Here is a 57,671-nt window from a genome sequence, read left to right as displayed (position 1 = left end):
TGGTTTTGTTGAATCAGTTGCAAAATGTGAGGAAACTCCATCGTCAAAATACCATTCGGTTTGAGGATAAGTTTCATCCCAGCAATGAAATCATTTAAATCTGGTACATGAGCTAAAACATTGTTGCCTATCAAAAGGTCGGCTAGTTTTCCTTGTATAACAAGTTCTTTGGCAGTTTCAACCCCAAAAAACTTGTTGATACTAGGAATGCCTCTGTCTTGAGCTATTTTGGCTATATTTGCTGCTGGTTCTATTCCTAAAACTGGGATTCCCTTTTCTACAAAATATTGCAGTAGGTAGCCATCGTTGCTGGCAATTTCAATAACTTGATTATGATGGTTAAAGCCAAACTTTTCTACCATCATATCGGTGTAAGCTTTGATGTGTTTTAGCCAACTTACTGAGTAGGAAGAAAAATAAGCATAATCGCTAAAAATATGATCGGGAGTTTCAAATTGTTCTAATTGAACTAAAAGAGTATCTTCAGAGACATAAGCATGGAGTGGATAAAACTTTTCGGCATGATTTAGCTGTTCTGCTGTCAGGTAAGCGTTGGCTAAAGGTGACATTCCTAAATCAATAAAGGTTTGGTGCAGAGGTTGACCACTAAAACGACATTTTGCGTTTACCATAATTTTTAACTCACTGGTTACAAATGTTTTAATGGGTGAAAAAGTCCGAATCAAATATTGCTGATTCGGAGGTTTAGATTATTTATTTGCTGCCGCTAGGCAGTTATATCTACTTTTTATTCCAAAAGAAATCTTTGTCGATTTGCTCGGTACGGATTAGATACTCTAGCTGTTTCAAACGGGTAAATCCTCTAAATAAGAAAGTATCTTCAGCCATGTCTATTTGACTGAATAAATCAAATAGCTGCTGGGCACCAAGTCGGGCATTCCAATCACATTTAAATCCGGGGAGAATTGTGTTGATTTTCTCGAAGGATACCCGATAGCTGCGATTATCTGAGCCGTTGTCACCAAAGGACAATTTACAATCTGGGAAAATATCAGCAATAATTTCCGCGATTTCTTTAACGCGATAGTTGTTTGCTGTATCTCCCACGTTGAAGATTTGGTTATGTACAATGTCTCGTGGTGCTTCTAAGGCGCAGACTATTGCTTTGCAAATATCCAGTGCGTGGACTAATGGTCGCCAAGGTGTACCATCACTGGTCATTTTGATTTGTTTGCTAGTCCATGCCAATCCTGCTAAGTTGTTGAGAACAATATCAAAGCGCATCCGGGGAGAAGCACCAAAGGCTGTAGCATTCCGCATAAAGGTGGGAGAGAAGTCATCGTCAGCGAGTGGTCTGACATCTCTTTCTACGAGAGTTTTGCACTCTGCGTAGGCTGTTTGGGGATTAATTGGGGATTCTTCTGTGACATCACCTGCGGTAGCAACGCCGTAGACGCTGCACGAAGACATATATACAAAACGACGCACACCCATAACTTTCGCTAGGCTAGCGAGACGAACTGAACCGATATGGTTGATTTCGTAAGTAATATTCGGCGCTAATTGTCCGGCTGGGTCGTTGGAGAGTTCTGCCATGTGAACTATTGCTTCAACACCTTCCAAGTCATCAGGGGTAATGTTGCGGATATCTTTGTTCAGGGTTTTAGGTGTAACCCCATTAGCGTTGTATAGCCAACCAACTTTATAGAAACCAGTATCTAGACCGATAACTTCATGTCCGCGTTCAATTAACAGAGACGGTAATAATGAACCAAGGTAGCCTTCTGTTCCAGTTACTAATATTTTCATTGTAGTTAATGCCTTTGTATTGATGAGTTAAATTTTTTGTTTAGTAGGGACGTACAGCTACAGCGTGTTGCCCGAAATTTTTGGTAGGCACACAATTCCTGAATTATTTTCGGAGGTATTTCTTGGGTAGCAGCGCTTTATAGCGGTTCTTACAGCAGTTTTTTATCAAACCCACCACAAAAATAAATCCTAAAACAAAGTCCAATATTGGTTTTAGTACTTTTAACTGTGGCACGTTTGATTAAAATTCGCTGTAATTGATGCACTACACTTTTTCTTATGGGATGGGCCGAAAAGCTCATCCCTTTTATTTTCGGGCGCTGATGTTGCTCACCCCACAAGATTCATGCCTTAATTCAGCAGCACCGGAAGTAACTATAGATATCTATGCAGTTACTACATTATCTAGATGCGAGGGTTGGGGAATTTCTGCCACAAGCGCTTTGCCGATTTCTAGAGAAGATGTAGCGGCTGGAGAAGGAGCATTGCAAACATGGATGGAGTTTTGACCGGAAACAATCAAAAAGTCGTCTACAAGCTTGCCATCGTTCATCAAGGCTTGAGCGCGGACTCCTGCATGAGTGGGAACTAAGTCTTCTGCTTGAACTTCAGGAATTAGTTTTTGCAAACTTCTGGTGAAGGCTGCTTTACTAAAGGAACGAATGATTTCTTGGATGCCTTCATCAGCGTGTTTGGCTGCTAATTTCCAGAAACCGGGATAGGTGATGACTTCAAGAAAATCTCGTAAGTCGAAGTCGGTTTTTTTGTAACCTTCGCGTTTGAGTGACAGAACCGCGTTTGGCCCTGCATGGACGCTACCATCAATCATCCGGGTAAAATGGACACCGAGGAAGGGAAAATCAGGATTGGGAACTGGGTAAATTAGTGTCTTGACAAGATGGCGTTTTTCTGGGGTCAGCTCGTAGTATTCTCCCCGGAATGGGACGATTTTGGCTTGGGGTTCAACTTTACCTAATCTGGCGGTGCGATCGCTATGCAATCCTGTACAATTAATTACAAAGCGGGTTGTAAAGTTACTTTTGTTTGTTTCCAGTACCTGATTTTTACCACTTGGGGAGATTTTCAGAACTTTTGTATTGAGATGCAAATCCCCACCCTGCTGTTGAATTAGCTGGGCATATTTTAAACAAACTTGCTTGTAATTAACAATACCAGTTGAGAATACCCGAAGTCCACCTACACATTTTACGTGAGGTTCAATTTCCCTGACTTCTTCGGGGCTAATTCTCTTAACTTCTATGCCATTGTCTAAGCCGCGTTGGTAGAGATTTTCTAGACGTGGTAGTTCTTGTTCTTCAGTTGCAACAATCACTTTACCACAAACTTCATGTTCTATTCCATGCTCTTGGCAAAACTCTACCATAGAGCGAGAACCATCACGACAAAATTTAGCTTTGAAACTCCCTGGTTTGTAGTAAATACCAGAATGAATCACCCCGCTATTATTGCCGGTTTGGTGAAATGCCCATTGACTCTCTTTTTCTAGTACTAAAATACGCGCATTGGGATAGCGTTTTCCTAAAGCTAATGCTGTAGACAGTCCAACTATTCCCCCACCTATAATCGCAAAATCATACATTAGTATTATCGCACTTAAAATTACAGTAAATCCATAAAGTTATTTGTCTTTTGACTTATAACTCTTCTCTTACCATACCTTCCAAGGAGCTTGATTGTTTTTCCATAGCCCTTCGAGATAGTTTTTATCGCGTAAAGTATCCATTGGTTGCCAAAAACCATCATGCTTAAAAGCGGATAGCTGTTCCATATCAGCTAGCTTTTCTAATGGCTCTTGCTCCCATACTGTAGAGTCATCAGCAATCAAATTGATTACTTCTGGTTCTAACACAAAATAACCGCCATTAATCCAAGCTCCATCACCTTCAGGTTTTTCCCGAAAGCTGGTAATCTTAGTTTGCTCATATCCTAAAGAAATGGCTCCAAAACGTCCGGCTGGCTGAACGGCTGTGAGTGTTCCTAATGTTTTTTGTTCTTTATGAAATTTAACTAGCTCGGTGATATTAATATTACTTACACCATCACCATAAGTAAAACAAAAAGTTTCATTACCAAGATGTTCGCTGATTCGTTTTAAGCGTCCGCCTGTCATGGTATTATCGCCCGTGTTTACTAAGGTGACACGCCAGGGTTCGGCATAACCAGAATGCACGTTCATCTGGTTAAATCGCATATCAAAGGTAACATCTGACATGTGTAAGAAGTAATTAGCAAAATACTCCTTAATTATGTAACCTTTGTAACCGCAACAAATGATGAAGTCATTAATGCCGTGGGCGGAGTACGTCTTCATTATGTGCCAAAGAATTGGCTTACCACCAATCTCAACCATCGGCTTGGGTCTGATACTAGTTTCTTCACTGAGGCGTGTACCAAGCCCTCCAGCCAAAATCACCGCTTTCATGCAATTACCTCGGAGATTTGTAGGGATATTATAATTCGACTTTATCGAGATGAAGAGGATGCACTTAGATAGAGAAAAATTGATTTCTGATTTGTTTTTCTCAGTCAATAATCTAACTGTAATTTCCGGCGAAATTATGAAGGAAAGATAAATTAACATCTTTTCTATATAAAAGCTCTATGAATATCTATAAAACTAAAAATAAGTTACTTAGTTAAATAAAAATTTAACCCATAAAATAACTAGGATTAGCTGGCGCTAACCCTAGTCTGGCTGGCTTTATTCAATCAAAACTAATAATATGTAAGTAAAAAAACTTACTTATTTTTAGTTAGTTTTTTCTAGATTACTTGAGCCTTGGAATAAAGGATCGCATTTGTTTTCTACGACTACACACATATTACTGAGTGCTTGCTGATAATTATCCATATCATCTTGCTCAAGAAAGATTTTGGCAGATGCTTGTATATCTTCGACAGCTTTCGTCTGGTTTTTGTTAGATTCACTACCGCCATATTGTGCTAGTTCATAGCGAACCATACCTCGTTTGAGATATGCTTTTGCTAGCTTGGGGCTAATAGTTAATGCTTCGTTAAGATCGGCGATCGCTAGTTTATATTCTTGCTCATAATTGCTGCTATATTGAGCAATTTGATAATAAACAACACCTCTCTGAAAGTAAGCTTCTGCTTTGGATACATTAAGTTTTATCGCCTGAGTAAAATCAGCGATCGCTCTTTTGTAATCTTGTTGAGATTCGCCGCTATACTTAGCCATTTGGGTGCGGACAATCCCTCGTCTGATATGAGCTTCAACTTCATTATTATCCAGACCGATAGCCCGATTATAGTCTGCGATCGCTAGTTTATATTCTGTATCAGGATCGTTGCTATATTCGGCGAGCATATAGCGGGCATTGCCCCGATTCACCAGAGCTTTGGTTTGATTGGGATTGATTTTGAGAGCTTGACTATAATCTGTAACTGCTCCTTCGTAGTCTTTGAGGTTATAGCGGGCATTGCCCCGATTTACAATTGCTGTGGTATGTGTTGGTTGCTGTTCAATTGCTCCGGTAAAGCTGGCAATTGCTTTTTCATAATCTCGGTCTTTGTAAGCAGTATAACCCTGCTGATAGTAATCAGCGAAGCTAAGTTTGTTAATTGTCTGGCGAGACTTCAAGGCTTGTTGAGTGTAAGCATTTTGGGAAACTAACGGCTGAGTAAATTTAATCATTACGTCCGCATATCCCAATAAACCAAAACCCATCAAGCAACAAATAACTGGGTATAATTTTGATTTCTTGGAACGTTTATAAGATGAACTGCTTGGGGTAATTACTGGCTGCCAATAATTAGTTAAGTGCGGTGACATACTTCGCTGTGGAAAATGCGGTGTCTGGGTGTAGCGCTTTTTCGCTTTGATTCGCGGTTGGAGATGTTCTCTAGCTTCTATAGCCCGATGTGATGGGAAGGGGTCGCGTCCGCCTAATCGCACTGTCCGTTCGCACCACGGACAGCCACGCATGTGGTTGTTGTAGCGATGCTGGGGATTTGTAGTGCAGGTAATTAATGAATCTTCGGCTTCCGCGATTACTGAGAGCCAAGTCTGGGCACTGGGGCGGAGTTGTGGGTTGTTGTGACCCTCTTCAAAACAACGGACAAATAGTTCTTGTAAGCTGGGATGAAGAATTTCCCAAGGGGGTGCAATGGGTGTTGGAAGGTAGGGTACGTACCGCTTTTGGCTGTAAGTGAAATGACCCGAAGCAATGCGGGCTTCGTAGGGCGGTGGCTCAATAGCGCCTTGAAAAATCCCCGAAAATGGGTGAGTGCCTTCCATGAGGAGTTGGAATACCAGCACTGCTAACCCAAATAAATCGTGAGAAATTTCGCGATCGTGCTGGGCAAAAGTTTTATTCTGTAGTTCTGGTGGAGTAAACTCTGGTTTACCAACTGGGCAGCGATAAACAACATTGCTGTTGGGGTCGGTTACTTGAAAAGAGTCTGTGTCTATCAAAGTCACCAATGCCGTATCACTGACGAGGATATTTGACTCGTTCACATCACCAATACAATATCCACTAGCGTGCAAAGCGGCAATTGCTGCCGCCAAGTTACGAGCCGTGCGGAGCAGGTACTGATAGTTGAATAGGGGACAGTGTTGGCGACGGGTTCTAGGGTTGTAAAAGTCAATGATTGGACGCATCCCCTGAATCCGTGGCATCAAAAAGCCCAGGATGCTATTTTTGCCATCTGCTGCCCGCAATACATCCTCTGGCCAAGCGATAGAGATATGCCCCAAACTAGCCGTAGGGTTTTCTGGGGGGTTGGCAAGCATCGCCCGTAATTTATCAGCATGGGCAGTCGTTGGCTTGTGGTAGATTTTCGCCACCAAATGGTTATCGGATGGCACTGCATAAACACAAGCTTCACCGCCACGCCCCAAACTGACATTGAGGCTGAGGATTTCTTTTCTAGGGGAACAACGTAGTACCTGCATAATGAAATTACCGCTAACGGAAGTTATTTAGATGTGAAACCTGTAAATTGATTGCTCATGAGTCGTTGAATGCAGCTATAATGAGTGTCAAATCATCATCAGTGCGTTGTGTAATCCGGTCTGAGCGTAAAAACTTTACCAACTGCTCCTTTGCTTCTGTCTTATCCTCGGTATTGGCGACGAATTCAAATAGCGGAAAAAAGAAGGGTTTGTGAGGTTCGCCAACAACCATATTCAAAGCCAGCATTTGTAGTCCGTCAGTAATAATACCAACATTAACTATGTCGGTGCGCCATAATCTCATCTGCGCCGTATCTAAGGCTGTAGGCGAAGTTAAAAAAGTGGTTTCGTTGATGTATTCGCCGCTATCAGGTATAGTCAGTGCGACCAGATTGCCCGTGCGATCTTTTGCCACTGCCAAACCATCACCTATTTGCACTACAGCTACAACTTCTGGGGTGGCAACCATGATAATTAAGGTAGTTGCTAAATCTTGAGGCTGTTTGTCACAAGTAGCCGCTTCAGCCTCCACAGCGTTTTTTGCGGCTAATATGGCATCATTTAAGAGCGATCGCACTAAGGCATCATCACTCAAAATCTTTTGGGTGATTCCAATGCTAGAAATGCTTTCTATTGCTGTCTCCACAGCAATCATCGCTCCCACTTTCCCAAGGCTAGCAGAACCCGCGCCATCTGCTGCGGCCGCCACTAAAACATTGTCTGACAATATCTGCCAGTGATGAGCATCCTGACATAACTGCTTGTTTTTTAAGTGACTTGTACCACATACAGAGGCAGCCACAATCCGCCATTGAGCAATCTGTTTTGATATTTTCATAAGATTTTTTTCCCAACAGCTAGCTGTGTCAACATCAAGCTGCGATTTTTAATTAAACAGTCCCCCAACCAATAGGCGGTAGTGCTACCTGTTCGTCCATTTGCGAATGAGAAACAGCTGACATACTAGTTGATAGCCAGACAAACATTTCGATAAAGTTTAATCCTTTCAGTTTCAGTGGTGTACGCACAGTTATTTGATTTAAACGCGTCATATTAGCATTCTCTACACCAACTGTAAAAAATGCTACTCGCTTATTAGCTTCATCTCCCTGTAAGCGCTGGGATGCTTGCTCTACTACATTCTCTAACTCGCCTTGCGGTTCTCCATCGGTAATCATGAATACCCAAGGACGATAGTAAGCAATTCCATTGGTACGATACTGAGATTTTCGCTCTTGAATTATGTCCAAAGCTTTATGAATTCCTGCACCCATTGTAGTTAAACCCTGGGCTGTCAAAATGGGCGGGTTGAATTGATCGGCAGTCACAAAGTCTTGTAAGACATTGACATTACTATCAAAAGTGACTATCGCCACTTCCACTCGTCTGGCGGCTAAGGAATTTTTGACCAATTCATCCTTTAAACTGAGTAAACCTTGATTTAAAGCCTCAATCGGATCTCCCTGCATCGAGCCAGATGTGTCTAGTAAGAGTACACAAGGACAACGTGGTTCTGGGTTCTCAGCAAATTCTACTACTTCATCAAGTCTTAATGTATCGTGCATAACTTTTTGTGTTATGTTGAAGTCCAAAGCCTTATTTCCCTTTTCTCAGAGTATGTAATTCCAGTCGCTTCGGCGACTACAGAATATAGTATCTAGTGGTAGATGCTCTAATCTTTATTAAACAAATTATTTTCATGAAGTTCTCTATATATTTTAAGAAGAACTTGAGTACAGCTTAGTTTAGCAAAAAAGAGTTTATCAAAACCCAGCGTTACCTGTTGTGATGTATCTACCAAAAATTTATATCCATTAAACCTACAGTACAATAAATACGTAAACTTTCCTAGATAAGTTTTTAAAGATTTTATGTAGGAAGAATGTTCCTTTATAGAAAAATTATTAACCATAATTTAGAATCGTTAGCTCTAGAAGTATACCAGTGGAACTGCGGGAACTTGGAATAAAATTTGCCTCTTAAGATGAAGAGACATCAATAAACGTCGTTATTAAAGTCTTCAGTTAAGAGTTGTCGGTAGTGAGTAAAATCTAGAATTAACCAATATCTTCTGATAGTCTAGCTATGATAATTGTTTACCTTTATTCATACCCACCCACGGACTTGTTTTTTGAGATAGATTAAGTAAAATGTGTTAAATGTCACAAATAGTTTACAAAGCTTATAAATTTTAGTATATATACACGTTTTAAAAGAAATAATTTCTACGTAGAGAAATATTACAAAGAAGAGAATACTTCATAGTTGATATTTTCAATCTTCAAATGTTCGGCTGTTGATTCCGCAAAAAAACTTGAAAAATATGAATAACTCAGGTGCATTCACCAAACTACGTCCTTTAAGTTTGTTAAGACAGTTATCCAATTGCTCTGATAGTACTTATTTGCAAGCATTAAGTAACTCAGTATCTTGGTCGATTTACTTAGAACAGGGCAAAATAACTTACGCTACCCATTCAGTAGAACCGTTTGATCGACTAGAACGCCATTTGCGCCGCCTCAGTCACCAAATTCCAATGCTTACTAACGAGGTTCGTGTTCAAGTCCGTCTGATGTTTGAACCAGATTCCCACACTCAGCTAATCGAAGATGACAGCAATTCCAGAAGCCACCCTCCTGAATATCAGGCGATATCTTGGCTTGTTAGTCAACAACATCTACATTCTACCCAAGCAGCAGTGCTGATTCAAGAATTAGTGAAAGAGGTGATTGAATCATTTCTACTCATTAAAGAAGGTACTTATGAATTGACAGAACCAATTGATAGAATGCCAAGAATTTGTCGGCTAGATGTCGAAAAAATTCTAGACCGTTGCCAAGTCAGATTACAGAATTGGCAGGCTTTTGTTCCACAAATTTCTTCTCCATATCAACGTCCATATCTGTTGATTAATAGCAAAATTGAGGAAAAAGACTTACCAAAACTTCAGCCAGATTTAATTAATTGGATGAAGGGTTTCAGCCTGTGTCATCTGGCGACAATTTTGAATCAAGATGAAATCCAACTGGCTCGCAATTTATACCCTTACATCCTCAAGGGTGCGATTATTTTGCATGAACCCGATCCACCTTTTGATAAATTACCAAAGATATTTGAAGAGCAATGTCTACAACAGACTACGCCTACGCTTTTCTCAAAATTAGTTACGGAGATAGTTCACACCACAAAAGAGCTAAGTAACAACGTCAACTCTTACCCCGATATTTCTGAAGAGAATATAGCTCCTGTTCAACAATTACCACAGATTTCTCCTCCTCTCCAAGAAAACTTTCAGGAACCAACAATATCAAATAACATAAATCCTGCTTCTCTAGGAGTAGCGGCTGCTACTGTAACGGCACAAAAAGTCCACAAAATTGTTTCTGTTGATGATAGCCCCACAATTCTTAAAGAAATTAGCCGCTTCTTAGAAAATGAAAATTTTTCCGTAGTGACTATTAACGATCCAGTAAAAGCCGTTCTGTCAATTATAAGACATAAACCAGACTTAATTTTGTTGGATTTAAACATGCTGGGAATCGATGGTTATGAACTGTGCCGAATTATACGAAATAATTCAATATTTCAACAGACTCCGATAATCTTTGTTACAGGGAGTAAAGGAATTGTAGACAAAGTAAAAGCGAAATTAGTCGGGGCATCTGGATATTTAACAAAACCGTTTACTCGCGCCGAATTACTGAAAACAGTCTTCATGCACTTGACTTAAATCAACCACATAATCTGACGATTTCGAGCTAGTGAAGGAAGACTTTGCAGATAGATACTAATCTATAAATTGACGAAAATTTAAATAAAGGGTTTTATTCATAATGCCAGTCTTTTCCTTAACTCAGCCTCGAATTGTTCACCTCTACTAACTACAACCTTATTTGGCTTGGCTCCTCAATATTATTAACTTTTTAAAGGGTAAAAAATGTTTTGTTTTGCATCAAATGCATACGCTTGAATAGAAGATTTCTGAAAACTAGTAAATTTTTTTTTTAAATCTACATTGCCTAACCAACCTGAATTTAGATATTTTAAACCATAAAGTCTTGATATATCTTGTCTCATCTGTCCTATAGAGAGGATATCAACCACTACTAAACCATTAGATTCATTTGGGTAAGCTAATATTACAGCATCTGCAACTCTGGTTGGTAGTTTAGCCCATCCACTAATTTTAAAAAAACCATTTTCGTCTGCTTGTATGGAATCAATATAACCCCATTCACCCTGATGATATATCTTTATATCTTTAACTATTCCAGGGCGTAAGACATTCAATTGACTCAGATTTTTAAATCTTGTAATTATTAAATCTAACCTCCAAGAATATTTAGGCCCCACAGAGGAAGATAGCACCATAATACAATCATCCTTTTTATAAAAATTGACTAATTGAATACAACTTTTGCCATAGTTATAGTGATACTGCCACTCTTGTAATCCATGTAGTATTTTTGTAGGTTGATTCTTATTAATATAAAATGCAGTTATTATACCTAAAAAATAAAAGCTTAAACTTTTAAAATTCTGGCTATTATATTCTAGTAAATATAAGGTAATTACCATTATTGATAATGGTAAATAAGCTAAGTGAATAATATAATCTACTCTTAATGCATTGCTATTTTCAGGTGTAGACATTGGCAATCTAGTAATGGTGTTTACTATCCCTAGTGCAATTGTGTAAAATCCAATAATGAACCATACTATAATTTCCTCTTTAATAAATTTTAAGTTTAAGATGAGTAGCAACGTGAAAAAAAGAAACAAAAATAATCCTATAAATACATCTAATTCATAAACTTCTCCGAAAATATTGCCCAAAAATGCCAAGAAATAAGCTCCGATATCTTGCCAAGAATATTTAAGTATTTCACTTGGTTTTGTATGATTGGGTGGACTAACATAGTTTTTAAAATAGAAAATATTTGATATGGTAAATAATAAGAGAAATAGACCTATGAATTTTAATTTTTTATTCAAGACAACTTTATTGTCAACAATAATAAACATCAGTGAAATAGCCCATACAACAATTCCTCCAGAAAAAGAGTACTGCGATACCGCACAGAAAAATGAATATAGACATACCTTTAAATTTTGATTTATATTTAATCGAAAAATTAATGCAATTACTATCAAACAAGCATCAGGGATAAGTCTATGTATAGTTATACCCCGTAACCATCTACTAAAAGAAGCTGGCGAGAATAATAATAAATCATAAATTATTAGAAGAAATACATTTTTATAAAAACTTTTATTTGTTAATAACAACAATAAATAAATTAGGACTGACATGAAAAAGCCAAAATGTAATCCAACAAGCATTTCTATTTTTACATTCCATTCTTTTAGAATACCTGCAATAATAATAAATATTAAATTTGGAATTAATTTCCTACTTTCATTATGTTGTTTATAAAGTATTGTAAAAGATAATTGATTGTTGAAAAAAGCTTCTATTTGTTCACCTGGTATTTTCCATTGATCTAGGATCGGAATGTTTACACCGTATAAACATATAATCAATATCCATATTCCATATATTATTAGTGGTAATAAAAAGATTAAGTTATGTTTATTTGAAATTAGAGATTTTAGATAATTTATCATATAAATAATAGCTAGCGATTTGATTAAATCGTTTCTCCACTAATCAGTAAATCACAAGTTGCCCAAGTTGGCTTCCACTAAAGCTTTTGGTATACGTAAATAATATGCAGACAGCCAACAGTAGTACGCTCCACAAATTGCTGCACTAACCAATTCATCCCCAACTCTGTAAATTCAGCCTTTGCTGAATTATCTTTAGCCGAAAGAAAAAAATTAGCATTCCGGTAGCCCAACATCAACAAACTAATACTTTTTTGTCCAAACAATGCCCCCAAAGTCCGACTACGGTAAGCCATAATCCTACTGCGCTCTGAAGCTACATAATTTTTACGTAGCTTAACTTTTAACTTGCCTGTTGGAGGTTTCGAGTAGACATTTTGACTTTTTAAACATCCTCTGAGATCAGCCAAGATGCCAAGAAAAGATTAGCATGAGATATAGTTCTGCCAGTCTAACGTAGTAGGATTGTTCAAGTGAAAGGGTACGCCTAGCGGGATGAGTAGCCATCGATCGCTAGTAGACACCCTAAAATAAGAACAAAAGACGATTCCTAAAACAAGCAGACTCCATGCGTATTTCTCTAAATTGGCTGCGCGAACTAGTAGAGATAAAACTTAGTCCAGAAGAATTAGCCGAAACCCTGACAATGGCAGGGTTTGAGGTTGAAGATATTGAAGATCGCCGCACTTGGGCAAATGGCGTGGTTGTAGGGAAAGTGCTTGAGCGTCAACCCCATCCTAACGCCGATAAATTAAGTGTTTGCCAAGTCGATATCGGTGCAGGTGAGACTTTAAATATTGTCTGTGGTGCTGCCAATGTGAAGGCAGATATGTATGTGCCGGTAGCAACTACGGGTACTTACTTACCCAATATCGATTTAAAAATTAAACCTGCAAAATTGCGTGGTGTCCCATCTCAGGGCATGATTTGTTCTTTAAAGGAACTGGGTTTGCCCACCGATGTAGACGGAATTCATATTTTTACTCAGGAAAATTTACCATTGGGTAGTGATGTGCGTCCGTTGTTGGGTTTAGATGATGTAATTTTAGACTTGACTGCAACTGCCAATCGCGCTGATGCTCTGAGTATGGTAGGCGTAGCCAGGGAAGTAGCAGCTTTAACTGGTGGAAAGTTGAGCATTCCTGAACCTGGTGAAGTTTCTATTTCCAAAAGTACAGGAAATTTCACTTTAAAAATTGCTGATACCCAAGCTTGTCCTGCATACATCGGTACGGTAATTGAACAGGTCAAAATTGCTCCATCTCCCGAATGGTTGCAACAGCGTTTACGGGCGGCTGGGGTACGTCCTATAAGTAATGTGGTGGACATTACTAACTACGTTTTGTTGGAATGGGGACAACCATTACACGCCTTTGACCGCGATCGCCTAAAATCAGTTGCAAGTAGTGAAAATTTAACCATCGGTGTTCGCTTCGTCAATAATGGAGAATCTCTCAAAACCCTAGATGGACAAACTCGCAACCTAGCAACCCAAAATTTGTTAATTACCGCTAACGACAAACCCGTTGCACTAGCGGGAGTCATGGGTGGAGAAGAAACGGAAGTTCATGAAGGGACTCAAAGCCTAGTTTTAGAAGCAGCTTTATTTGATTCCGTGGCAATTCGCCGTTCTTCCCGCAGTGTTGGGTTAAGAAGTGAAGCTTCTGGGAGATATGAACGGGGAGTTAACCGCGCTGAGTTGGAAATCGCTAATCGCCGCGCCTTATCCTTAATTAGCGAATTGGCTAGTGGAATTCTTGTCCAGCAGGAAATTGCCGACACTCGCCCCGATCCTTCTACCTGGAGTCGTTCGATCGCACTGCGTTTAGACCGAGTTAATCAGATATTGGGGCCAATCGATTTGGGAGAGGATACAGGTGAACTCCAAGAACAAGATGTTGAGCGCATCTTGACTGCATTAGGATGTCAATTGACTCCTTCAGAAGAAGATAGCAGCCATCAACCTACATGGTCAGTTTCCGTCCCACCCTATCGTTACCGCGACTTAGAGCGAGAAATTGATTTAATTGAAGAAATCGCCCGTCTCTATGGTTACAACCGATTCTGTGATACTTTACCAGAAAAATCCGAAGGTGGTTATCTGCCTTTAGACGAGGAACTGATTCGTAAGTTACGGGCTTTCCTCCGGGCTGAAGGATTGACAGAATTAATCCACTATTCTTTAGTAAAACCAGGCGAAGAGAGACAGATAGTCCTGTCAAACCCATTATTTGCCGAATATTCAGCGCTGCGAAATGATTTGATAGCCGGGTTGGTAGATGCCTTTCAATACAACTTAGAGCAGGGTAATGGGGCGCTGAACGGCTTTGAAATCGGACAAATTTTCTGGCGAGAAGAAGACGGTTTCCAAGAAACAGAAGCCCTGGCGGGGATTATAGGAGGCGATCGCACCGTTGGTAAATGGTCAACAAGTGGACGTGAAGAACCCATCACCTGGTTTGAAGCTAAAGGCATTTTAGAAAGTGTATTTCGGCAACTTGCCTTGGAAGTAGAATTCCAACCCGATCGCCGCGACGATCGCTTACATCCAGGACGCACCGCTTCTTTGTGGATTCGGGGTAACAGACTGGGTATTTTTGGGCAACTTCATCCCCAATTGCGACGAGAAAAAGGTTTACCAGATTCCGTTTATGTTTTCCAGTTGGATCTAGATGTGCTTTTAGAATCTGTAGGACAAGATGAAATTCTCGTTCCAGCATTTCATCCTTATTCTACCTACCCAGCTAGCGATCGCGATATCGCCTTTTTCGCACCCGTGAAAATCTCAGTTAGCGAAATTCAAAAAGTAATTACCAAAGCGAGCAAAGATTTGCTCGAATCGGTGGAATTATTTGATGAATATCGCGGCGAGAATGTCCCCGAAGGGCAGAGGAGTCTAGCATTCCGTCTAGTTTATCGGGCTAGCGATCGCACTCTTACTGAGGCTGAAGTTGAACCAGTACACAATAAAGTCCGCGAAGCCTTGGTGGAAAAATTCGGTGTAAATCTCAGAAGTTAGTCATTTGTCATTGGTTATTTGTTAAGAGTTAGGAGTTAATAATTCCTCACTCTTAAACCTTACTGGCTCCAAAATCCAAAATCTAAAATTAGTAAAGTTATGCCTAAATATGTACTCTGGGGAACTTACTGCGAAGACGTTCTCGAAAAACGCGCCCCCCACCGTCAAGCTCATTTAGACGGATTAGCAAAACAGAAAGAATCTGGTGTGCTGATTACCATCGGCCCCACCAAGGATATCACAAAAATTTTTGGGATTTACGAAGCCGAAGACGAAGCCACTGTGCGCCAGTTGATTGAAAATGACCCCTACTGGAAAAATGGCATCTGGACTGAATATTCTGTCAAAGAATGGATTCAGGCTTTATAAATTGGGCATAGGGCATAGGGCATTAAGCATTAGACTTATATTAATTCCCCCTTGCTCCCTGCTCCCTGCCTCTTCTACCCAAGTCCCCATTCCCCATTTATGAAAATTTGGCAGGTTGATTTTTATCGTCGTCCCTCACAAGATGAATCGGGACAAATTTTATGGGAGTTGTTGATTTGTGACGCAACTCGCAGCTTTGAGTACGAAGCTACCTGTCTCCAGTCAGCAGCGAATTCGAGTTGGGTTGCTGCTCAACTTGAGTTAGCTGCTGGTGAAAAATTGCCAAATGTGATTCAGGTATTTCGTCCCCAGTCTCTAAGCTTAATTGAGGCGGCTGGACGCAATTTAAGCATAAATGTCGAACCTACCCGCCACACTTTGGCACTGAAGCAGTGGTTACAAGAAAAGCAATATCCCTCAACACTGGATAAACCACCTCCAGCACCATTACCAGAGAACCTCTGGGGAGAACAATGGCGTTTTGCGACTCTAGCTGCTAGTGATGTAGAAACGAGATTTAGCGATCGCCCCATTCCCATTTTGCACATCCCAGAACATCTCAAACCCATCAATTTGGGTTTAGCGTCAACAGTGCCCGTCCCTGGTGTGGTAATTTATGGTGGACGGCAATCGATGCGCCTAGCCCGGTGGTTACAGCAAGCCCGCCCTGTAGCGTTAAACTATATTTCTGGCGCACCAGACGGCTTAATATTAGAGGCTGGCTTGGTAGATAGGTGGATTGTTGCCACTTTTGAAGATATAGAAGTTACAACAGCAGCCCAAACATATCAACAGCGAAAACAGCAAAGTCGAGGATTGCACTTTTTGTTAGTACAGCCAGATGATTCCGGGATGACTTATAGCGGCTTTTGGTTATTACGGGCAGATGATTCATATTGATAGATAATTATGTAATATCTTTTGCTGTTGGCGAATATCGTCTCGATATTTTCCCATTAAAATCCTGATTAACATTTTACCCAAACAGTAAGAAGCCCGCCAAGAAAAAACAGCATCTTGTAAATCAATATGGCTACGCTCAAATAAAAAATGTCCAGTTAATCCCAACAATTGAGTTAACGGTAAGCACAAAAGTAACGAAAAGTTGTGCAACTTCCAAGCACAAAATAGCAAAGTATAAAAAAATAATATTCCCAAAATATGTAAAGTAATATTAATTGGATGCTGATGTTTAAGAACAAAAATATCCCAATAGTCAGTAAAAGGGCGCTTCAGAATTTGATTGTTAATTTTATATCTCAATCTTTGTGGAGGATTAGAATTGATATTACTCATAAAATAGATAGTGTGTGAAAAATCAATAGAATTAATTTATACCTTAATAGTCATTGTCAGCTACACAAATACCTTTACATTTAATACCGTTCGTAGCAGTGCGCTGACAATGAGGACATAGAACTTTTTCGTTTTCTATTTCTTCATTTGTCTTGATACTAGTGCTTGTCTGTAGCTTGTCTTTTTCAGTCTGGAGTTTTTCACTCATAAGAATGGAGAATTTTTAGCTGTTTAAATTTTACAACTCATTTAGGAGTGATGATTGATGAGGCACAATTTAATATAGCAAAGTAATCCCTGTGCTGAATAAAGCGATCGCTCCACCCTTCGTAAGTATTACTTTCATCAAAATAGTGCGTTATTTTTTGTTAACGTAGCGTATAAGAATAGCGATCGCACTGGCAACTACTCTAGTCTACAACCCTGATAAGTAGGCAAAAACTTTTTCCTGCCAGTAATTAATCCGGTTTTCTCGTGTTGGTGATTTACCCATTAGTCTACCCCAAGTACCATTTGCTGCACCACTAGGATGAGGAAACTCAAGGTGTTTGACTTCTAATTTTATATTTTTAATGCCGTCACTTGCTTTTTTTCCCCAGGTAACGATCGCAACTGGTTCAAAAATTTCTAACTCTGCCTTCAGAACTTGAATGAAGCGAGTACAATCTTGCTTGTTCAGATGAATACCGCGATCGCAATTAGCCTCACTTACCCATACCTTGAAAATGTCTGTGAGGTAGACTCGGTATCCTGCATCTAGTAAGACTTTTATCAAATCAAAATATAGTCTTGTATTAGGCAAATCCTCACGACAATTTTTCAAATGCAGAGCGTAGGGTGTTCCAATACTAATTTTCTCTACTTTTTCCTCTACTTTTTTCTCACTTTTTCTTAAAGGATCTTGTCCGACGATAACAACTGTTTTCTTATTTGAAATATTATTGCTCTTTTCAAGGACACTTGGAATATCTACTCCAATAACTAAAGCTTCTTCGTAGCATTGCTGAAAACTTTCATCGTGAGAGTGAAAAATATTTCTGGGAAGAATATGTTCGGGATAGCCCTCTAATTCAAATTCTTGCAGCATCACTTCATAGAGAGCTTCTAAATGACCGTGTGAAATATTCAGAACTTTAGATAACTCCTTATGTAAGGCTTCAAATTCGTTGGCTTTAAATTGGGAAAATAAGTAATCTGACATAAATTTAGAAGCTATGACCAATACAACATCAATGTAGTTTGCCCATAATCTTTAAGTAAATGGTGATAAAACCGTTCCCAACTTTTCCCGCCCCAAGCGATCGCTCACCTCACCCCTACAAACAACCCGAACCCCATTAATATAAACCGCTTGCACAATCTCATCCGAACCACGCTTAACCATCCGAGGTTCACCATCTAAAACTGGATCTGATATCTGCACCTGCGGGCTAATTGGCTGATTTAAACCATTGGGATCGAGTAAAACTATATCCGCTTTCGCACCAACTTTCAGAACTCCCGTATCCAGACGAAACCAACCAGCAGGTTCTCCGGTAACGCGGCAAATTGCAACTTCCGGTGAAAGGAATTTCGTTGCAACTGCTTGTTTAAGCAAAGATAATGCGCCATCATAGTAGCCCAGGTTACGCACGTGAGCGCCAGCATCGGTAAAACCAGGCAAAATATGGGGATGCTTCATCATTGCTAAACGGGGTTTTAAGCGATCGTTCGCTCCTGTAGCCACCCAGCGTAAATCTGTATCGTATTTTTGTAATGCGTGGATAAATAAATCTACTGGTTCTTGTTGCTTTTGACGAGCAATTTGGGCAAAACTTAACCCTTGCCAACTTACTTCGGGACAATCAATAACTTCCATCAAATCTAACTGACGATGGAATGATTTACGCCTTTTATTGAGCCATTCTTGGCGAAACTGACGACGAAAAATTTCCGATGCCCATAGTTGTTGTCTTTCTTCTCGTGACTTACAACCATTGAGTTGTGCGCCTGTGGAAAATTCTTCAAATAAGGGAGTCACAGATCCATCAGAGTAAATGGTGAAGGGTTCGGTTAGGGTTTGAAAGCGCACATTCCCATTTAGCAGCCGATTCCAAATAAAAAGTAGGGGGGAAAATATTCGCCATAGTTTGCGATCGTGTACGGCATCTAAGGCTGAGAGGACTGTTAGCCGCAGTGGTTTTTGTCCAATCCCTGAACCCATCCGCAGAATTTCCACAAAGGAAGTAAGTCTTTGTAAATTGGGTGTGACTTGAAAAACGCGATCGCAGCGCCGGCACAAATCCGCTAACATCGCATATTCTTTAAATTTGGCGTGTTGAGACGGAATTGTGCAGCCTTGCCATTCTCCACTCATCCGATGCCAGGGAAACATATCGATAGAAATGCCAATAAAACCAGCGTCTAAAGCATCTCTGGCTATGCGCTGCATAAGATTTAGTTCAAATTTTGTCGGTTGAACGGTTAAACTGCGTTCTAACCCCATCACATGAGCGCGTAAGGCACTGTGTCCAAACATTGGGGCAACATTCGGGCCAATGGGTAACTGTTGCAAATGCTGTAAATATTCTGCTGGTGTCTGCCAGGAAACCGACTTTTTCAACCATTTTTCAATTAGCCGATGGGAAAGTGTCTCTACCCTCTGAAAAATATCAGCCAAAATTTGGGGTTCTGCGATCGCCACAGACAAGCTACAGTTACCAATAACCACGCTAGTAACACCATGACGCACTGATTCGCTCAATCCTGGTGCAATTTCTAACTCTAAATCGTAATGAGTATGAATATCTATAAATCCAGGTGTCACCCATAAACCAGAAGCATCAACCACTTCACGCGCTGGGGTAGTTAAGGAGGGTGCAATGGTAACAATGCGGCCATTTTGAATGCCGATATCTCCGCGCATAGGTGGAGAGCCTAAGCCATCGAAAATTAACCCGTTTTGAATCAGCAAATCTAACATAATTGTTTGTTGCCCTTGTTTGCTTTACTCCCCACTTAAACGTCGAAGCTGATCTCGAAAATAGCAGAAACTTGGTGATTGATTATTGCCAATGTCCATTATGGGAGATATCTTTTCAGCCCAAGTTGCTTTCTCTTTACCAATTACCTGATAAGCAAGTTTAGACAACTTTTGGCAACCACCGGGATATACTGCGTCGGCTAACTTCTCCCATGTGCCACAAATCTCATCGTTGGTGTATGAATTTAGAACTACTTGTTTTGCACTCGGATAAGCTGCCTTCACTGCTGCTAAATCACCTAAGTACCATGCTTCTCCTTCCTCAATAGCGATGCAAAATTGTGTCTTTGGCTTAGGATTACAAGAATTTACTAGTTCAAGTAGTTCTTTGCGAAAAGCACTCAGGCATCGGTCATCAAGATCGCAAATGACAATGAGGACAGCGTGATAATCAGGAGGATAACTAGCAAATGTTTTACCGTAGCCTTGAATAAGTCGCGGCAATTGATCGAGCAAAATTCGTTTGTTGGCATCAGAAGTAGATTTTAAACCTAGAGGAATACGCCCTATTCCTTTGTAAGGATGGATATTAAATGTGTGTTGTTCGGTGTTAATAATTTTTGGGACAAGAATCTCAAGAGCAATTTTGCCGGAAATATCCTCAACGAGTATCTCAAAGTGCATATACTCAACTTGCATCCAAATAGTCACTGTACCAAAGTCCGCCAAGGGGTAAACCTTCAGAAACAAGGTTATTGATCAGAGGATCTTCACTAGCTCGCTTAATTTTAGCAAATCCATTCTCGCCCTTTTCCAAAACCCAAACCTCGTCAGGTTCAAGGGCATCTACAAAATATGGCTGATGTGTTGTTACAAATATTTGTGATCCACCTTTCTGACCTGTAGCATGTTCTCGAAATTCTCGCGCTAGGGTTTCTAAAAGTTTATGGTAAAGTCCATTTTCTGGTTCTTCAATGCACAAAAATGGTGGTGGTGAGGGATCTTCTAACAAGAGGAGATAAGCAAATACCTTAAGTGTTCCGTCTGACATTTGTTGAGCATAAAATGGGTCTTGAAAACCCTTGTCGTTGAAACGCAGCAGGAGTCTTCCATCTGGACTTCTCTCGGTGCTAATTTTATTTATACCTGGAATTTTACTAGATATCTTTTCAAGTATGGATTGAAACTTTTTAGGATGTTCTCTCTCCATAAACTGAACTACATTACCCAGATTATCGCCATGAATATTCAGATGCTTTTGTGGACCAGCCAAAGGCAAGCTTCGTGCAGCATCTGGAGTAAAATAGCTTAAATACCATCCCTCAATAAATCTACGAAATACAGAAATTCTTGGGTGTTGTTTGAGTGAACCCAAAGTTGCAATTCCCAGTTTTCGCTTATCGTCAAGTTCAACTACTTCGGTTTCTTTACTCTCTTCTTCCGCTTCACCTCTCTGTATTTTTTCTATGAATTTTGACAAATCAAAATCACCTTCTTCTTCCTCAACTTGTTTGCCTTCTTGTTCACCTTTCCATGCGATTCCTCTACCTTCATTAAGAATTAGAAAAGAAAAAGGTTGTCCCCTGCTTTGTCCTTTTCTTCGTTGTCTGAGTCTCTCCCTCTTTACATAAGGTCTTCCAGAGGAGTCAATATCTATTGCCAACTCATAAGTAATTGGTCGGGCATTACGATCCTCTTTATAATAGATATCAAACTCAATACTTCCCTGTTGTCCTTGGGAACAAATTCTCTCAAAGCCCCCACGACCACGAGAATCGCACGCTTCCTCTACTCCATTTTTCAAACAGTCTGCAAGAAAGCCAAAAGTGTCGAAAATGGTGCTTTTTCCCACACCATTCTTACCAATTACGGCTGTCATTGACGTTAATGGCTTGGCATTCTGTGTGTTCCATAACTTTCCCAAGGTGATATCGCGAAGAACTCTATAATTTCTTACCCTAAAGCCTTCTACTTTAGACATTTAAGCCCCTCTGCTCAACTAAAAGAATCCTACAAGTTGCTCCAATTATCTGACAATTCGATAAATTTAACACTATATTTCATTTTCTTTATGCCGTTCCACCCCGATGCTCAGTTTTCACCCAGCGCGATCGCTCCTTTTGCACACACATTTTTAAAGTGGTTACAATCATCACAGGAATCCAATGCACCATGTATAATGACCCTTGAATTGTTGCCCAAACTAAAGACCATCCTCGTAAATTTTGAAATTGGTAAAGTCCAGCAATAAAGGCAATTGTGAGAATAATACTGAGTAGTGTTTGCAGTGGAAATAGAACTGGATGATGGCTATAAAATATTGCCCAAAGTAAATCGGGGATTAGTCCAATTGGCAGCAGAAATTGTAATAGAAAGAATAATAGTAAATCAATTTCTTTCGCCCAACCTAAACCAAGAATTTCAGGAAAATAATCTAAGTAACGCTGATAGCCACCTTCAGCCCAACGACAGCGTTGATTCCAAAGTTTTTCCCAAGTAGTTACACCTTCTTCCTGAATTGATGGAACTGTAATAAACTCAATTTCTGCACCTGCTAAATAGAGTTTGAAGCAAAGATCCAAATCATCGGTGACAGTGTTCTCATTCCAACCTCGACACTTTTCTAACAATTCCCGCCGAACTAACATTCCATTACCGCGCAGTTCAGACATTCCACCAATAGCAATGCGATGGGTTTGCAAAAAGCTATCACAGTTCATTTCCATTTGCTGACAACGGGTTAAGAAGTTGGTATTAGCATTAGAAATCGCTTTTTGCACTTGCACTGCACCGATCGCTTGCTTCTGAAATAGAGGTACTGTTTGCTGGAGAAAGTTGGCGGGTAATTGAGCATCCGCATCACAGACTAGAATAATCTCCCCTTCGGTAAAGGGAAACACTGCATTCAACGCCCCGGATTTACCACCTTTTGATTCCCGTCGATGAACTTGTAAAGATGGAAATTGAGTTTGTAATTCCCTCAATATCTGCGGGGTTTCATCGGTACTACCATCATCAACAACCCAGATATCTAGGCGATCGCTGGGATAATTCAATTGGCATAAGCTGTAAACTAGATCGGTCAAGACTGAACTTTCATTTTTAGCCGGAACTAAAATCGAGACTGGCGGTAAATTAATCTCACTCTCCATCACCACCGCAGCTGGTTTTGCTAACAGCATCCTTAATGTTTGCACAGTCAGGATTGCCGTTAATCCCAGCATCAACCATTGTGTTTCTGGTAGCCAGTGCAGCAAACTCACGCTAGCCCAAACCAATAAAACTACTATGGTTGCTTTCAGACGGCGATGAAAAATAGTATTTTTACTGGGCTGATAAGTGCTTATTCTCACTTTGTTTGCTATATCCTTTCGGTTCCTTGCTTATTCCTGCGACGTAATAATAGCATTGTCACTGCTCCCACTAGGAAACCGCCCAACCCTGCTGCAATTGCGAGAATCTGCCCCAATTGTTGAGCAGCATTTAACACCAGGTTATTCAGCAGATTGGAGGAGAAATGCAGCGATTGAATCGTCCATTTATCTTGGAGTTTTTGCAGCACTGCTGTCCATCGCAACGGTATATCAGCCGCTTTGCCATCTTTGAATGTCCACTTTCTTGGGTAAAGTCATACTTACCTACAAGAGATGCAATACTGCTTGGTTAAGGGGAAAAGGAAAGACAAAACCTTTAATCCTTGCCCTTTAACCTTTTCCCTAAGCCAAATTCCCAGTTTAAAATGCAGCACTGCGAGCAGTATTGACAAGGGATGCCGAGTTACACTTGTTCTTTGCTGCCAAATAAGACTTTAATTCGTTGTTCAATCTCTTCGAATGAAACATCCTCTTGATGAGTCGCAATCCACCAATAATTTCCGTTTGGATCTTTCACAGCCGCATGGCGATCGCCCCAAAATTCATCATTTGGCTCCATCATTGAGGTAGCACCGGCTTTGAGAGCATTGTCATAAGTTGTGTCGGTATTCTCAACATACAGGTAAATGGAACTTGGCGTTGGCTTAAATTCACATCTTGCTTCGCTCACCATTATTACTGAGTCGCCAATTTTGACTTCAGCATTCATGATGCTACCTTCTGGGTGTAGGGTACGACGAATTTCCTTGGCTGCAAATCCCTGTTTGAGAAACTCGATTAGGGTTGCTGCCCCTTCGACAAAAAGATATGGTGTAACGGTATGATAGCCGAATGGAATAGGTTTAACTGTCATAATTGTTGCCGCGACTAAATAGTACAAATGTATTGTAGTTCAAGCTAACTATATTGACCGCAATCTTAAAACTCTGTATCAATAACCCTATCTATTGCCTAAAGTACTGAAAAAGGGTTACTAGTACAACACGGCGGAAATAAACAGACCATTCCAAATCAACAAAATACTCACGCTGCATTAATTTTGAATTTTGAATTCCGCCTTGCAATACTAGCCCCTCACACCTAACATTTGCCTCCTGACAAGAGTATGGCCAGATTGAACATCAAACCAGTGAATATCTTCAGGGGGCAATGTCAGTGTAATATCCTCAGTACTCCAAGTTTGGTCTGTTGGCAACAAAGCACGTACTATAATCGCTTCAGTTTGTGAACCCTCAACCTTGACACTGACCAAATAATGCATACCCAGGTTTTCTACTAGATGCACTCGCCCTTGAATAGTTTGGGTATCGCCTGGTTGAGCAATGCGAACGTTTTCTGGGCGGATACCTAGTACAATCTGGGGTGGTAAAGTTGGTATATTTGGCAGAGGTACTTGGAAATTTCCTAGTATCGCGTAGCTTTCGTTACAAGATAAAGTCAGCAAATTCATCTGAGGACTACCAACAAATCCAGCCACAAATAAATTAGCTGGATGGTTATAGATAACTTCGGGCGGGTCGAGTTGCTGGACATAGCCATCGTTGAGCAAAGCTACTTTTGTGGAAAGTGTCATCGCTTCTGTTTGGTCATGGGTAACATAGACCACAGGGACTTTTTGCTCTGCAAAAATTTGCTTGAGGTCGGCTCGGACTCGTTCTCGCAACAGCGCATCCAAGTTACTTAAGGGTTCATCTAGCAGATATACATCAGCATTACGTACTAAGGCGCGACCGACTGCAACACGCTGTCGTTGACCTCCAGACATTTGACCAGGCTTGCGGTTCATTAACTCTTCTAATCCTAAAATTTCTCCTACTTCTGTGACTCGCTGTTTAATTTCTCCAGGTGGTACTTTTCTGAGCTTGAGTCCAGAAGCGAGGTTTTCGTACACTGTCATGTGGGGATAGAGCGCATAGCTTTGAAATACCATTGCGATGTTGCGATCGCCTGCTGGTTTATAAGTAACATCCACGTCATTGATCGTAATCTGACCGCGAGTAGGTTCTTCAAGACCTGCAATCATGCGTAGAACAGTGGATTTGCCACAGCCAGAAGGGCCAAGTAAAGTCAGAAACTCATGGTTATCTACTGTTAAGCTAACGTCTTTGACAGGGACAACTTTGGACGTATAAGTTTTATTCAAATTTTTGAGTTCGAGTTTAGCCATTTTGATTTTTATCCTTTTACAGCACCAGCAGTCAGACCTTGGACAATCCGGCGCTGGAAAAACAAAACTAGTAAAACCAGGGGTAATGTCCCAACAACAGTAGCAGCTGCGATCGCACCGTAGGGAATTTCAAATACTGTCGCACCACCCAATTGAGCAGCAGCAACGGGAATCGTTTTCATCTCTTCACGGGTCATAAACGTCAGAGCGAAGATAAACTCATTCCAGGCAAAAATAAAGGTGAGAATTCCAGTAGTCACTAAGGCGGGAAGGGTCATAGGTAGCACAATTTGCCACAGTAGTTGAAAGGTATTGTAGCCATCGACCCTAGCAGAATCTTCTAAGTCTTTAGGTAATTGTTGGAAAAAGCTTCTGAGTACTAGAATTGTCAGGGGTAAATTGATGGCAGTGTATGGTATAATCAGCGCTAAATAATTATTGCCCAATCTGAGGGCTTGGATAATTTCTAATAGTCCCAAGAACAACAGAATTCCAGGAAATAAAGTCACCATCAGAACGCTGGCGAGGATAGCTTGTTCACCCCAAGGGCGTAACCGTGCTAGGGCATAAGCAGCAGGTGCGCCGATCGCTAAAGCTAAAGCTGTAGAAGTAATCGACACAAAGGCGCTGTTGAAGATGTAGCGCCAAAATGGACGACGGGTGAATAACTCAATGTAATGACTAAAAGTGAATCGCGTGGGGAAATAGACGGTGGGAACGGCGGCAATATCTTCGTTAACTTTAAAGGAGGTCAGCAATTGCCATAAAGCTGGCGCTAGGCTGAACAACATTACCAATGCAACCGCTATTAGCAGCAAGATTTTTTTCAGAGAAAACCTGGTTTTTGCTGTTGGTTGTGGAGTTGAACTCATAGGTTAAATAGCTTCTGACGTTTTGGCACGGGATTTATTAAGTAAGAAACTAGCGATCGCCACCGCAGCAATTAATATTAGAAATGTCACGACTACTAAGGCTGCTCCATAACCAAAATCTAAGTAGCGCATTACCGTAGAATAGATATATAGTGACACCACTTCAGTTGCACCACCAGGGCCACCCCCAGTCATCACAGCAATCAAGTCGAAAATCCCAAAAGCTTGAGCAAATCGAAATAGGACTGCAATTAAGATTTGTGGCAGCAGCAGTGGCAAGGTAATATTGCGGAAGCTTTGCCAGGGATTTGCCCCATCAACAGAGTAGGCTTCGTAAAGGTCTGCTGATATCGACTGCAAACCAGCCAACAACAGAATGCTGATAAAGGGTGTAGTTTTCCAAACATCAGCAAATATCGCTGCACTCATCGCCAGATTTGGATCTCCTAACCAGTTAATTCCAGTTTTAATCAGCCCTAACCGCAGTAAAATATCGTTTACAACCCCAAACTGGTCGTTAAAAATCCAAGCCCATGCCAGACCAATCAGAGCGGTAGGCAAAGCCCAAGGTAGAATGGCAATTGTCCGCACTATGCCCCTTCCAAAAAACGCCTGATTGAGAACTAGAGCAATCAAGAGTCCTAGTAGTAGTTCTGAAAGGACGGATGCTGTTGTGAAAACGGCTGTCGCCGATAAACTTTGCCAGAAACGACCATCCCCTGCCATCCGTACATAATTGTCCAAACCAGAGAATACGGGTTGTAGTTCCGTTCCCAAATTCCTAGTAAATACACTTAACCAGAATGCTCGTAAAATCGGGTAGGCAAATACAAACAACAACAGTAATAATGCTGGTGTTAGTAAGATCCAAGCAGTCCGTTGTTCCCGACTTCGGAGTGTATGCGGATTAGTCATTTGTCATTAGTCATTTGTCATTGGTAATTCTCGCATGTTCCCAGTCCCCAGTCCCCAATCCCTAGTCCCTAGCCCCTAGCAATCGGCGCGTTTCATTAGCAGCAGCTTGCATTGCTCGTTCTGGATTTATCCGATTGGATAACGCAGCGCTGAGATAACGCTGCAAAATATCTGATGTCTGGGCATATTGAGCTACTGGCGATCGCAAAACTGCATTGTCCACAACCTCCAGTAACTGCGGATAGTGAGGGTATTTGGCAACAATCTCTGGGTCTGTAAATAAATTTCGGCGACTTGGCACATAGCCTGCACTCAAAATGAATCGGCGCTGTGCCTTTTCACTGGTAAAGTACTGAATTGCTTTCCAAGCTTCTTCGGGATGTTTAGAAGATTTAGCAATCCCTATACCCCAGCCTCCTAAACAAGCTGCACCCGTTTTACCGGGAGCATGAACCATCGGTTTAATTGCAATTTTGCCTTTGATTGGCGAATTCTTTGCTTGGGCTAAAGGCCATGCATAAGGCCAGCTGCGTAAAAACGCTACTTGACCACTTTGGAACAAGCGCCGGGTGTCTTCTTCCTGGTAGGTTGTGACTCCAGGAGGAGAAACGCCCAGACTGATGGTACTACGCAAAAACTCAATAGCCTGTAATGTTTCTGGTCTATCCAGCCCTACCTCTAACGTTTGGGGATTAACCCAGAAGCCACCAAAACCATTAAGGACTTCCACAAACATTGCCACAAGTCCTTCATATTGCCGTCCTTGCCAAACATAGCCCCAATTCACCTTGTCTTTTTTCTGCAAAATTTGGGATATTCGGATCAAATCCTCAAAGGTTTCTGGCGGTTTCAATCCTGCTTCTTTGATTAAATCTTCGCGATAGTAGAGCATTCCTACGTCGGAACGCACGGGAATGCGATACAGTTTGTTCTGGTAACGTCCGCCTTCTACATCCTTGGGTGAAAATACTGCCAACTCTTGCTTGGAAATGCGATCGTCTAGGGGTAGCAACCATCCAGCAGCAGCAAACTTGGGTGTCCAGATTACATCCATATTCACCAAGTCATAAGGGGATTCACCTAAGATAAAAGATGAGGTGTACAGGTCTTCGAGCAAATTTGTGGCATTGGGCCCCTCAACTAAGTTAATGCGAATGCCTGGGTTCTCAGCCTCAAAGTCTCTAATCAAACCCTGCTTCCAAGGTTGGGCATCAGGGGCAGTAATCAACATATTGAGGGTAACTGGTTGCTGCGAGAGTGCTACCGAATTGAACAATAGTATCTCCAAAAGAATTGCCAGAAAAATCCCTATATGCAAAAAGCTTTGTTTTTGGATGAATTGTTGTAGCTTGTTTATTAGGTTTTGATACAACATTATCAATATGTAGCGATCGCTATTGGTAATAATTATCTAGTTATCTCTGAAGGCAACTATATTTACTGCCTGTTTGCGAAGCATAGCCATTCCTACGACTTAATTGTTTCCGATTTTCTTCTTAGTTTAAACTCTTCTGGTATTAACAAGAAGGGATAAAGCAGTATTTAATGCTTCTATACTGACAGTTTTAACAGATTGTAATAATTGAACCTCCCATGACAAAATGTCACGCGATTCCTGCTTCAACGCTCTGTGAGCTATTTCCTTAAATAGAAATATGGTTTGCCTAACTCATGACTGGAAGTCATGAGTGTGCAGCTTGCAGAAATCAATCAGGATTTTTATATTCCTGCAAAGCTCCTAACTTACGAATTCCCGGCCAAATCATGGCTATAGCAATCACCACTACAATTGTGCCAATTCCACCACCGACAACGGAAATCACTGGGCCAAATAAAGCTGCTGTCAAGCCTGATTCAAAGCCTCCTAATTCATTCGAGGCACTAATAAATACGCTATTAATAGCAGCAACCCGACCACGCAAACGATCCGGTGTTCTAATTTGAACTAATGTATGGCGAATCACAACGCTAATACTATCTAGTGCGCCACCAAGGGTCAGCATTAACATAGACAGCCAAAATGAACGAGAAAGTCCAAAGATAATTGTGACAACGCCAAAGCCAACCACTGACCACAATAAGGCCGGGCCTGCTTTGCGTAACGGTGGTAAATACGCCAGGGTAATGGCCATAGTCAAAGCACCGATGGAATGGGCTGCTTGTAAGTATCCCAATTCCACGGGACCCACGTGGAGAATATCTTTGGCAAAGATGGGTAGCAACGCGATCGCACCACCCAACAATACAGCAAACATATCTAATGTAATCGCTGCTAAAATCAACTGATTCTGCCAAACAAATTTAGCACCAGCTGCAAGTGCTTCAAATGAGATTGGCTCAGTTGTACGGACGGCTTTTTGCTCTTTAATCGCTACTGTTAAAAGAAAACACAGCAACGCGGCGATCGCAGCTAATACATAAACTCCTGTAGCATTCCCTAGTAGCGCAATCCCAAATCCTCCGAAGGCTGGGCCAATCACAGCAGCCAACTGAAAGCTACTACTATTCCAGGTGGCTGCATTGGTAAACGCGCTAACAGGTATCAATTGCCACATCAAGGCATCACTAGCAGGTCTGAGAAATGCCCTAGCGACACCTGTTAATACCAAGGAGGCGTAAATTAGGAAAATTGCCCCTTGAGTATAGGAAAGCACTGCCAAAGCCAGCGAACAGAGAGCTAGCAGCATCATTGACAGTAACATGATGAGTTTGCGCTCGCGGCGATCGGCGACATGTCCGGTAATCAAGGTGAGAGCAATCATCGGCAAGACTTGCGCCAGTCCTACACCACCTAGAACGATCGCTGAGTTAGTCCGTTCATAGAGTTCCCAGCCGATAGCTACAGTTTGCATTTGCGACCCCACAGACAGCACCAGCCGTCCAATGGTAAATAGCCGATAGTCTCGAAACTTAAAAGCTGCAAAGGGATCGTGTTGTGCAACCTCAGAGTTATGGGGATTTGAGTTCCGTTTGCTCGAAGACATTTTTTAGTAGAGTTAAGCCTTCTTCAATGTTAGAAATTTGCTCTTCTGTCAAACCTTTTAACAGGTTGGTAATATGAGCGCGAGTTTGATCTTGGGATTGCTTGAGATGGTGTTTTCCATCTTCAGTTAAATTGAGCAGCACGCGCCGCCGCTCTTGAGGATGAGAGCAACGTTTCACGAAGTCACGTTGTACTAAGCGTTCTACGGTTGCTGATGCCGTGGCAGAAGTGACACCTAAATGCTCTGCGAGGTCAGATAATGAAGTACCAGGATTGCGATTGATAAATGCTAGCGATCGCAACTGAGGTATAGATAAAAAGGCGGCACTATGGGCACGCATATCCGCTCGGATAAACCGCATCATTAATGGAACTGTTTCCATTACTCTAGCGGCACATTCTTCGGAAGTTGCGCCTTGATTAGGTTTATCCAAGATCATGGGCTTGTTGTTCTCCTGATTACATGGCCACTCGTGGATAAAGTTTTCCACCAAGGATAGCCAAAATGATTAATGTTAATAAGAGAATTGTACAATCCAGACCAAAGCCATAGACACTAGTGCCATTCAGCAGCATGGTGCTGCGTAAGCCATCAACCTCATAAGTCAAGGGATTTAAATGGGAAATGAACTTTAACCAACTGGGCATCAACGAAATCGGATAAATGGCATTGCTCGCAAAAAATAACGGCATGGTTAACAATTGCCCGATACCCGTCATCCTTTCTCGGCTTTTCACCAAACAGCCAATAATTAATGAAAAAATACAAAATGTTCCCGCCCCCAGTATGACTACTACAAGCATTTGGAGAATAGCTAGAGGATGAAGATTTAACTTTACACCTAATAAAAATGCCAATCCGTAAATCAATAGTACTTGAGATAAGCACCGCACCCCACACGCCAGAGCTTTGCCCAACACCATCGCTATACGAGGTGTAGGACTAGCTAAAAATTTATGGACAATCCCTAAATCTCGCTCCCAGATTAGCGTCATTCCACCACTAAAAATGGCCACAAACAGAATACTCTGAGCCAAAATACCAGCAGAAATGAAGTCCAAATATGGTAAATTACCTGTAGGAATGGCGTGAGTGCGGGCGAAAACTTGCCCAAAGATCAATAGCCATAAGGCTGGTTGCACAGCCCGAACGACTAAATCAGTAGGATCGTGGCGGAGTTTACGGATTTCCAATTCCGCGATCGCCAGGGTTTTCGTAACTAGCTCTTTAATTGCAGAGATAAAATCTACTCGCCCAGTGGGCGGTGCTTTAACCCAACCGTTGAGCAGTCCGTCTGGTTCTTGCTGTGTCACGGTAGTTCACTCCTGATGTTAACTGGTCGCCTGTATAGTGAATAAAGACATCATCCAAAGTTGCGTTTGGTTGATTTAAAGAAGCTTTTAAGTCGCTTGGTGTGCCTGTAATTACGACTTCACCTTGCTGCATAATCGCCACTCGGTTACATAAGCTGTCTGCTTCTTCTAAAAAGTGGGTTGTTAAAAATATAGTTGTGCCGTAATCAGCACAGAGTTGTAGCACAAGTTGCCATACTTGCGTCCGGGCGATGGGATCTAGTCCGACTGTCGGCTCATCAAGAAAGAGAATTTGGGGTTGATGTAAAACTGATATACCAATTTCCAGCTTGCGGATCATCCCACCAGAGTAGTTGCGTACCAAGCGCTTCGCCGCATCTTGCAAACCCATGTATTCTAGAATTTCATAGATGCGGCGATCGCGTCCTTTTGCTGGTATTCCATAAAGCTTGGCGAAGATTAAGAGATTTTCGTAACCCGTGAGACTACCATCAGCAGAGAGCGCTTGGGGTACATAGCCGATAGCCCGTCTCACAAGATTGGGTTGACGAGTCACGTCATGGCCAGCTAAGGTTGCTTTCCCTGCACTCAGAGGCAGTAAAGTTGTCAACATCTTAATAACTGTACTTTTCCCTGCCCCATTGGGGCCAAGCAGCCCAAATATTTCACCCTGTACCACAGATATGCTCAGGTTATTAACAGCCGTTAACTTCCCAAAACGGCGGGTGAGTCCCTGAGTTTCCAAAATCAACGGTCTTGACTCGCTAGGAGATTCTGACCGATTTGTTTTTCCTGTCAGCATTGTCACAAGTTTGATGCACTTCAATTAATTAGCTAGACTAACTATTAGTTTCTCAATATATATCTTGGAAGTCAATAGACTTGTTACAAAAATCTCAATCAGAGTCAAAATAATTGATTAGGGCTGACGCAAAACTACCTCTTTCTGTGTGTTTTGAGCTAGCGGGCGATCGCATTAGTGAACGCTTGCAACAGTACGCTGAAAGCCCTTCGGAGCAAAACAGCAGTTTTTTGAACAACATCAATAAAGTCACACTGAGATCGTAAAAAAACCCAATATTGGAGGCCGATCGCATTCTGTGGAATCATAGAACGCGATCGCGATCGCCAAATCTAACGTACAGTTTCCCGCAAAGCCTCAGCATCTACAGGTTTGATTAGGTAAACTAACAGTAGATTCCAAACAATTGCTGCAATCAAAGGTAGTTTGCGAATTAGTTTCACAACTTTGGGTACAGAACTGCTCTCAATCTCTGCAATTTTCATGTTGTAACCCGCACAGCGTTGTAGACGTGGGAAAAACTTCGGATGTTCAGTATTCAACATCACAGGAAAAGCCCGTCCAGCAGTTTCATTGGTGTTACGGACAACTTCGCGGTCAAATTCTGTCGCATCAAGTCCCAATGAGGTGTAAAAACCAGCCCGTTCATGAACTGTCAGGGTGTGGGTAGCAAATACTGTTAACAAGAAAAAGCGACTCCACAGCCTAGCTTTCCAGTTGTTCCACAGTTGCGGTTGAGAACGTAAAAGCGCCTTGAATATATCTCCGTGGCGGTTTTCATCCTGACACCAACTCTCAAAATATTGGAAGATGGGGTAAAACTGGTTTTCTGGGTACTTTTCTAGATGTCTGTAGATAATAATGTAACGCCAGTAGCCGATTTTTTCTGATAAGTAAACGGTGTAGAGTACCCACTCAATTGGGAAAAATGTATAGGTGCGGGTTTTCGTAACATTCCCTAAATCTAGGGAGAGTTTAAAATCGCCCATTGCTTTGTTGAGAAATCCGGCGTGGCGAGCTTCATCACGCGCCATCAGTTGAAATATTTCCGCTAGCAGTGGACTGCGATTTTTCAGCTTGCGGGATAGTTCTTTGAATAGCAAGAAGCCGGAAAACTCAGAAATGCAAGAACGTTCCAAATACTCAATAAATGCCTGCCTTGCTTCACCCTCAATGTGTTCCCAAGACTGGTTAAACACCTCATCCCGAACAAAATGATGACGGTTGTAGTCTGTCTGCATTTCTGTCAGCATTGCCTTTAACTCCGTCTCCTGGGCAGATAAATCCAGGTTGGCCGCAGTTTCAAAATCTGTAGTGTAAAACCGGGGGGTAAGTACAGTTTCTTTGCTGGGGGTTTTAATTTCTGGCTTGGGTAGGGTATTAACCATGTGTAATCCGGTAAGCAAGTAAATAGTCCTATAGTTATCAAGTTATAATAAATATGATTCTTTTGCTATGCCTTTTTACAATCCTTCAGTAAAGCAAGAAATGCCCTATATACTAGATCCGCTAAAGTATAAAAGGACTTTAATTTAAAAAAAATATTAAGTTTTTAAAGTTCTCCAAGTCAAATAAATTTATAACTACAGAGTCCTTTAGTAGATAAAATTACCTTTACTGAAAGGCAGTAGATTGTTCCTCTGCAATTTCTTTTTTTGCTTGTTTAGCAGTAGTAATAGTTCCCCCCTTTCTAAGGTGGGTTAGGGGGGATCGCTAAGTGTCTAAAATCACGGTGAAATACTTTTCAAACATCCTCTTACAACTACCAAAATCGGAAAAACACATCAAACACTGAATTAAACCGTATTTTTTATTTTACAACCCCATAACCGTGCGATAATGGGCTTCAATTTGCGCGACAGTTTGAGACTTACGCTTTGTCTCCCATTGACTGCGGTTAAATAATTCTTGTCGCAATTCATCAACGTTAATTGTTGTTACTTTCCCATCGGCAACAATTTGCTTACCGTTAACCCAAACACTATCAACAACATTAGTAGGACGACCTAAAACTAATAAGCCAATGGGATCTGTACGAGGAAGTAATGATAAATTAGTCAGGTCATAAAGTACTAAATCTGCTTGTTTACCTATAGTAATAGAACCGAGCTTATCTGCAACATTGAATCCTTTCGCACCTCCTAAAGATGCCATTTCTACTGATTGTCGGGGTGTAATCCAGTGCTGATAATCTAAATCTGTAACGTTGTGTAATATAGAACCAATTTTTATCGCTTCTAACAAATCTTGGGAGTCGTTACTAGAAGCACCATCGCAACCAAAAGTTACATTTACTCCAGCCTGGCGATATTTTAAAATTGGAGCAATGCCACTGCCTAAACGTAAATTACTTAAGGGATTGTGAACAACTGTAGATTTAGTTTCAGCGAGGATAGCGATATCATTATCATTTAACCAAACACAATGAGCAAGTGTTGTGCGATCGCTCAGAAACCCGATTCTTTTTAAATGTTCTACGGCAGTACAACCATACTTCTCTTGGGCGAGTTTTTCCTGTGCCCTGGTTTCGAGTAAATGGGAGTGACGACAAAGATTATAGCGATCGCTTAACTCAGTACATCCCACAAATAAAGCATCAGTACATAGTTGTATCCCCGTTGGTGCAACTAAAATATTTATACCCTCATCTGGGCGATGAAATTGTCTCACCGCCTCTTCGATAATTTCTAATGTTGCCGCAGTTGAGCGAAAATAAGGTTCATGAGTTTTTGCTGATTTCCCTGATGGGATACCTGCGCTGAGGGATTCATCTTGAATTAAGGGGGCGATAAAGGCGCGAATTCCAACTTCTCGGTAAGCGCGAGTTGCAATTGCGATCGTTTCTAACTCAAGTCCAGGAATTAACACCAGGTGATCTACTACACTCGTCCCGCCGGAAAGTAAAGTTTCTACCGCAGTACCCAAGGCGCTGAGATAAACCTGTTCGGGATCGAGGGGCGCAAAATCATATAATTCCGCCAACCACAATTCTAAAGGCAAAGCTGACATGATTCCCCGTTGCCACATCTCTGATGAGTGAGTGTGGGCGTTGAAAAACCCAGGTAGTAAAAGCTTATTTTTGCCATCTATGACAGTTCCGATTACTGGTAGATTGGGGGCAATGAAACCATCTATAATCTGGACATCTACCGTTGCATAATCATCACTGGTGGCAATCAAAACATTCTGAATGGTGAAATCTACCATATTTAACCTTGATTAAGTAATTGTATTTTGAACTGAATTTCAAGTTACAAAATAGAAAATGGTATTGGGTATTGCAATTTTATGAATTTACCATTACGGACATTGGGAGTTGCACCAAATGCGTGGACAGTGAATGATGCGATCGCAGATATCACTCGTCCTCAAAAGACCTCACAACCCGTTATTTTATCAACAGATACTAAAACCCTGCGCCTAGACTTGGCAAAAGCTGCTATCCTCGTCATTGATATGCAAAACGACTTCTGTCACCCTGATGGCTGGTTAGCGCATATTGGCGTGGATGTAACTCCGGCGCGTCAGCCTATTGAACCTTTAAATAACTTACTTCCAGAACTCCGTGAGGCGGGTGTACCAGTAATTTGGGTAAATTGGGGGAATCGTCCCGACTTGCTCAATATTAGTGCTAGTTCGCGTCATGTCTATAACCCTACAGGGGCAGGTGTAGGATTAGGCGATCCACTGCCAAGCAATGGTGCTAGAGTACTGATGGCAGGTAGTTGGGCCGCAGCAGTAGTAGACGAACTAGAACAGATTCCCGAAGATATTTGTGTAGAAAAATACCGGATGAGTGGGTTCTGGGATACACCATTAGATAGTATCTTGCGGAATCTGGGAAGAACAACATTATTTTTTGCTGGTGTTAATGCCGATCAGTGTGTGTTAACTACCTTATGTGATGCCAACTTCTTAGGATATGACTGCGTGTTAGTTAAGGATTGTACCGCTACTACTTCTCCTGAATATTGTTGGCTAGCGACATTGTATAATGTCAAACAATGCTTCGGTTTTGTCACTGACTCCCAAGGAATTTTAACAGCGCTGCAAAAGAGTGAGGAGTAATTCGATTTTATATTTTAGATTTTCCTTCAATCCCAAATTCAAAATTAGCTGACTAAGGAATATTTAGTGTTTAGTAATTAGTGATTCGATCGTTTAGATATACAACTCAATATTTAAGGCTGAGATTTTAGAAATTTTCATACCCATCGATAACCTTAGAGGGGATAAATAAATGTACGCTAGTCGTTGTGTAATTCCGGTTATCAAATCTCCCAAAGATTACCAAGTATATCGCATCAGTCCCAATGACTCTAATCGATTAGCTATTATCTTCGATTCGATAAATGCTAATACTTCCTTGACTTGCTGTATAGAAATCTTTGATGTTGGAGGACAAACGCCGCCAAATCGCCATCAGTGGGCGGTGGAAATGTTTTTCGTCCTCAAAGGGGAAGCGATCGCTATGTGTGACGGCAAGAGTGCCACGATCAAAACTGGAGATAGTTTATTAGTGCCTCCCACCGGGACTCATTTGATTAAAAATACTGGTTCGACTCGCTTGTATACGCTAACTGTTATGGTTCCCAATGAAGATTTTTCGGAACTGATTCGCAGTGGTATTCCGTCGGAGTTAGATGCAGAAGATATGGCAGTGCTGGGGAGACTAAATGCTTTAATGCCTTGCTAAGATCAATACCTCTGCCAATTTAAGTACTTGGACATAATTAATTACATCTCTCCAATAGTCAATTCTTATTGCTATTTTCTGCAAGTGTCACATCTTCATATATTTCTGCGATCGCACAACGAAAATCAACGCTAGCTAAATGCACTTCTCCCCCTTTTTCATAAGGGTAAAGTACCCACTGTCTTTGTTCGTTGCGACGGAAGCATTCTACACTCATTCGATCTGGTGAAATTAGCACATATTCTTGTAGTGATTCTAAGTGTCGGTAACTAGCAAATTTCTTCCCTCTGTCATAACCTTCTGTTGACTCAGAAAGCACTTCGATAATTAAGGAAGGATAGCACTTAAAATATTCAAACTCTCTATCTTGTGTATCACAAGTCACCATCACATCAGGATAAAAATAGCGATTTATGACATCAATTTGTGCTTTCATGTCTGCTATATAAACACGGCAACCACTACCACGGAGATGGTTTCGCAGCAGTACAAACAAGTTTCCTACTACAGTCACATGAGCATCACTTGCCCCTGCCATTGCGTAGACTTGTCCATCAATATACTCATGTTTGATTTCACTAAATTTCTCGCCTTCTAAGTATTCTTCTGGGGAAATATAGTACTCACTTTGGCTAATGACCATTTTAGTACCTTAGTAGTTTTATCAAACATTTTAACCTATAGAAAAAATCTAATGAGCAACAGCGCTACCAGATGGTTTCACCTTTTTCAAGAATAAAACGGCAAGTCCGCTGAGTAACAATGCAATGCCAATAAAATAGAAACAATCGTTAAAAGCCATCACAAATGCTTCCCGGCGGACAATGTTAGATATGGATGCGATCGCCTGATTTTGAGCAGTACTCAAATCTGCTCCTTTGCTAACAAAATACTGTGTCATTTGCTCAAGTCGTTGTTGAGTTTCTGCATTATATAAAGATACTCCATCACCCAATCGATTCGAGTGAAATTGCTCTCTATTACTTAATAAAGTTGCTAAAGATGCAATTCCTATAGAACCGCCCATATTCCGCATCATATTAAATAAACCACTCGCTGAACCGGCTTCTTTTGGACTCAACCCAGCAGTGGCAATAGAACTAAGTGGTACCATAATTAGGGGTTGTCCCATTGCCCGCACAAATTGCGACCATCGTAATTGCTCTAATCCAGTTTCATTGGTCATTCCAGAGTTCATAAATGCACTAATGGAAAACAAAGTCACACCAACAGCCACCATTAAACGCACATCAATACGTTGCATCAATTTGGGTATTAAAGGAATAATAAATAGTTGGGGAATTCCAGCCCAAATTAATACTTCACCAATTTGCAGCGCACTATATTTTTGAATCTGGGCAAGATACAACGGTAAAATATAAATTGAACCATACAATCCTACCCCTAGCGACACATTAACAATGCTGGCTAAACCAAAATTACGCCGAAGTAAAAGTCGCAAATTTATAAACGGTTGTTTACGAGTTAATTCTATGAAAAAAAATAGCGCTATAAAAATTACTGCTACTATGCTTAAACGCACAATCAACGCTGAACTAAACCAATCTTTGCGGCTACCTTCTTCTAAAACAACTTGCAGGGAACCTAACCCAAGCGCCATCGCAATAATTCCCCACCAATCACCTTGCTTCAGTAAATTAGTTTGGGGTAGTTCTTGCTTAATTCCGTACCAAACGCCAGCTAGCATTAATACCCCTGGAATTACATTTATATAAAAGTTGTATTCCCAACCAAAATTTTCTGTTAACCAACCTCCTATTGTCGGGCCAATTGAAGGGGCAAAAACTGCACTAAAACCAAATGCAGCCAGTCCCACTGATTGCTTAGATTGAGGTAAAGTAGTTAATACAACTGTCATAGCGGTGGGAATTAATACTCCTCCACTAAAACCTTGTAAGGCGCGAAATAAAATCATGGAATTGAGATCCCACGCCCAAGCGCAGCATATAGAAAAGGAAATAAATAATGCAGTATTCACTAACAGGTAGCGCCGCAGAGAAAACACTCGTGATAACCACCCCGTTAGAGGAATTACCACAATTTCTGCTACGAGATAGGCGGTAGAAATCCAAGAACCTTCTTCTAGAGTTGCTCCTAAACTTGCTTGAATCTGTTGCAGCGAAGCATTCGTTATTTGAATATCTAATACCGCCATAAATGCACCAAGCATACTAGCTAATACACCAATCCAGGTTCTTAGCGGGACAAGTTCTGGTGGTGCTTGCTGACGAATTACACCTGTATTAGCCATAGTATTGTTCCAGTTCTAAGGTTAAGTAAGAAAATTATTATTAAATCTTATACCATGTCTTGGCAATTTTTATCCTAAGCTTTATGACTTATTACAATGCCTTTTTGCTCATAAATTGGACGCATTATTTGCCTTAAACTAGGCAACTGTCTGCTAAAAACTATAGAGCCTAAAATACAAGCTATCCCATCAATAATTAAAGTGTTGGTAGCACCAATATGACTTGCTAATATACCACCTAACAAATTACCTATGGGAATCATTCCTAAAAATGACATTGTGTATAAGCTCATCAATCGCCCACGTTTGTCATCTTCAACAATTGTTTGTAAAAATGTGTTGCTAGCAGCAATTTGCAAAATAGTACCTAAGCCAACAAATAACATTGTAAATAAAGAGAGTGGTAAAAATCGAGAGAAAGAAAAGGCAATTAGACCAGTTCCTAAAATTGCTGGAGCTAAGGCAATCAAATTACCAATTCCTAAGATTGTTTGACGCGTAGCTAGATAAATACCACCAGTTAAGGCTCCAACTCCAGATGCCGCCATTAAAAACCCCAAGGTTTCTGCATCACCTTTGAGAACTTGTTCGGCAATAACTGGTACTAAAATAGTATTTTGTAGCCCCATAAGGCTAACTAAAGCTGATAGCAACAAAATCGAGCGAATCGGTGCAAAGCTAAAGGCATATACAAATCCCTCTTTGACTTTTTGCAAGGGATTCCCGGCAGATACCACATGTTTCCAAGGTTTAACTTTCATTGCCAATAAAGCGGCGATGACAGCAATGTAACTCAAACCATCTATTAAAAAACAATAGCCAGTTCCAACGCTGGCAATTAATAAACCCCCGATCGCAGGGCCAATTAATCGCGCACCGTTGACCGTGGTAGAGTTAATGGCGATCGCATTGGCTAAATCTTCTCTGCGTTCAACCAGTTCTGGCACAAATGCTTGGCGGGCTGGCGCATCTAAGGCGTTAATAAATCCTTGACACAAGCTCAAGGCGATAATGTGCCATACCTGAATCACACCAGTCAGCGCCAGCACTGCTAATGTTAACGATTGAATCATTGCCAAGACTTGCGTACTAATTAAGGTACGATACCGAGAAAAGCGGTCTACAAATACTCCGCCAAAGGGAGCTAAAAAAAAGCTAGGAATTTGACTCGAAAATCCTACAACTCCTAGCATTAATGGGGAATTTGTCAAGTCATAAACTAGCCAAATCGTCGCAAGTTGCGTCATCCATGTCCCAATTAGGGAAATACCTTGTCCGGCAAAAAACAACTGGTAGTTTTTTGACCTCAACGCAGGTAATAGCGGTTTTTTCATGTCAGGTTTTTCTATACCAATCTCCTCTCACAAATATCATTTCACCTCATCTTTATACGCCTCTCTATAGATGTAGGAGAATGTCATAGGCAGAAAGAGGTTTTTCATCTGTTTTTAACAAGACAAGAAAGCAGTTGTTACTTGACTTCCACAGCAACTTCCGCAGACATCCCTGGAGTAATCCGCGATTCGTACCCTTGAATGCTCTTTTGATCAAAAACTACTTTTACTGGGATGCGTTGGACAACTTTGGTAAAGTTACCTGTAGCGTTATCCGGTGGCAATAGGGCAAATTGAGCGCCGGAAGCTGGCGAAAGACTATCAACATGACCAATAAAGGTGTGATGAGGGAAAGAATCTAGCTTGATTTCTACTGGTTCTCCTGGGCGCATCTTTTCTAGTTGGGTTTCTTTGAAGTTCGCAATTACCCAATAGTTGTTATCTACGATCGCCATTAATGGTGTTCCCGATGCTACTCGGTTGCCAACTTCTACGTTTTTTCTACCTACCCGTCCAGCACTAGGAGCGGTAACGTTGACGTAGGATAGTTGCAATTGTGCATCTTTCAGCGATGCTTCTGATTGCGCGATCGCCGCTTTTGCTGCTTCGTATTGACTGCGTTTTACTGTTGTATCTTGTCCGCCTGCGGTAGCTTGTTGCAATCCTCCCTTAGATGCTGCCAATTTAGCTTGGGCATTAATGACATTTTCTCGCGCTTGTGCTAGTTGAGACTGGGCTTGGGTGACACCAACTTTGGCGGAGGCTAATTTAGCTTGGGCTTGTTCTACTCCCTGAATAGCGGCGTTTTTTTGTGCCGCAGCCACATCATAAGCTGCTTTCGCTGTGTCTAGTTGCTGACGAGCGATCGCACCGTTTTTATACAACTGGTTGTAGCGATTGTAATCTGCTTGGGCATTTTCCAAATTCGCATTTGTTTGTGCTACCTGCGCTTGGGCGGCGGGAATCCCCGCTTGAGCTAGTCTGACTTGGGCTTGGGCAGCTGGTATCCCCGCTTGGGCTTCTTGTACTGCTGCTTGGGCTGTGGAAATTGCTGCTACTGCACTACTAACATCTCCCTGCGCTTGAGTTGTTTTACCAGTGGTAGTTTGTGAAGTTAAGGCAATATTTGCTTGGGCAGCTTGGGCCTGTCCCCGCGCATTTTCTAAAGCTGCTGCTGCTTGTTTTACCTTACTTTCATAGTCTCGTGGATCTAATTTGACTAATAATTGTCCCGGCTGCACCAGTTGGTTGTCATTTACAAGTACCTCACTCACAGTTCCGGGAATGCGGGTACTAACTTGGTGAATGTTTCCTGTAACAGTGGCGTTGTCTGTTTCCTGGTGGGTGGAAGCGTATTGCCAATAGTGATAACCAAAAGTACCTGCGGCGATCGCACCCACGCCTAATCCTGCCAAAATCAAACCAGTCGGTTTTTTCCGCTTTGGTTTCGCTGGAACTTCTTTCTCGATCTCAGGAGTAACAGCTGCTTCTACTGTTGCGGATGTCTCTGCTGTCACAACTTCTAAAGTCTCGGAATCAGGAATCACTTCTTTTTCTAAAATTGGGGTTTTGTGTCCGTTGCGTCCGTTAAAAGTATTAGCACCCATGATTGTTACCTCGCTTCCTCGTCGTTCAATAATTTGATTAATAATCGTTTATTTAGAATGCGTAGTATTTCCTGAAAAAAATCTTATTTCCTTAGTATGCGTAATATTATCTCAAAACAAATCTTGATAGCACCTCCCCCAGTCGGGTGATTATGAGATCATCTTTAGGAAAGATTAGCGATCGCCCGGTTCAAGATTTGGGAAAATACTTCTCGGTCTGCAAAGGAAATACCCTCCATTGCTTCATCGCGCACTGCGGCCGCGATCGGCGGTAAAATAGCTTCTAGTTCCTTACCTGCATCTGTTAACCAGATTCGCCAAATGCGGCGATCGTTGGTGTCGCGTTCTCGACGCACTAAACCGCGTTCTTCCATCCGATCTAATACGCCTGTTAAAGTCCCTCCCACTTGTTTGAGTTTGTCCCCAATGCTAGAAGTCGGTAAACCATCTTCTTGCCACAAACAGCACAACACTAACCAATGAAATGGCGTAAGTCCAAAGGGTTCTAGCCTCTCAGTAAACTTGCGACTGAGCAATTGTGACACCAATTTGATTCTATAGCCCAAATTGTATGGTGCCAGATTTTGCTGCCACGACTCTAAAGCTGGGGAATGATTTGATGTAGAAACCATTTAACAAAATACTTAGTATGCGTACTATTATAATATCCTACATATATTATTACTTTTTAGCAATAGTTGCTTTGCATCTGTCTTAGGGAATAAATTGAATCAACTGATACTCTTCAACAGCACCGATAATGCGGTGAGGTCTAGATAATTTAGGGGATTGATCCGCATAGATCCAAGCATAGCTCAAAGCTGGTATTTGGGAAATAGAGGCTACTGGTTCGGCAGGAATAGGAAGATAGAACTCAAACAGAACTTGGGTTTTCTGATCTATTTGGACATAGTAGGTAGGATGAGATTGGAGAATTGAGGCGATCGCACTTTGTTGTAAAAAAGCTTTCAAAACTGGGTTATAGTCACTGAACAGCCCGATGCTACCCATTGTCGCTAAAGCTAGCCAACAAGGAATTAACCAAGCTGCAATCCAGTAACGCGCTGTGAGAAACTTTTTGCCAAAGTGGTAACGACTAATCCACACCACAGGTAAAATTAACCAACCTAAGCCCATAACCAAGGTAATAGTCGCAAACCTGCGAATATCAGAACTGCCCCAACTAAGAATGCCAATACTCCCTATAATAAGCAAAATACCGAAGCCACCAAAGCCATAACTAAGATTCCGAGGAAGATTCCTTATTGCATTACTTTTTTCAATAGGTAATTTTGGGTGAATTCCTGTCTGATAAATATTGCCTAGCCAATTTAAACCCACAGATGCAAATAAACCGATGAACGGATAAAGGCAAAGACTGTAGTGAGGGAACCGAGTGGTAAAAATACTAAGTTCACAAAATAGGACAACTGGAAAACCAACTAATATTAACTGGTAGCGATAAATAGGACGACGGAGAATCAAAACTAAACCTAAAATCCCGAAAAAAGTCCAAGGAAATGATTTTAAGGGGATATTCCACATATAGAATAGTGGACTATTATGATTCCGATTCTCAGAACCTAACTGCACAACAAAGTTGAGTAACTCCTCAAAACTCCGATTTCCGTAGTGCAACCAACTTAACCATAGCCAAATGCAGGTAGGTATTAAACCTACGAAAAAACCTAAATACAAAATTGGATTACTAAGATGCCGATGACGGTGATGTTCCCAAATTAAATAAGGGAATAAAGCTATAATTGGTAAGAAAATCATAAAGCTTCTAACTAAGAAGCCCAAACTTAAACTTAAACCAGCTATAAAACTCCAGAAGTAGCGATATTTAGGATGTATTTCTGTTTTGATTAAAGATAAAATAGCTAAAAGTACTAAGAAAGTCATTGGGACATCAGGTGTACTTAAGCGAGAGTATTGTAGCCAGAGAAATTCAACACTTAAAATTGCAGCAGCTAGCCAAGCCAAATTTTTGCCTAGCATAATTTTGCCTATTTCATATACAAGCCATAAGCTAAAAATGCCAGCAATCATACTAGGAATACGCGCACTAGTATCACTCATCCCAAACAGGTTAAAAAAACTAGCAATTAACCAATAAGGGCCGGGAGTTTTATGATGTGCCCTTTCCCAAGGAGTTATCCAATTACCGGAATCAAACATCAAACGGGCACGCGAAGCATAAAGTGCTTCATCATGTGCCATTAGGCTATTGTGTCCAGAAGTAAATAGTAATAAGGGCAGTATCCAAACTAACAAACTCAAATAGGGTAACGATCCGACTAGGCGGATTTGTCGCCAAATATGCTGCAAAAAGTGTAATTTATAGAACATTGAATTGATAAAATTGAATGCTGCTATCTAGACTCGTTTATCGTAAATAAAAGGGTTTAAGACCCTTACCTCTACAGCTAGCCCCAGTTTCAGTTGGGGTTTAAATCCCCGTCTGAAATTGTCTTTAATTCTGAATTTTGTTAGCGCAGCGTTAGCGAGTCATCGTTCGCTTTTAGCGTCTCGTAGAGAACGTCATTTTGAATTTTGAATTGTTATGTGTCCTACTGTTATTAAAATATGTTACATAGTGATTGTTGAAAAATACCTGGAATTACCGCAATTTTCCGAAAAAGTACTCCAAAAGAGAGATTTATGCAGTTAAGACCGAATCAACGCCTGAAATTAGACGACAAAGACGATAAGCTGTTCTATGCCTATCCGCGCTTCGTCACCCATGTCGATGAAGGATTTATTCAACAGCTAACGGATTTATATCGCGATCGCCTCAAACCCAACACCCGCGTTTTTGATATGATGAGCAGTTGGGTGTCTCATCTGCCAGAAGAGATGCAGTTTGAGCATGTGGAAGGACACGGACTAAATAGTGAGGAATTAGCACGAAATAGTCGCTTAAATCATTACTTTGTGCAAAATCTTAACGAAAATCCGCAGTTACCTTTAGCAGATGGAGATTTTGACGCTGTTCTCAATTGCGTATCTGTGCAGTATGTGCAATATCCAGAAGCAGTATTTTCTGAAATTTACCGCATATTGAAACCTGGTGGTGTGGCAATTATCAGCTTTTCTAACCGGATGTTTTTTGAAAAGGCAATTCAAGCTTGGCGGGAGGCTTCTGAATCACAGCGAGTAGAATTAGTCAAAGCCTATTTCGCCTCAGTTCCAGGATTTACAACCCCAGAAGTTATAGCTCATAAGTCAACATTACCAAATTTTTTACAGTGGTTGGGTGCAGCTGGAGGAGATCCATTTTATGCTGTCATAGCTTACCGTAGTTAAGCTAAATAGTCACTAGTACAACTTGATGGAAATCCAGCGACCATTTCAGATAAGGGGCTTAAGCTCCTTGTCTAAAAAAACATTGTTATTTGTATATTTATAGCGTGTGTAGATGAATTATTGGCTAATGAAATCAGAGCCAGAAGCCTACAGCATTGCTGACCTTCAACAGCAAAGCCAGACTATCTGGGACGGTGTTCGCAATTATCAAGCTCGCAACTTTTTGCGCCTTATGCAGGAAGGAGACTTAGCTTTTTTCTATCATTCCAATACTGATTTTCCAGGTATTGCTGGGTTAATGCGTGTCGTCAAAAAAGATATTGCTGACCCGACTCAGTTTGAGCCAAAAAGTCAATACTACGATCCGAAATCAACTTCCGAATCTCCTCGCTGGCAAACAGTTGTAGTAGAATTTGTTGAGAGTTTTTCTAATCCTATTTTGCTATCAATACTCAAAGAAAAGTTTAACGCTGAAGAGTTAATCTTAGTAAAACAAGGAAATCGGTTATCGGTGATGCCTGTTCCTGAAGCAGTAGCTTTGAAGATTCTGGTGATGAAAAACTCCTAAGTAAGTAGATGTAAGCAATTGGACAGAATTAATTACACAATGACTGTAAATATTTTTGTCCAACTACTTAAATCATTCAAGGTATGTAGTAAGGACTAAAGTCCTTACTACGAAGCTAATTTCATCTTGCTTATTTAATGCGATCTCACACCCATTGCCCAGGTTCTAATTGATAGTAACGTTGCAATTGCTCATAAAGTGCCGGATGCTTGGATAATAATTGGTAAGGTTTCTCAAAGAATGTCTCAGTCGCTACGGCAAAAAATTCTGCGGGATTTGTTGCACCATAGCTATCCATTACCGTGTTTACATCTTGTAGAACATCATTACAAAGTTGCTGATATGCTTCTCTCATCACCTGCGCCCAAATGGGATAATCTGAGTTGCGTTGCAGTATAGGAACTCCTTCAGCTTTGCCATTCTCTTGATCTAACTGATGGGCGAATTCATGAAGCACAACATTACGTCCATCTCTCCAGTTATTAGTGTCTTGTTTTACCTGTTCCCAAGATAGTACTAATTGGTCAGTTGTCCACGATTCACCCAATCTTGCCACGCGCCTTTCTTCAACAACATAATTTCCAACGGAAGTTGTTTCTTTGACAAAATAAGCATTGGGATATACCAGAATTGAACGAAGTCTAGGAAAGTACTGCCCACGTTCATTTAGTAGGAGTAAACAGGCGACAGCAGCCAAGGTTAGTTTCATTTCCTCCGTCACTTGTAATCCTCTACAGCCAATAAATTGTTTTTCTGCTAGAAATACTTGAATATGTCCCTGAAGTCGTCTGATTTCATCGGGAGAAAGACAAAGGTAAATGGGAAGATTATTCTCAACAATTGCATTCCAAAGTGGGGGAAAAGGACGATGTTTGAGACGGTTTCTTCGCCTTTTGACTAGAATGGGATTGATTAAAATCCCAGTGATAATCAGCCCAATGATGAGAAAGGCAACTATTGCTTTAATCATTGACTTTTGATTAAAATACTTATCTTAAAGGACTTTTAGGAAAAAAACATTCCATCGTAGGGTAGCACAACAGTGCGTCCCTACAAATGTACAAATAATTTTGGATAATTTATTTTTTGGAAGTCCCTTAGAAGATAGCAGTTCCCAAGGTATTGCTAAGTTACTCTGCAATTGGGTGGAGTACAGATAATTTGTCAGGTAGCACAGCTAGCTGTGCTAGCCTACCTTGTAAGTAATTAAAATGAAAATCGCTATATGTGATGTTTTATTTTTTGCAAGTTTCTTATGTCGTCAAAGTCTAGAATATTCTTTGCGGCTAGCGATCGCCATCGGTTAATATGACTAATTGCGCTCTGGCTTCAGTTTTCACATATTCAGTAATATTTGACCTGTAAATTGTAATTATGCTAACCAGTGTTGACCGTTTATTATTTGTCCGGCGAGTCCCGATTTTTAAGGAATTGCGGGATGATTTTATTGTGCGGCTCACTTCAGTGATGAACGAACTGTCATTTCCAGCTAATTACACCATCTTTCGCCAGGGAGAAGAAGGGCGATCGCTCTATATTGTCGTTTCAGGGCGAGTTAAAGTTCACATCGGTAATAAACAACTTGCAGAGGTGGATCAGGGAAAATACTTTGGTGAGATGGCAGTATTTGATACTCAAACTCGTTCCGCCACTGCAACTACTTTGGAACCTTGCGAATTTTTGGAACTGACGCAAGAGCAATTGTATGATGCGATCGAAGAAACTCCTGAAATTGCGGTGAATATCATTCGTGAGTTATCCCGTCTGATTCGCAAGTTGAATGACGACATGAATGTGACTGCATCAGGTCGTCATTAGTTATAGCAAAAATCGCAATTACTGCTAGCAACGAATTATGAGAGTAGTGACAAAGGTGAAGGAATATTTCTCAAAATGCTACTTTCACACATTCTTTAAGAAACTGTTGGGGAATTTCTCGACTTTCTCCCCAATGCAGATGCACATAAGAAGCGTGAACATTTGCAGGGAAACCCCATCCTTCGCATCCCATATTTTCGTCACAGTCGTAGCGAGAAGTTTTAAATAGGGGCTGGGTGGGAGTTAAGGTTAAATGGGAACGATGAAACTCATGTCCGTAAACAGTTGTACCTGCTTTCACTAACAGATTATCTTGCAAAGCGACTGCACGACGATAGCCCAAAGTTAAACGCCCACTCATAACAGCAGATGTCGGTAGAACTCCCGCCATCGACCAAGATTTTCCCTCAAAATCAATGATTTGCTCGCATAAATACATTAATCCGCCGCATTCAGCGATCGCAGGAATTCCTTTCATAATTGCTGTTTTCACTCCATCCCGAACGCTAGTATTTTCTGCTAGTTGCTGGGCAAAAACTTCTGGGAAACCACCCCCAAAATACATTCCCTGTATATCTTTTGGTAGTCCAGCATCTTCTAAGGGACTCCAGAAAACCAGTTCTGCGCCAAGCTGTTGCAGCAAATCGAGATTGTCTTGGTAATAGAAATTAAAAGCGCGATCGCGGGCGACTGCAATTTTGATGGAGGATGGTGGATGAAGTAAAGAAGGGGGATGAGGGAAAGGTTCTGATTTTAACAGGGGTAATAAATGTTGCCAATCGAAGCAGCTATCTCCTAAATCGGCGAGGCGATCGATTAAAGCGTTGAGTTCGGGGAGTTCTGCTGTGGGTACTAAACCCAAATGGCGATCGGGAATTGTGATGTTATCTTGACGGCGCAGTACGCCGAGAATACTTAATTGTAAGGGTTCTAGGGAATCTTTGAGGAGAGAGAGGTGGCGATCGCTCCCTACGCGATTTAATACTACCCCAGCTATTTTAATTCGTGGGTCAAAAGATTGATAGCCGTGAGCGATCGCAGCCACAGAACCAGATAAACGACTGCAATCAATCACCAACACCACAGGTAAATCTAAAAGTCGGGCGATATGTGCCGTACTTGCAAAGTCATTGATTTGTCCTTTGTTTTTTGCAAATGACGAAACACCATCAAATAATCCCATCACCCCTTCCACTAGGGCATATTCACTCAATTGACTATGACGGGCAAAACATTGCTGAACGTAAGTTTCTGAAGTCAAAACTGGGTCTAAATTGCGACAAGGAAGACCAGTTACGTGTTGATGAAACATTGGATCGATGTAGTCTGGGCCTACCTTGAAAGATTGCACCAGGCGATCGCGACGACGTAAAGATGCTAAAAGGGTGAGCGTAACTGTTGTCTTGCCCACCCCACTACGTTCTCCAGCAATGATTAAAGCCATAAATGAAACAAATGAGGTTTTTATACCAATTAGGGGAGTTAGGCTGAAAAAGATTGGCTAATAATATAGCTAGAGATTAGCCGACATCAGATAGTAATGAGCCATCAAAAGAGGAACGTTTTATGATCGTTGTTCATCATCTTAACAACTCGCGATCGCAGCGTGTGCTGTGGCTGCTTGAGGAATTAGGTATCGAATACGAGATCAAATTTTATGAACGCGATGCAAAGACCATGCTAGCACCGGAGTCGCTGCGCCAAGTCCATCCGCTTGGCAAGTCACCAGTAATTACAGATGCAGACCTCACCATCGCTGAGTCGGGCGCTATCATCGAATACCTCGTTAATCGCTACGGCAATGGTCGCCTAGTTCCGGCATCCGATACACCAGAGCATCTACGCTATACATATTGGCTGCATTACGCCGAAGGCTCTGCAATGCCACCTCTGGTAATGCGGGTAGTATTGAACAATTTCGGGGAAGGAGACAGCAGCGTTGTTAGTGGATTCGTCGCGCCTCAGATCAAACTTCACTTTGACTATATAGAAAGTGAACTACGTAAAAATACGTGGTTTGTTGGTGAGGAATTCACCGCCGCCGATATCCAAATGAGCTTTCCCCTCGAAGTAGTGGCCATACAAAAAGAAGAGGCAAAGAACTGGCCAAAGATCAAAGAATTTGTCGATCGCATTCATGCCCGACCTGCTTACAAACGTGCGCTTGAGCGCGGAGGAAGATATGACTATATGACAAACACGCCATAAATCTATGAGAAAGACCCGATAAATCGCCGTCTCTACAACAATTTCTTTGTACAGACGGCGATAAATCGCATCTCTTCCTTCTTCCTCTTGCCTTAACTTCTAACAAAAACAAGGTTGAGCAAATAGTTGCCCAACCTTATTTTTCTTATGTATTTTGTAGAGCGATCGCACATCTAAGGGACTTCCAAATAAAAAAATATTCCAAAACTGACACAAAAATCCTCTTAATCTCTCCTCTCTCTGTGTTCTCTGCGCGGCAGTCGCTCATGGGGGAAACCCCCAAGACCGCGCTGCCTTGTCTCTGTGGTTCGTTTTTTGGGATAATTTATTCCTTGGAAATCCCTAATGTGGGTCTTTGCCCGCATTTCTCACAAGCTTTAAGCGAAGAAGTGGCAGAGGGGCAGAGGGGCGGAGGGGCGGAGGGGCGGAGGAGCAGAGGGGAAAGAAATTATACAATATCTCACCTCTGCTCCCCTGCTCCCCTGCACAAGCGCAAGCTTTGAGAGATGTGGTGAGAAATCCGGGTTTGGTATCTAGTCCAAAAAACCAAGGAAAATAGAAAAACCCTCCAGATTATTGAAATATCCAAAAATCTGAAGAGTTTGTGTATAAGTTTGTAGTTAAGATTTTAGTCCTTAACTTGAACCAAGCATTGTTGCCTTGCCAGAGCAGTAGTACGGCACGGCGGAAATAAACCAACCATTCCAAATCAATGAAACACTAACGCTGTATTCATTCTGAATTTTGAATGCGTGAATTTTGAATTCCACCTTGCGAGACTAGTTTGTTTCCAATTTGAAAATACTCGCTGTCACTCCCAGGCTTTCTTCAAAAAGTGACTCACGACCCCAGCGTTGCACCTGCTGACTTAGCAAAGCTTCCGCCTTTTGTTCCGAAAGCGAAGTCACCTGTTGAAACAGACCGGCAGATTGAGCGCCACCGTGGGTTTCCATCCGCATACAACCACCAGTTTCTGAGCAGATAACTGTACCACAATCTGCTTCGGGATTTGTCGAACTGAGGCGCAAGGCAATCAAGTCACCAACAATATCGCCTACATCAGCAACCGGAACTCCTGCTAATTCGGCTTCTACTTGTCGCTGATCTTGAGAAATAAAATGGATGCGAGTGATATCATAATCACCGCTTTCCTTTTCATAAGAAACTGACTGCCAGTTTAAGCGACTTGCCAGCCAACCTAAAAACAGCAAAGCTTGGGCGGGATTGCCTTTTTCGTAATCAATCGTAACGCGGTCAACTTCTTTGAGGGCGGCGCGACGATTAGGTGAGTCATAGGCTTCGGCTGTCAATTCCTGCCATGATGCGAGGCGACGCCAATTCAAATCAGCTAAAGGTACACCCGCTTCTACCAACTCTTCTAGGCGGAGTAAATCACTTTCTGGCTCGTTAAAGTTGCAAGAATCTACAATCACATTATTGCAGATTGCTGCTAGGCGTTTGAATAGACTGTTGTTAGGGTCTGGGGTTGCCTTCCACCAAAGAAACTTCGGCAAGCCGCCAATCAATAATGCTGGAATCATGCCACCGATGCGTTCTAAGGCAGCAGCAGTACCACTGAGAGTAATGTATTCGCAGCAGATAAGTGTTCTTGACGATTGCTTTTGAATCGGGCAATAGGCAGAAACTTGAGCCTTAACTCCTTCATCTTCGCCAGCAATAGGAAATAGCGCAATAATCCGGCAGGGGTTGCGGAGAGCGATTTCATCGGCAATTCTGGGGCTGCCACTATTTAAACCAGCAGCAGGATGTTCTCCACCTCGCTGAACTTTAGCGAATTCTTCTCGTAATACAGTCAGAGTTTCTGGTGTTGCTGTTCCGGTTTCTGGCAGACCATTTTTCTTTTGCACTTCCCGCAATGCTGCTGCCATCTGTGGCCCAAAAATCCCATCAATTGGGCCGTTGTAAAATCCTAAAGCAGCCAACAAATACTGAGTTTCTTCTGGTTCGTAGACCACTAAAGTAAATGTTGTTGCCCTAGTAGCACTGGGAAGTCCACCGTCCTCGCCAGTTATGCCGTAGCTTTGCCAAATTTGATTCAGTTCTGCATCTATTTCGTTAAGCGAAATATCTTTCGGTGCCTGGAGGGAAAAAATTGTAGAAGTTTGGGTAGGCATAGTAGTTTTGGATTTTGTCGTTTGTCATTTGTCATTTGTCATTTGCCATTCGTCATTTGTTTTTGCTAGTGACTAATGACCAATGACTAATGACTAATATTTAGAGTCTGCGCCAGCGACGGCCATCCTGGTTAATTAAGAGTTCTGCTTGTTCTGGCTCCCAAGTACCGGCTTCGTATTGGGGAATAGTATTTGCGTCTGCGGGTGCATCCCAAACGGAAAGGGCTGGTGTTACTACTTGCCAAGCTGCCTCTACTTCGTCGGCTCGTGTAAACAATGTTTGATCGCCCATCATACAATCAAGGAATAAGCGATCGTAGGCATCGGATGTTGCTTGGATGCCAAAGGAACCATAACTAAAGTCCATATCAACGGAACGAGTGCGGAATTCTGCTCCTGGCATTTTGACATCAAAACGCAGGGAAATACCTTCATTTGGCTGAATCCGCATTGTCAAAATATTGGCGTTTACCTGTTGGGCGGCAGATTGGAACATCCGAGATGGAACTTCGCGGAAGTGAATGGAAATCTCACTCACTTTTTTCGGCATCCGCTTTCCGGTACGCAAGTAGAAAGGAACACCTTTCCAGCGCCAGTTGTCTACCAAAAACTTCATCGCTACATAAGTGGGTGTGGTGGAGTTGGGGTCAACACCTGGTTCTGTCCGATATCCTGGCGCTTCTTGACCTTTCATCCAGCCGGCACTGTACTGACCTCGGACTGCTGACCGCGACAGATTGTGAACATCAGCTAAACGAGTAGCACGGAGTATCTTCACTTTTTCTGTGCGGATACTGTCGGCATCCATTGCGTTTGGCGCTTCCATCGCCGTTAAGCAGTAAAGTTGCATGAGGTGATTTTGCAACATATCCCGCAGTGCGCCAGCGCTTTCATAGTAGCCAGCCCGGTCTTCCACGCCTACGGTTTCTGCTACGGTAATTTGCACGTGGTCAACAAATTGACGATTCCACAAGGGTTCAAAAATTGCATTGGCAAAGCGAAACACCAGCAAATTCTGGACTGTTTCTTTACCCAAGTAGTGGTCAATCCGGTATACTTGATTTTCTTTGCAATATTTCTGTACCACTTGGTTAAGACTTTGGGCAGAAGCCAAATCCCGACCAAAGGGTTTTTCAATTACTAGACGATGTTTGTTGGGATCTTCTAGCATTCCGCCGCTTCCTAGCTGCTTAATCGCTTCAGGAAAGAATGAAGGGGCAACGGAGAGGTAGAACATGCGATTGCCTCGCGTACCCCGTTTTTCGTCTAATTCACTCAGTAAGGTTTTCAGTTTCTGGTAGCCTTCGGGGTTGTCTATATCCCCAGGACTGTAGAACAGACCTTGAGAGAAGTCTTGCCAGAGTTCGCCTAAATCGACATCAGGATGTGCCTCTTCCATGCCCTTCTGCATTTGTTCGCGGAAGTATTCATGGCTCCATTCTCGACGCGCTACACCAACAATGGTAGTTTCTGGAGGAATACGCCGTTCTCGCCGCAATTTGTAAAGTGCTGGCACTAGTTTGCGCCAGGTGAGATCGCCAGAAGCGCCAAAGATAACTATAATCTGGGGTTCAGCCATCCCTTGTTGTTGCAGGCCAACGCGCAAGGGATTTTCTAGCAGACTAACCATAGGAATTTTGGATTTTGGATTTTGGATTTTGGATTTTGAGATTGGGTACTGGGGATTGGGTTTGAGTTTTGGGTTTGGGTTTTGGGTTTTAGGTTTTGGAAAATAGCATTTTTAATCTTATTCCCCAGTCCCTAGTCCCCAGTCCCCAGTCCCTAGTCCCTAGTCCCCAGTCCCCAGTCCCCAGTCCCTACACTGGTGACAATACCTTGATCTTGTCTTCTAAAGAGTTCATCAAGGACTGGAAGGGCTGGATGAATTTGTCAATACCTTCATCTAACAGTTCATCCATGACGGCATCAAGATCGATGTTGATGTCGGGATCTTTGAGGTTTTCGATCAGGGTGTAAGCTTTATCTACATCTGTTTCTAAGCGATCGCTAACGTTACAATGATCGGCACAAGCTTTTATGGTCGCTGGTGGTACGGTGTTAACGGTATCTTGGCCAACTAACTCTTCGATATACATCACGTCGTTGTAGTTGGGGTCTTTGGTGCTGGTACTAGCCCAAAGTAGCCTTTGTACTGTGGCTCCTTTTGCTGCCAACTCTTGCCAACGCTCACTTCTAATGATTTTCTTGTATTCTTGGTAAGCTACCTTGGCGTTAGCGATCGCAACTTTCCCTTTCACAGCTTTTAACTTTGCTTCCACGGCAATATCATCAACGCCTTTTTTCAACTTAGCATCTATTTTGGCATCAATGTTGCTATCGATCCGGCTGAGGAAGAAGCTAGCGACTGAAGCAATTCTACTGATGTCTTTACCTTCAGCCAGCCGTTTTTCTAAGCCCCGAATATATGCCCAAGCTGTGTTTATGTAGCTTTCTACAGAAAATAGTAACGTAATATTAACATTCATCCCTTCGGATATTACCTGCTCTACTGCTGGCAAACCAGGTTCTGTACCGGGAATTTTAATCATTAGATTTTCCCGACCAATTTCTTGGAAATAGCGCCGAGCTTCACTTATTGTTGCTTCAGTATCATGGGCGATAGTTGGCGGTACTTCAATACTCACATAACCATCTAGTCTATTCGAGGCTTCATAAACTGGGCGTAAAATATCACAAGCGTTACGGATATCTGCAAAAACTAACGATTCGTAAATTTTGTCTATTGGTAAGCCAGCGCGAACTCCGGCTTCTATATCGGCATCATAAATGACATTACCTGCGATCGCTTTTTCAAAGATAGCTGGGTTAGAAGTAATCCCAGATATACCTTGATTTTCAACCATGTCTTTGAGTTCACCTGATTGAATAATGTCACGGGTCAAATTATCCATCCAGATACTTTGACCGTATTGCTTAATTTCTAGTAGATGATTGGTAGACATAGGTAGTTTATTTCACTCCTGTATAGTGATGTTTCTAAGTAAAGTTGGCAAAACGCATTTATGCTTACTTTTGAATTGTGGCGTTCCCAATCACTTATCGCATCGGCCAGCTGAGATAATCCTTAATCGATCTTCAAAAAGCGCTACTTTGCATCCCCAATCTTAAATCACCATGATTAACGTTTAATTAATGGCAGATGAGAGGACAGCACAGCGTAAATAAATCACCCATTTAAAACGTCTAAAACCCTTACGTAACACTAACTACGAATTACTTAGTGTCCGTTTTGAATAAAAGACTCTACCTTTGCGACATCTTCTTTGCTACCAATAATTAAAGGTGTGCGCTGATGCAGTTTTTTTGGTACTACATCCAAGATATTTACCAATCCTGTAGTAGCACGACCGCCTGCTTGTTCAATCAAAAAGGCTAGAGGAGCGGTTTCATAAAGCAAGCGCAATTTCCCTTCAGGGTTTTGAATTGTACCTGGATAAAGGAACACGCCGCCTTGAACCAAAATTCTATGGATGTCGCTTACCATTGCGCCGCTATAACGAGCGCTGTAGCCTTCTGTGCGATGAACGTAGCGGATGTATTCTCGAATCGATTCTTCCCACTGCCAAAAGTTGCCTTCATTCACGCTGTAAACGGAACCGTGATTAGGAATCCGAATATTTTCTTCTGTGAGAATAAATTCTCCTAAGCTGGGATCGAGGACAAAGGAATGAACGCCCTTACCTATAGTATAAACCAGCATCGTGCAAGGGCCATACAGGATGTATCCAGCAGCGAGTTGCTTCCGTCCATTGGTGAGGAGATCGGTTGCTTTACCATCGCTATCAGTTCCTTCTTGTTGGCGAATGGCGAAAATGGAACCCAAGCTGAGATTATTATCAGTGTTGGATGAGCCATCAATTGGGTCATACAGCAAGGTATAGCGACCAATGGGGCAATTTTCGGGAATATAGTAAGGATTTTCCATTTCCTCAGAAGCTAGGCGACAGACTAAGCCACTTTGCTTAAACACTGAGATGAACACATCATTGGCGTAGACATCCATCTTTTTGACGGATTCTCCTTGGACATTAACTTCGCCAGTAAAACCGAGAACGCCTTCCATTAAACCAGCGCGACTCATGCGGCGTGCAACTAGTTTACCTGCCAAGGCGATGCGATTCATCAACGCACTTAAATCTTGGGCATCTGGGGAAAAACTCTGAAGTTGCTGTAAAACATGACGGGATAAGGTTGTACAATCACGATCTAGAGCTAAGTCTGTAATTTCATTGATAGACGATTCTAATGATTCTGGCGTTCTAGCCATTTTGATGTTCTCCGCAGCCACTAGCTGTTAATTGGGTTTTAGTTGTGTATGGCAACTTATGGTTGCTGCTTCTATCTTAGGAAGGTAATTTGAGAACTTAGATACGACTTTAGATAAACTAAAGAAATGGATTTTCAGTGACTCCTGCACTCATAGCTTAGATACGTACTAAGTTGTCTGAGATATCACCAAAATTAAGCCAGTGATTTACTGACAGCGGATTGCGGGTAAATTAAATACACGGGTAGGGGCAAACATGTTTGCCCCTACGATGATCTGTATCTCACGCCTGTTGCAATCTGCTGTAAATCAAGCGACTACACAAAGTAGTAAAGGTCACGAAGCTACTGGCTATATAGAAGGGAATCAACCCAAATAATCTCTGAATAATTGATGCTGGCAGAAAATGTATTTTTGCAACCGTAAATCTGGGTTAGTTATGATAGTATAAAAAATCTTGGGCGATTAGCACAGTGGTAGCGCACATCCTTCACACGGATGGGGTCACTGGTTCAAATCCAGTATCGCCCACTTATATAACGGTTCTCAGTTGAGTAGGTACTGAACCCCACCCCCAACCCCCTCATCGCTTGCGGGGAGGGGGCTATGATGTACCTTGTATGATTAGGAAAAGCTATATATAGGAATCCGGTTTTGCTGTAGGTCTTATGGTGTGTACAGATATTGCAGCGATATAAAAATACTGGCTAATCTGTTTAACCGGACATTATATTATTCATGCATTTAACTTTTCATATTAAGTATATTTACTCGTTACTTTATAAAAATGTCTGTTTACTTTCTCAAAATATTGAAATGCTTTCTCAAAATGACCTTTGACTTACTCAAAAGGTCATTTGACTTATTCCTTTTGGTGTTTTCCGCAAGTAAAATGACCTTTGACTTACTCAAACCCCAGTTTGCTTTCTCATTTTGGTGTTTTCCGCAAGTAAAATGACCTTTGACTTACTCAAACCCCAGTTTGCTTTCTCATTTTGGTGTTTTCCGCAAGTAAAATGACCTTTG

The 57,671-nt window shown here is 41.6% G+C and carries 50 protein-coding genes and 1 tRNA gene (1 of these 51 running past the window's edge); 12 read left to right on the top strand and 39 right to left on the bottom strand.

Annotation, left to right across the window (positions count from 1 at the left end; genetic code table 11):
* From V7K55_RS06840 to V7K55_RS06810, 7 genes are all read right to left on the bottom strand, one after another.
* On the bottom strand, window positions 1–632 hold the beginning of the coding sequence (locus V7K55_RS06840) for a class I SAM-dependent methyltransferase (protein ID WP_334829491.1). It extends 637 nt beyond the left edge of the window; 632 of the gene's 1,269 nt are visible here — the first part of the coding sequence; the start codon lies at window positions 630–632; its stop codon lies beyond the left edge, outside the window.
* 109 nt (window positions 633–741) lie between these two features.
* Window positions 742–1,770, bottom strand: a complete 1,029-nt coding sequence (locus V7K55_RS06835; protein WP_334829489.1) for an NAD-dependent epimerase/dehydratase family protein — start codon at window positions 1,768–1,770, stop codon at window positions 742–744.
* A gap of 385 nt (window positions 1,771–2,155) precedes the next feature.
* The gene (gene lhgO / locus V7K55_RS06830) at window positions 2,156–3,370 is read right to left on the bottom strand and encodes an L-2-hydroxyglutarate oxidase (RefSeq protein ID WP_334829487.1); all 1,215 of its coding nucleotides are present in this window, start codon (window positions 3,368–3,370) and stop codon (window positions 2,156–2,158) included.
* Window positions 3,371–3,439: 69 nt separating this feature from the next.
* Window positions 3,440–4,213, bottom strand: coding sequence for a glucose-1-phosphate cytidylyltransferase (gene rfbF, locus V7K55_RS06825; protein ID WP_334829485.1), 774 nt, complete (start codon window positions 4,211–4,213; stop codon window positions 3,440–3,442).
* 327 nt (window positions 4,214–4,540) lie between these two features.
* Window positions 4,541–6,709, bottom strand: coding sequence for a tetratricopeptide repeat protein (locus V7K55_RS06820; RefSeq protein WP_334829483.1), 2,169 nt, complete (start codon window positions 6,707–6,709; stop codon window positions 4,541–4,543).
* A gap of 55 nt (window positions 6,710–6,764) precedes the next feature.
* Window positions 6,765–7,547, bottom strand: a complete 783-nt coding sequence (locus V7K55_RS06815; RefSeq protein ID WP_334829481.1) for a PP2C family serine/threonine-protein phosphatase — start codon at window positions 7,545–7,547, stop codon at window positions 6,765–6,767.
* A 52-nt stretch (window positions 7,548–7,599) separates the two neighbouring features.
* Window positions 7,600–8,274, bottom strand: a complete 675-nt coding sequence (locus V7K55_RS06810) for a vWA domain-containing protein (protein ID WP_334829479.1) — start codon at window positions 8,272–8,274, stop codon at window positions 7,600–7,602.
* 758 nt (window positions 8,275–9,032) lie between these two features.
* On the opposite strand from V7K55_RS06810, the gene V7K55_RS06805 reads away from it, so the two are divergent.
* Complete coding sequence (locus tag V7K55_RS06805) at window positions 9,033–10,439, top strand: response regulator (protein WP_334829477.1); 1,407 nt, start codon at window positions 9,033–9,035, stop codon at window positions 10,437–10,439.
* Window positions 10,440–10,624: 185 nt separating this feature from the next.
* On the opposite strand, the gene V7K55_RS06800 is transcribed toward V7K55_RS06805, so the two are convergent.
* Window positions 10,625–12,337, bottom strand: coding sequence for a hypothetical protein (locus tag V7K55_RS06800; RefSeq protein WP_334829475.1), 1,713 nt, complete (start codon window positions 12,335–12,337; stop codon window positions 10,625–10,627).
* Between the two features lie 77 nt (window positions 12,338–12,414).
* Window positions 12,415–12,633, bottom strand: coding sequence for a hypothetical protein (locus V7K55_RS06795; RefSeq protein WP_334829473.1), 219 nt, complete (start codon window positions 12,631–12,633; stop codon window positions 12,415–12,417).
* Window positions 12,634–12,905: 272 nt separating this feature from the next.
* Between V7K55_RS06795 and pheT the strand changes: the two genes are divergently transcribed.
* The 3 genes from pheT (at window position 12,906) to V7K55_RS06780 (ending at window position 16,625) form a co-directional block, all read left to right on the top strand.
* Window positions 12,906–15,356, top strand: a complete 2,451-nt coding sequence (gene pheT / locus V7K55_RS06790; protein ID WP_334829471.1) for a phenylalanine--tRNA ligase subunit beta — start codon at window positions 12,906–12,908, stop codon at window positions 15,354–15,356.
* A gap of 99 nt (window positions 15,357–15,455) precedes the next feature.
* Entirely contained in the window at window positions 15,456–15,725 is a 270-nt protein-coding gene (locus tag V7K55_RS06785) for a YciI family protein (RefSeq protein ID WP_334829469.1), read from the top strand.
* 99 nt (window positions 15,726–15,824) lie between these two features.
* Entirely contained in the window at window positions 15,825–16,625 is an 801-nt protein-coding gene (locus V7K55_RS06780) for a Tab2/Atab2 family RNA-binding protein (RefSeq protein ID WP_334829467.1), read from the top strand.
* Here the strand turns inward: V7K55_RS06780 and V7K55_RS06775 are convergent.
* From V7K55_RS06775 to V7K55_RS06690, 18 genes are all read right to left on the bottom strand, one after another.
* Window positions 16,617–17,021, bottom strand: coding sequence for an Mpo1-like protein (locus V7K55_RS06775; protein WP_334829465.1), 405 nt, complete (start codon window positions 17,019–17,021; stop codon window positions 16,617–16,619). The genes V7K55_RS06780 and V7K55_RS06775 overlap by 9 nt on opposite strands.
* Before the next feature lie 415 nt (window positions 17,022–17,436).
* Entirely contained in the window at window positions 17,437–18,222 is a 786-nt protein-coding gene (locus tag V7K55_RS06770) for a uracil-DNA glycosylase family protein (protein WP_334829463.1), read from the bottom strand.
* Window positions 18,223–18,273: 51 nt separating this feature from the next.
* Window positions 18,274–19,983 carry an N-acyl-D-amino-acid deacylase family protein gene (locus V7K55_RS06765; RefSeq protein ID WP_334829461.1) on the bottom strand — a complete coding sequence of 570 codons (1,710 nt, stop codon included), beginning with the start codon at window positions 19,981–19,983 and terminating at the stop codon, window positions 18,274–18,276.
* Between the two features lie 24 nt (window positions 19,984–20,007).
* Window positions 20,008–20,694 carry a hypothetical protein gene (locus tag V7K55_RS06760; protein ID WP_334829459.1) on the bottom strand — a complete coding sequence of 229 codons (687 nt, stop codon included), beginning with the start codon at window positions 20,692–20,694 and terminating at the stop codon, window positions 20,008–20,010.
* Window positions 20,672–21,964 (bottom strand): AAA family ATPase, encoded by a 1,293-nt coding sequence (locus V7K55_RS06755; RefSeq protein WP_334829457.1) that lies wholly within the window; start codon window positions 21,962–21,964, stop codon window positions 20,672–20,674. The genes V7K55_RS06760 and V7K55_RS06755 overlap by 23 nt, the downstream gene beginning before the upstream one ends.
* A gap of 88 nt (window positions 21,965–22,052) precedes the next feature.
* A complete protein-coding gene (locus V7K55_RS06750; protein ID WP_334829455.1) occupies window positions 22,053–23,336 on the bottom strand; it encodes a glycosyltransferase in 1,284 nt (427 codons plus the stop codon).
* A gap of 8 nt (window positions 23,337–23,344) precedes the next feature.
* Entirely contained in the window at window positions 23,345–23,560 is a 216-nt protein-coding gene (locus V7K55_RS06745) for a hypothetical protein (RefSeq protein WP_334829453.1), read from the bottom strand.
* 200 nt (window positions 23,561–23,760) lie between these two features.
* Complete coding sequence (locus V7K55_RS06740; RefSeq protein WP_334829451.1) at window positions 23,761–24,210, bottom strand: VOC family protein; 450 nt, start codon at window positions 24,208–24,210, stop codon at window positions 23,761–23,763.
* A 213-nt stretch (window positions 24,211–24,423) separates the two neighbouring features.
* Window positions 24,424–25,524 (bottom strand): ABC transporter ATP-binding protein, encoded by a 1,101-nt coding sequence (locus V7K55_RS06735; RefSeq protein WP_334829449.1) that lies wholly within the window; start codon window positions 25,522–25,524, stop codon window positions 24,424–24,426.
* Between the two features lie 8 nt (window positions 25,525–25,532).
* Window positions 25,533–26,396: a carbohydrate ABC transporter permease gene (locus V7K55_RS06730; protein WP_334829447.1), complete on the bottom strand. Its 864-nt coding sequence runs from the start codon at window positions 26,394–26,396 to the stop codon at window positions 25,533–25,535.
* A gap of 3 nt (window positions 26,397–26,399) precedes the next feature.
* Window positions 26,400–27,311: a carbohydrate ABC transporter permease gene (locus tag V7K55_RS06725; RefSeq protein WP_334829445.1), complete on the bottom strand. Its 912-nt coding sequence runs from the start codon at window positions 27,309–27,311 to the stop codon at window positions 26,400–26,402.
* A 61-nt stretch (window positions 27,312–27,372) separates the two neighbouring features.
* On the bottom strand, window positions 27,373–28,686 hold the full coding sequence (locus V7K55_RS06720) for an ABC transporter substrate-binding protein (RefSeq protein ID WP_334829443.1): 1,314 nt from the start codon (window positions 28,684–28,686) through the stop codon (window positions 27,373–27,375).
* Between the two features lie 331 nt (window positions 28,687–29,017).
* Window positions 29,018–30,295: an MFS transporter gene (locus V7K55_RS06715; protein ID WP_334829441.1), complete on the bottom strand. Its 1,278-nt coding sequence runs from the start codon at window positions 30,293–30,295 to the stop codon at window positions 29,018–29,020.
* Entirely contained in the window at window positions 30,261–30,734 is a 474-nt protein-coding gene (locus V7K55_RS06710; protein ID WP_334829439.1) for a MarR family winged helix-turn-helix transcriptional regulator, read from the bottom strand. The genes V7K55_RS06715 and V7K55_RS06710 overlap by 35 nt, the downstream gene beginning before the upstream one ends.
* 19 nt (window positions 30,735–30,753) lie before the next feature.
* The gene (locus V7K55_RS06705) at window positions 30,754–31,608 is read right to left on the bottom strand and encodes an ABC transporter permease (RefSeq protein WP_334829437.1); all 855 of its coding nucleotides are present in this window, start codon (window positions 31,606–31,608) and stop codon (window positions 30,754–30,756) included.
* The gene (locus V7K55_RS06700) at window positions 31,565–32,416 is read right to left on the bottom strand and encodes an ABC transporter ATP-binding protein (RefSeq protein ID WP_334829435.1); all 852 of its coding nucleotides are present in this window, start codon (window positions 32,414–32,416) and stop codon (window positions 31,565–31,567) included. The genes V7K55_RS06705 and V7K55_RS06700 overlap by 44 nt, the downstream gene beginning before the upstream one ends.
* Window positions 32,417–32,742: 326 nt before the next feature.
* Window positions 32,743–33,798, bottom strand: coding sequence for a magnesium-protoporphyrin IX monomethyl ester (oxidative) cyclase (gene acsF, locus V7K55_RS06695; RefSeq protein ID WP_334829433.1), 1,056 nt, complete (start codon window positions 33,796–33,798; stop codon window positions 32,743–32,745).
* A 427-nt stretch (window positions 33,799–34,225) separates the two neighbouring features.
* Window positions 34,226–35,617: an amidohydrolase gene (locus V7K55_RS06690; RefSeq protein WP_334829431.1), complete on the bottom strand. Its 1,392-nt coding sequence runs from the start codon at window positions 35,615–35,617 to the stop codon at window positions 34,226–34,228.
* Between the two features lie 81 nt (window positions 35,618–35,698).
* On the opposite strand from V7K55_RS06690, the gene V7K55_RS06685 reads away from it, so the two are divergent.
* Together V7K55_RS06685 and V7K55_RS06680 are read left to right on the top strand one after the other, a co-directional pair.
* Window positions 35,699–36,478 (top strand): cysteine hydrolase family protein, encoded by a 780-nt coding sequence (locus tag V7K55_RS06685; protein ID WP_334829429.1) that lies wholly within the window; start codon window positions 35,699–35,701, stop codon window positions 36,476–36,478.
* Window positions 36,479–36,650: 172 nt separating this feature from the next.
* Complete coding sequence (locus tag V7K55_RS06680) at window positions 36,651–37,106, top strand: cupin domain-containing protein (RefSeq protein WP_094345713.1); 456 nt, start codon at window positions 36,651–36,653, stop codon at window positions 37,104–37,106.
* A 58-nt stretch (window positions 37,107–37,164) separates the two neighbouring features.
* On the opposite strand, the gene V7K55_RS06675 is transcribed toward V7K55_RS06680, so the two are convergent.
* The 6 genes from V7K55_RS06675 to V7K55_RS06650 all read right to left on the bottom strand — a co-directional run bounded on the left by V7K55_RS06675 (window position 37,165) and on the right by V7K55_RS06650 (window position 44,671).
* A complete protein-coding gene (locus V7K55_RS06675; protein ID WP_334829427.1) occupies window positions 37,165–37,749 on the bottom strand; it encodes a Uma2 family endonuclease in 585 nt (194 codons plus the stop codon).
* Window positions 37,750–37,797: 48 nt separating this feature from the next.
* On the bottom strand, window positions 37,798–39,378 hold the full coding sequence (locus tag V7K55_RS06670; RefSeq protein ID WP_334829425.1) for a DHA2 family efflux MFS transporter permease subunit: 1,581 nt from the start codon (window positions 39,376–39,378) through the stop codon (window positions 37,798–37,800).
* A gap of 74 nt (window positions 39,379–39,452) precedes the next feature.
* Window positions 39,453–40,712: an MFS transporter gene (locus V7K55_RS06665; RefSeq protein WP_334829423.1), complete on the bottom strand. Its 1,260-nt coding sequence runs from the start codon at window positions 40,710–40,712 to the stop codon at window positions 39,453–39,455.
* 137 nt (window positions 40,713–40,849) lie between these two features.
* Complete coding sequence (locus tag V7K55_RS06660) at window positions 40,850–42,319, bottom strand: HlyD family secretion protein (protein WP_334829421.1); 1,470 nt, start codon at window positions 42,317–42,319, stop codon at window positions 40,850–40,852.
* 164 nt (window positions 42,320–42,483) lie between these two features.
* Window positions 42,484–42,951: a MarR family winged helix-turn-helix transcriptional regulator gene (locus V7K55_RS06655; protein ID WP_334829419.1), complete on the bottom strand. Its 468-nt coding sequence runs from the start codon at window positions 42,949–42,951 to the stop codon at window positions 42,484–42,486.
* 82 nt (window positions 42,952–43,033) lie between these two features.
* Complete coding sequence (locus V7K55_RS06650) at window positions 43,034–44,671, bottom strand: ArnT family glycosyltransferase (RefSeq protein WP_334829417.1); 1,638 nt, start codon at window positions 44,669–44,671, stop codon at window positions 43,034–43,036.
* A 312-nt stretch (window positions 44,672–44,983) separates the two neighbouring features.
* Between V7K55_RS06650 and V7K55_RS06645 the strand changes: the two genes are divergently transcribed.
* Together V7K55_RS06645 and V7K55_RS06640 are read left to right on the top strand one after the other, a co-directional pair.
* On the top strand, window positions 44,984–45,628 hold the full coding sequence (locus tag V7K55_RS06645; RefSeq protein ID WP_334829415.1) for a class I SAM-dependent methyltransferase: 645 nt from the start codon (window positions 44,984–44,986) through the stop codon (window positions 45,626–45,628).
* Window positions 45,629–45,740: 112 nt separating this feature from the next.
* The gene (locus V7K55_RS06640) at window positions 45,741–46,196 is read left to right on the top strand and encodes an EVE domain-containing protein (RefSeq protein ID WP_334829413.1); all 456 of its coding nucleotides are present in this window, start codon (window positions 45,741–45,743) and stop codon (window positions 46,194–46,196) included.
* Window positions 46,197–46,341: 145 nt separating this feature from the next.
* On the opposite strand, the gene V7K55_RS06635 is transcribed toward V7K55_RS06640, so the two are convergent.
* Window positions 46,342–47,166 (bottom strand): M90 family metallopeptidase, encoded by an 825-nt coding sequence (locus V7K55_RS06635; RefSeq protein WP_334829411.1) that lies wholly within the window; start codon window positions 47,164–47,166, stop codon window positions 46,342–46,344.
* A 404-nt stretch (window positions 47,167–47,570) separates the two neighbouring features.
* Between V7K55_RS06635 and V7K55_RS06630 the strand changes: the two genes are divergently transcribed.
* Entirely contained in the window at window positions 47,571–48,014 is a 444-nt protein-coding gene (locus V7K55_RS06630; RefSeq protein WP_094346368.1) for a cyclic nucleotide-binding domain-containing protein, read from the top strand.
* A 70-nt stretch (window positions 48,015–48,084) separates the two neighbouring features.
* On the opposite strand, the gene V7K55_RS06625 is transcribed toward V7K55_RS06630, so the two are convergent.
* On the bottom strand, window positions 48,085–49,458 hold the full coding sequence (locus V7K55_RS06625) for a cobyrinate a,c-diamide synthase (RefSeq protein ID WP_334829408.1): 1,374 nt from the start codon (window positions 49,456–49,458) through the stop codon (window positions 48,085–48,087).
* Between the two features lie 122 nt (window positions 49,459–49,580).
* Here V7K55_RS06625 and V7K55_RS06620 point away from each other — a divergent pair, with 122 nt between their 5' ends.
* On the top strand, window positions 49,581–50,222 hold the full coding sequence (locus V7K55_RS06620; protein WP_334829406.1) for a glutathione S-transferase family protein: 642 nt from the start codon (window positions 49,581–49,583) through the stop codon (window positions 50,220–50,222).
* A gap of 779 nt (window positions 50,223–51,001) precedes the next feature.
* On the opposite strand, the gene opcA is transcribed toward V7K55_RS06620, so the two are convergent.
* The 4 genes from opcA to fbp form a co-directional block, all read right to left on the bottom strand.
* A complete protein-coding gene (opcA, locus tag V7K55_RS06615; RefSeq protein WP_334829404.1) occupies window positions 51,002–52,357 on the bottom strand; it encodes a glucose-6-phosphate dehydrogenase assembly protein OpcA in 1,356 nt (451 codons plus the stop codon).
* A gap of 100 nt (window positions 52,358–52,457) precedes the next feature.
* Entirely contained in the window at window positions 52,458–53,987 is a 1,530-nt protein-coding gene (zwf, locus tag V7K55_RS06610) for a glucose-6-phosphate dehydrogenase (RefSeq protein WP_334829402.1), read from the bottom strand.
* Window positions 53,988–54,174: 187 nt separating this feature from the next.
* A complete protein-coding gene (tal, locus tag V7K55_RS06605) occupies window positions 54,175–55,320 on the bottom strand; it encodes a transaldolase (RefSeq protein WP_334829400.1) in 1,146 nt (381 codons plus the stop codon).
* A 275-nt stretch (window positions 55,321–55,595) separates the two neighbouring features.
* On the bottom strand, window positions 55,596–56,645 hold the full coding sequence (fbp, locus tag V7K55_RS06600) for a class 1 fructose-bisphosphatase (protein WP_334829398.1): 1,050 nt from the start codon (window positions 56,643–56,645) through the stop codon (window positions 55,596–55,598).
* 256 nt (window positions 56,646–56,901) lie between these two features.
* Between fbp and V7K55_RS06595 the strand changes: the two genes are divergently transcribed.
* Window positions 56,902–57,024 (top strand): hypothetical protein, encoded by a 123-nt coding sequence (locus tag V7K55_RS06595; protein WP_334829396.1) that lies wholly within the window; start codon window positions 56,902–56,904, stop codon window positions 57,022–57,024.
* Between the two features lie 80 nt (window positions 57,025–57,104).
* A tRNA-Val gene (locus tag V7K55_RS06590) sits at window positions 57,105–57,176 on the top strand.
* The last annotated feature ends 495 nt before the right edge of the window (window positions 57,177–57,671 follow it).

This window comes from Nostoc sp. (assembly GCF_036919895.1).
Taxonomy (GTDB): domain Bacteria; phylum Cyanobacteriota; class Cyanobacteriia; order Cyanobacteriales; family Nostocaceae; genus Nostoc.
The sequence above is the reverse complement of the archived record's forward strand: the minus strand, read 5'-3'. Positions and strand labels throughout refer to the sequence as shown.

Bases quoted from the DNA above. Each gene is read 5' to 3' on its own strand.
- V7K55_RS06835 (WP_334829489.1), bottom strand. From the start codon at position 1,770: ATGAAAATATTAGTAACTGGAACAGAAGGCTACCTTGGTTCATTATTA.
- lhgO (WP_334829487.1), bottom strand. From the start codon at position 3,370: ATGTATGATTTTGCGATTATAGGTGGGGGAATAGTTGGACTGTCTACA.
- rfbF (WP_334829485.1), bottom strand. From the start codon at position 4,213: ATGAAAGCGGTGATTTTGGCTGGAGGGCTTGGTACACGCCTCAGTGAA.
- V7K55_RS06820 (WP_334829483.1), bottom strand. From the start codon at position 6,709: ATGCAGGTACTACGTTGTTCCCCTAGAAAAGAAATCCTCAGCCTCAAT.
- V7K55_RS06815 (WP_334829481.1), bottom strand. From the start codon at position 7,547: ATGAAAATATCAAAACAGATTGCTCAATGGCGGATTGTGGCTGCCTCT.
- V7K55_RS06810 (WP_334829479.1), bottom strand. From the start codon at position 8,274: ATGCACGATACATTAAGACTTGATGAAGTAGTAGAATTTGCTGAGAAC.
- V7K55_RS06805 (WP_334829477.1), top strand. From the start codon at position 9,033: ATGAATAACTCAGGTGCATTCACCAAACTACGTCCTTTAAGTTTGTTA.
- V7K55_RS06800 (WP_334829475.1), bottom strand. From the start codon at position 12,337: ATGATAAATTATCTAAAATCTCTAATTTCAAATAAACATAACTTAATC.
- V7K55_RS06795 (WP_334829473.1), bottom strand. From the start codon at position 12,633: ATGGCTTACCGTAGTCGGACTTTGGGGGCATTGTTTGGACAAAAAAGT.
- pheT (WP_334829471.1), top strand. From the start codon at position 12,906: ATGCGTATTTCTCTAAATTGGCTGCGCGAACTAGTAGAGATAAAACTT.
- V7K55_RS06785 (WP_334829469.1), top strand. From the start codon at position 15,456: ATGCCTAAATATGTACTCTGGGGAACTTACTGCGAAGACGTTCTCGAA.
- V7K55_RS06780 (WP_334829467.1), top strand. From the start codon at position 15,825: ATGAAAATTTGGCAGGTTGATTTTTATCGTCGTCCCTCACAAGATGAA.
- V7K55_RS06775 (WP_334829465.1), bottom strand. From the start codon at position 17,021: ATGAGTAATATCAATTCTAATCCTCCACAAAGATTGAGATATAAAATT.
- V7K55_RS06770 (WP_334829463.1), bottom strand. From the start codon at position 18,222: ATGTCAGATTACTTATTTTCCCAATTTAAAGCCAACGAATTTGAAGCC.
- V7K55_RS06765 (WP_334829461.1), bottom strand. From the start codon at position 19,983: ATGTTAGATTTGCTGATTCAAAACGGGTTAATTTTCGATGGCTTAGGC.
- V7K55_RS06755 (WP_334829457.1), bottom strand. From the start codon at position 21,964: ATGTCTAAAGTAGAAGGCTTTAGGGTAAGAAATTATAGAGTTCTTCGC.
- V7K55_RS06740 (WP_334829451.1), bottom strand. From the start codon at position 24,210: ATGACAGTTAAACCTATTCCATTCGGCTATCATACCGTTACACCATAT.
- V7K55_RS06735 (WP_334829449.1), bottom strand. From the start codon at position 25,524: ATGGCTAAACTCGAACTCAAAAATTTGAATAAAACTTATACGTCCAAA.
- V7K55_RS06730 (WP_334829447.1), bottom strand. From the start codon at position 26,396: ATGAGTTCAACTCCACAACCAACAGCAAAAACCAGGTTTTCTCTGAAA.
- V7K55_RS06725 (WP_334829445.1), bottom strand. From the start codon at position 27,311: ATGACTAATCCGCATACACTCCGAAGTCGGGAACAACGGACTGCTTGG.
- V7K55_RS06720 (WP_334829443.1), bottom strand. From the start codon at position 28,686: ATGTTGTATCAAAACCTAATAAACAAGCTACAACAATTCATCCAAAAA.
- V7K55_RS06715 (WP_334829441.1), bottom strand. From the start codon at position 30,295: ATGTCTTCGAGCAAACGGAACTCAAATCCCCATAACTCTGAGGTTGCA.
- V7K55_RS06710 (WP_334829439.1), bottom strand. From the start codon at position 30,734: ATGATCTTGGATAAACCTAATCAAGGCGCAACTTCCGAAGAATGTGCC.
- acsF (WP_334829433.1), bottom strand. From the start codon at position 33,798: ATGGTTAATACCCTACCCAAGCCAGAAATTAAAACCCCCAGCAAAGAA.
- V7K55_RS06690 (WP_334829431.1), bottom strand. From the start codon at position 35,617: ATGGTAGATTTCACCATTCAGAATGTTTTGATTGCCACCAGTGATGAT.
- V7K55_RS06685 (WP_334829429.1), top strand. From the start codon at position 35,699: ATGAATTTACCATTACGGACATTGGGAGTTGCACCAAATGCGTGGACA.
- V7K55_RS06680 (WP_094345713.1), top strand. From the start codon at position 36,651: ATGTACGCTAGTCGTTGTGTAATTCCGGTTATCAAATCTCCCAAAGAT.
- V7K55_RS06675 (WP_334829427.1), bottom strand. From the start codon at position 37,749: ATGGTCATTAGCCAAAGTGAGTACTATATTTCCCCAGAAGAATACTTA.
- V7K55_RS06670 (WP_334829425.1), bottom strand. From the start codon at position 39,378: ATGGCTAATACAGGTGTAATTCGTCAGCAAGCACCACCAGAACTTGTC.
- V7K55_RS06665 (WP_334829423.1), bottom strand. From the start codon at position 40,712: ATGAAAAAACCGCTATTACCTGCGTTGAGGTCAAAAAACTACCAGTTG.
- V7K55_RS06660 (WP_334829421.1), bottom strand. From the start codon at position 42,319: ATGGGTGCTAATACTTTTAACGGACGCAACGGACACAAAACCCCAATT.
- V7K55_RS06655 (WP_334829419.1), bottom strand. From the start codon at position 42,951: ATGGTTTCTACATCAAATCATTCCCCAGCTTTAGAGTCGTGGCAGCAA.
- V7K55_RS06650 (WP_334829417.1), bottom strand. From the start codon at position 44,671: ATGTTCTATAAATTACACTTTTTGCAGCATATTTGGCGACAAATCCGC.
- V7K55_RS06645 (WP_334829415.1), top strand. From the start codon at position 44,984: ATGCAGTTAAGACCGAATCAACGCCTGAAATTAGACGACAAAGACGAT.
- V7K55_RS06640 (WP_334829413.1), top strand. From the start codon at position 45,741: ATGAATTATTGGCTAATGAAATCAGAGCCAGAAGCCTACAGCATTGCT.
- V7K55_RS06635 (WP_334829411.1), bottom strand. From the start codon at position 47,166: ATGATTAAAGCAATAGTTGCCTTTCTCATCATTGGGCTGATTATCACT.
- V7K55_RS06630 (WP_094346368.1), top strand. From the start codon at position 47,571: ATGCTAACCAGTGTTGACCGTTTATTATTTGTCCGGCGAGTCCCGATT.
- V7K55_RS06625 (WP_334829408.1), bottom strand. From the start codon at position 49,458: ATGGCTTTAATCATTGCTGGAGAACGTAGTGGGGTGGGCAAGACAACA.
- V7K55_RS06620 (WP_334829406.1), top strand. From the start codon at position 49,581: ATGATCGTTGTTCATCATCTTAACAACTCGCGATCGCAGCGTGTGCTG.
- opcA (WP_334829404.1), bottom strand. From the start codon at position 52,357: ATGCCTACCCAAACTTCTACAATTTTTTCCCTCCAGGCACCGAAAGAT.
- zwf (WP_334829402.1), bottom strand. From the start codon at position 53,987: ATGGTTAGTCTGCTAGAAAATCCCTTGCGCGTTGGCCTGCAACAACAA.
- tal (WP_334829400.1), bottom strand. From the start codon at position 55,320: ATGTCTACCAATCATCTACTAGAAATTAAGCAATACGGTCAAAGTATC.
- fbp (WP_334829398.1), bottom strand. From the start codon at position 56,645: ATGGCTAGAACGCCAGAATCATTAGAATCGTCTATCAATGAAATTACA.
- V7K55_RS06595 (WP_334829396.1), top strand. From the start codon at position 56,902: ATGTTTGCCCCTACGATGATCTGTATCTCACGCCTGTTGCAATCTGCT.